This is a genomic window from Serratia sp. S4, from assembly GCF_000347995.1.
Lineage (GTDB): Bacteria > Pseudomonadota > Gammaproteobacteria > Enterobacterales > Enterobacteriaceae > Serratia > Serratia quinivorans.
Genome location: NZ_KB661120.1, coordinates 632336 through 689117, shown reverse-complemented (window position 1 = coordinate 689117; position 56782 = coordinate 632336). Strand labels below are relative to the sequence as shown.

Below are 56782 nucleotides of genomic sequence, written 5' to 3'. Positions count from 1 at the left end.
CAGACAGCCTAAAGCGATACCATGGCTGACAATCAGCGGTTTGCTGCCTTCAGGCAACATCAGGCAACTTTCCAATGCCTCGCGCATCCGGTCGCCCAACTCGCTCATTGACTCACCTTGAGGGATACGGCCATCGGCAGTACCATCGACCATCTGCTTGCGCCACTGTTCTTCCTGCGGCGTCAGACTGTCGATTAAGCGCTCTTCCAGCACCCCCATATGCAACTCACGCAAACGCGGGTCGTTTATCACCTCGCAACCGCAAGCCTCCGCGATGATTTGCGCAGTGCGACGGGTACGCCCCAGATCGCTGGTAATCACGTGTGTGATGCCTTGTTTGCTGACGCGCTGGGCAACCAGGCGAGCCTGATGTTCACCGTTGGCGGTTAACGGGCTGTCCGACTGACCCTGGATGCGGCGAGCCGCATTCCACTCCGTTTCGCCGTGGCGAACGAGGTATACCTGTAACATTTTGCTTTTCCGTTATACTGCGTGAAACCTGAGTTTATCGTCGTCAGATGCCGCTTGCGCAAACGCCTGACGTAGTGAATAGGCTCTTAGCTTAAGGATGCCAAACCCGTTATGTATCATGTTGTCGCTGCAACTACCAACCCGGCAAAGATCAAGGCTATTCAACTGGCCTTTGAGGACACTTTTGGCCAGGACCAATGCCGTATTGAATCGGTCGACGTCGCCAGTGGCGTTTCACTGCAACCCATAGGTAATCACGAAACCCGCACCGGTGCACGCCAGCGTGTTATGGAAGCGCGGCAGGTACGCCCTGAGGCCGACTTTTGGGTCGGCGTTGAGGCTGGAATCGAAGAGAATATGACTTTCGCCTGGATGACGGTGGAAAACCCACAGACCCGTGGCGAATCGCGCTCAGCCAGCCTGATGCTGCCGGAGACGATTTTACAGGGAATTCGCGCCGGCCGCGAATTGGGCAGTGAAATGGCAACCATCACCGGCAATGCCGAAGTGAAACGCCAGGGTGGCGCTATTGGCATCTTTACCGATGGGCGATTGAGCCGCACCAGCGTTTACCATCAGGCTCTGCTGCTAGCGCTGGTGCCTTTCCACAACCCGATCTACCAGAACCATAACAACGCGGCACAGAAATAACCTTCGGTGGGCGCGGCGCTACTGCGCATCGCCCAGCAACTGCTGTTCCAGCCACTGTTTCAGCGCAGGCGTCGCTGCCTTCAGGCTGTTCGAACCGCGAGTGATAGTGGCAATCCCCGCCCCCAGTTCATTCTTCAGCTCACGTTGGCTCATCTCACCGCGCATCAATTCCTGGATAATCCGTACCCTTGTGCCTAAAGCCGTACGTTCGTCCGGCGTCAACAACAGTTGCATCAACGGTTGATGCAGATCCTGGGCAAACGAATTCTGCAGCAGCGCAACAAAGCGCAGCCAATCCTCATTACCTTGTTCTGAAAGAGCCGGGTCGTTAAGCGATAATTGCGTCATGGCAAGCCACCATACTATTTAACTAGTACAGCAGCATACCATAGCGACGTCAAAATCAATAACGCCTCTGCCACTCGGCGTCGGTCAGCACTTTAGCCGGCCGATGCATGAGATAGCGATAAAATGCGTCGTATGCCAACACGTTCTTCACGTAAGAACGGGTTTCCGAGAACGGGATGCTTTCGACAAATGCCACGGCATCAACCCGCCCTTCACTGTTACCCAACCAGGTATTCACCCGAGACGGACCGGCATTGTAAGCCGCCGATGACAGGATCCGATTGCGGCCAAATTGCTGGTAAACGTACTCCAGATAGCTGGTGCCGATGGTAATATTGACGCGCGGATCAAGCAGTTGGCTGGGGCTTGAGTAACCGGGAATATTGTACATCTGCACGGTATGCTGCGCGGTACGTGGCATCACCTGCATCAGGCCGCTGGCCCCTACCGGTGACTGTGCTTTCGGATTCCAGGCGCTCTCCTGACGAGCAATCGCCATGGCATAACTCGGCGTTATCCCCTTGTCATCGGTCGCGGCGCGGAACTCTTGCGGCCAGGCTACCGGGAAACGTTCCTCAAGGTGGTCCCACATTTTGCCGACAATAGTTGCCTGCACGCTGAGATCGGCCCATTTCTGCTCGAAGGCATAACGCGCCAGCGCTTCCTGTTCCGGGCGGCTGCGACTGGCCACGAAGGAAGTCCACTCACTGCGCGCCAGGTTATCCATATTCCAGTACATCAACTCGCGCACCCGGGCAATTTCCGGGCCATCCACTAATGAAGCGCGGGGTTTTGCCGCTACCGCCACCATCACCGGGTAAGGCGTATTCAGTTTCTGTGCCGCCACCATCGGGTAGAAGCCACGTTCGGTCATCAGCCGACGCAGGATCTCTTCCCCTTCGCTGCGTTTGCCTTCGTCCAGTAACATGCTCGCACGCCAATAGCGCCATTCATCCTTATTACGCGACTCGGTCGGCAGACGCGCCAGCCAGGTCGCCACCCCCTGGCGATCGCCGGCCCCCAGCGCCATACGCACGCGGCGCTCCAGCAGTGCCGGTGACTGGCTACGCAGGATCACCTTGTCGCGCCACTGGGTCTGTTCAAAGGTCGCATCGCTGCCCATCAGGCGCCATGCCACCGCTTCCTCCAGCCCCAGCCGCTCGCTGTCGCTCATTTTCTGCAGCCGGACGAGGGTTGGGATCATCGCGCGGGCGTTTTCCGCATCCTGACGCGCCAGGCGTTCGAAGGCGATGCCGGTCGCTGCGCGGGTAAAGTCGGTCGGCCCCACGCTACGGGCAAAGGACTCAACCGTCGCAGGATCGTTTTGCAGGCGCACCAGGGCATCACCCATGGTCTGATAATCTGACGGCAATTGGCGATAGAGGCTGTTCACCAGGCCACTGTTGCCCTCTTTCAACGCCAGCTTCATACGTTCCAGAATAGCCGTTGGCGTTTGTTTACCGGCCCCCTGCCAGACGCTGAACAGCTTGTCACAGGCTCCCGGCAGCGATTTACCGCTCATCCAGATGTCGTCGACACCGCTCCAGGCCGCGGTCTGATCGCCAGTGGCCCATTTGGCATAGTAGTAATTGCAACGCGCAGCAATGGGTTTCGGTGCCTGCGGGCTGAAGGCCAGCAGGGTACGCCAGTCTTCACGCCGCGCCAGTTCATTAACAAAACGCGGGGCCAACGATTTGGCCGGTGGCAGCGTCGGATGCTGCTTGATAAAGTCATTCACCTCAGAGAATCCGACCTGGCTGAGATCTTGCGTCAGCTCACGGTATTCCAGATAAGGGTAAAGCGGGTAATCACGCAGCGTCGGCATCAGTTGCGCCACCACGTCCATCTGTTTGCTGTCCCACGCCTGCTTGATCTGCAGGTAGCGCTGACGCTGAGCGTCCAGGGAATCCGCCAATGCGGCGCTTGAAAATGCCGTCAGGCATAGGCCCACAGCCAAAAACCGCCACTTGTCTACCTTGACCATACTGACTCTTTCCTCGCTAATGCTGATGGTGTTGCCAGAGCCGCTTCAGCCCGTTGCCGCGCTACGTCAGCAGCCAACGGATCGGTGAACCCGGCTCTCCGAGTATTTCGCGCTCTGTCGTGGGATAACGCCTATCCGGCACGCCCGAGCAAAAGGGGGACGCTGAGCAACCCGCTCAGCCGTCTATCATAGACAGCAGGATCGCCTATCCATTCACTACTGTAGAAGAAGTTTATCGTCACGATGGGCTTCAGGTAAAAAAGGTTTACCCTCGCTGACAAATCAATTAAAGCCGGCGGCAATTTTTGCCGTTTTAATCATTTCATCCTGGACTAACGCTAAAAACCGGTCGGACCCGCGATTATTAATCCCCACCGCCAATATAAAACCAAGCCATTTGAAATTATTAGCCGTCGCAGGATTTCGCACTCAAAACGAGGGGCAGAAAAGTTGCGCAAACCGCCAGAACCCAGGCCTGGCGCGCCAACTTTGCAGAAAACGCCTGGCAAACCCCGGTGGTCGTTTTTATACTATTAAAAAAGGCTAAGATAATTCCGAGAAAATGGCACATAAAGCGCGCAACAGGGATATCTTATAATACAATCCGCGCCAATTATGGGTTAGATAGTGTTCATCAGGCAGTGCGATTGACAGTTTTCAGCAAGACAATTATCCCTTCGACCGGGTCAGGCTTCTCATCGTTATGTTGCCGCAACAGTACTGCGGACGTGGGCAGGAATAGCAGATGAAGATGGCAAAAAATGCCGCGTTGTTAGTGACCTGCGCAAAAAACTCATTCATGAGTTTCCTTTGCGCACGTCTGGACAACGGCCGTCTGTTATCGCTGTTTCTACTCGCTCTGTTGGCATTTCCCGGTTTGGCCCACCCCGAGACTGGCGATTCATATAAAAATCGTACCCATGCCGTCACCACTGTGGTGGTCGGCATCATCAGCTATGCCCGCTGGCCGAGTGGACCCAACCCTATCCGACTGTGCGTGACGGCGCCGACACAATATGCCGACGGACTGTTCGATCCCATCCTGCTTAGCGCGCCCAGGCCAATAAAAGCCGAGCGCATCGCTTTCGACAGCCCATTGCTGAGCACCGGCTGTGACGTGATTTATTTAGGCAATATCAATGCCGGGCAGAAACAGAATTTCATCCAGCGCATTAACGGTCATTCGATTCTCAGCATCAGCGAGAACGATGCGGAGTGTTCTGCCGGCAACGCATTTTGTCTGCAGTTCGAAGGGGACGAGGCCAGCTTTAAAGTGAACCTAGATGCACTGGCACGCAGCGGCGTACGCGTTCACCCCAACGTGCTGCAACTGGCACGCAAACCGGTGCCGCCGCTATGAAGTGGTTGCGCAAGAACCGATCGGGTCAGTCGCGCCCGACGCTGGGCCGGGTGCTGCAACGGGTGCATCTTGGGCTGGCGCTGATTGCCGTCGGCACCGCCGGGATTTTCCTGACGCTGGTCGCGCTGTTTGCGCTGCGCGCTTATGCCAACCATAACCTGCACCTGATTGCACGCTCCATCAGCTATACCGTCGAAGCTGCCGTGGTGTTTGAAGACCGCACCGCCGCAAGTGAGGCGCTGGTATTGATCGCCTCCAAAGAGGAGGTATCGGAAGCCAGAATTCTGAACAACAGCGGCAAAGTGCTCGCCACCTGGCGTCACCCCGAAGATGGCCCGCTGCACGGTATGGAACAAATCGTGGCCCGCTGGGCGCTGCCGGAACCGGTGATCCTGCCGATTACTCATGAAGGCAAAGAGGTCGGCAAAGTTTGGCTGCTGGGCCACGGCGGCAGCCTGCTGCGCTTTCTGTTGCGCGGCATGATCGGCATGATCGCCTGCCTGGTGCTCAGTACCCTGTGTGCGCTGGTGCTTTCCCGCCGCATGCTGGTGGGCATTGTCCGTTCTCTGGATGACATCGCCAATGTCGCGCATGCGGTACGTCGCGATCGCGCCTTTGGCCTGCGGGTGCCGTCGGCGCCGATTGCCGAACTGCATGAGCTGAGCAGCGACTTTAATGGCCTGCTTGACGAGCTGGAAGCCTGGCAGGCACACCTGAAACAGGAAAATGACTCACTGACTCACCGGGCCACCCACGACAGCCTGACCGGCTTGCCGAATCGCGCCTTCTTTGAGGGCCGTCTGAGCCGTGCGCTGGGGGACATTAAACCCAGCGAAAAACTGGCGGTGCTGTTTATCGACGGTGACCGTTTCAAGGAAGTTAACGACAGTTACGGCCATGCCGCAGGCGATGTGGTGTTGACTACCATTGCCGGGCGCATTCGCGCGCAGCTGCGTGAAAGCGATCTGGTGGCACGTTTGGGAGGTGATGAATTCGCCGTATTGTTGGCGCCGGTCCACACTACGGAAGATGTCCTGCAGATTGCCGATAACATTATCGACTGCATGACCCAACCGGTGATTTTACCGAACGATGAGGCGGTGATTTCCTCTCTGAGTATCGGTATTGCACTTTACCCCGAGCATGCGGTAACGCCTCAGGGGCTCTTGCACGAAGCTGACGATGCGATGTACCAGGCAAAGCATCGTTATAACGGAGGCTGGCGGCTGGCAATACAAAAATAAGGCCCCGGCTAAAAAATAAAACTAGGGATTTTGATTATGATACAGCAAACACTAAAAAACCGTTTTTCACTGCTGGCGATGATGTTTATCGCCCTGCTGGCCCTCGCCGGCTGCCAGAGCAAACCTCAGGGCCTGACGCCCGAGCAAATTGCCCTGTTGCAGTCGCAAGGATTCAAGCTGACCGATAACGGCTGGGAATTTGGCCTGTCCGACAAAGTGCTGTTTGGCAATAACATCGGCAAGTTGAACCCGGAAAGTACCGACACGGTACAGAAAATGGGCCGCGCATTGATGAGCGTCGGTATCACTCAGTTCCGTCTGGATGGTCATACGGATAATTACGGTGAAGACAGCTATAACGATCAGCTCTCTCTGCGTCGCGCCAATGCCGTGGCGGATCTGCTCGCCAGCGTAGGCATTCCACGTGCCAACATCGAAACCCGCGGCATGGGTAAACGCGATCCGGTGGCCGATAACCGCACCTCCAGCGGCCGGGCGGAAAACCGCCGCGTCGCGATAGTCGTCACCCCTTAAGCAACCAATATGCGCCTTCACCGGCGCATAAAAGGTTATACTTAGCGATCGCTGTGTGATGTCTGGGATCCGCTTTCGAAACGGGCTACACTCCGCAGCCAGACATCCTATAAAAACTGATATAGAGAGGCAGAGGCACCGTGGCTCAATACGTCTATACCATGCATCGCGTCGGCAAAGTGGTTCCGCCGAAGCGTCACATCCTGAAAAACATCTCGCTGAGCTTCTTCCCTGGCGCCAAAATTGGTGTGCTGGGTCTGAACGGCTCGGGTAAATCCACTCTGTTGCGCATCATGGCCGGCATCGATACCGATATCGAAGGTGAAGCTCGCCCACAACAAGGGATTAAGATCGGTTACCTGCCGCAGGAACCGCAGCTGAACCTCGAGCATACCGTCCGTGAGTCGGTCGAAGAGGCGCTGGCAGAAGTGGTCGGTGCGCTGAAACGCCTTGATGAAGTGTACGCACTGTACGCCGAAGAAGGTGCCGATTTCGACAAGCTGGCCGCTGAGCAGGGCCGCCTGGAAGAGATCATTCAGGCCCATGATGGCCACAACCTGAACACCCAGCTGGAGCGTGCCGCCGATGCGCTGCGCCTGCCGGAGTGGGACGCGAAAATCGCCAACCTTTCCGGTGGTGAACGTCGCCGTGTCGCTCTGTGCCGCCTGCTGCTGGAAAAACCGGACATGCTGCTGCTGGACGAACCGACCAACCACCTGGATGCCGAATCCGTGGCCTGGCTGGAACGCTTCCTGCATGACTTCGAAGGCACCGTAGTGGCCATTACCCACGACCGTTACTTCCTCGACAACGTGGCCGGCTGGATCCTCGAGCTGGACCGTGGCGAAGGTATCCCATGGGAAGGCAACTACTCTTCCTGGCTGGAGCAAAAAGACGCTCGTCTGGCGCAGGAAGCCTCTTCCGAAGCCGCACGTCGCAAATCCATCGAGAAAGAGCTGGAGTGGGTTCGTCAGGGCGCCAAAGGCCGTCAGTCCAAAGGCAAGGCCCGTTTGGCTCGCTTTGAAGAGCTCAACAGCACCGAATACCAAAAGCGTAACGAAACCAACGAACTGTTTATCCCACCTGGCGCACGCCTGGGCGATAAAGTGGTTGAAGTCAGTAACCTGCGTAAGTCTTACGGCGACCGCGTGCTGATTGATGACCTGACCTTTGCAGTACCGAAAGGCGCGATTGTTGGCATTATCGGCCCGAACGGCGCCGGTAAGTCTACGCTGTTCCGCATGATGTCCGGCCAGGAACAACCTGATTCCGGCAGCATCGTGTTGGGTGACACCGTCAAACTGGCCTCGGTCGATCAGTTCCGCGACAGCATGGATAATTCCAAAACCGTTTGGGAAGAAGTTTCCGGCGGCCAGGACATCATGCGTATCGGCAACACCGAAATGCCAAGCCGTGCCTATGTCGGCCGCTTCAACTTCAAGGGTGTCGATCAGGGCAAACGCGTCGGCGAATTGTCCGGTGGTGAGCGTGGTCGTCTGCATCTGGCCAAGCTGCTGCAGGTTGGCGGCAACGTATTGCTGCTCGATGAACCGACCAACGACCTGGATATCGAAACCCTGCGCGCGTTGGAAAACGCCCTGTTGGAATTCCCAGGCTGTGCGATGGTCATCTCGCACGACCGTTGGTTCCTTGACCGCATCGCCACCCACATTCTGGATTATCAGGATGAAGGCAATGTGGAATTCTTCGAAGGTAACTTTACCGAATACGAAGAGTACAAGAAACGGACGCTAGGTGCCGAAGCGCTTGAACCACACCGTATCAAGTACAAGCGAATCGCCAAGTAATCCCGGAAAGCGCCGCATGCGGCGCTTGAGTTTGATGACTGAGTTGTCTTTGAAACCGAGATACTCGGGCCTAGCGCACCGAGGGGCACTCCGGCGGGCAAGCCGCTACGACCCCTTCGGCACGCTCTCCCTAATAACGGGCTTTGTCAGTAGTCTGAAGCGCCGCCTGCGGCGCTTTTTTTATTCCCACGCCAGCTCGCGGGCATAATCGTCAAACACCGGGTGTTGCAATACCACGTCGATAAAACAGGCCAGCGCCGGTGAATTCAGCTTGCGGCTTGGATAAACCAGATACAGCTCATTGCCTTCCGCCTGCCATTCCGGCAATACCTCCACCAATTGCTTCTGCGCCACCACCTCACGGCTAAGAAATGCCGGCAAGAGGGTTATCCCTGCCCCAGCAATCGCACATTCCCGCGCGTACAGCAGATTATCGGTAACATGTCGCATCGGCAGCTGCCAACGGAAATACTCGTCGCCCCGACGCAGACTCCAGACCGGCCAGGAGCTGTGTGCAATACAGCGGTGCTGCTGCAACTGTTGCGGATCGACAATCTGCGGGGACTGCGCCAGATAGGCCGGTGACGCCAGCAAATAACGTGGCGCATGCCCCAAACGACGGCCAATCAGTGAAGAATCCTGAGGCTTACCGGTTCGCAGCGCGGCATCAAACCCCTCCTGCACCATATCTACCATGGCATCAGATACCGACACCTCCAGCGAGACATCCGGATATTGCCGCTGGAAATCCGCCGCCAGACGCGCCAGCAAGGTCGCCCCCAACCCTGCGGGGGTTGAGATGCGCAACCGCCCACTGGGGTTATCACGCAGCCGTTGCAGCGCCAGATCGGCCCGTTCGGCGGCGGACAGCATCTCCTGGCAGTGTTCCAGATAGCGTTCACCGGCAAAGGTCAGATTGAGCTGACGGGTGGTGCGGTTTAACAGCCGCAGGCCCAGCGTCTGTTCCAACTGACTAATGCGCTGGCTGACGCTGGACTTTGGCAAGGCAGCCCGTTTGGCGGCGGCGGTATAGCTGCCACATTCAGCCACCAGCGCAAACAACGCCATATCCTGAAGCTGTTTAAACCTCATTGTTCACCTCAAACGAACACTCAGTTAGTTATTGTCCATCTTATCATCAACTGCCAACAGGTCTACACTGAGGGTATTCATTCGAAAGGAGCACAGTCATGTCGATTAAAGCCATTGCCGTAGACCCGAAAAACCCCGCCAACTTCATTGCAATCAGCCCGGAAAAACCCACCCCAGGTCAGTACGATTTATTGGTTGAAGTCAAAGCGGTGTCGGTCAACCCGGTGGATACCAAGGTCCATGCCGGCCTGCAAAAAAGTGGCCTGCAACAGCCCCGTATTCTCGGTTGGGATGCCAGCGGTATCGTGGTCGAAGTGGGCAGCAGCGTCAGCGGTTTCAAACCCGGTGATGAAGTCTGGTACGCCGGTGATATCACCCGCCCAGGCAGCAACACTACCCATCAGTTGATTGACTCGCGTATTACCGCCCATAAGCCGCAAAGTCTGAACTGGGCTGAAGCCGCCGCCATGCCGCTGACCGCCCTGACCGCCTGGGAAGCGCTGTTCGAACACCTGAAGATTCAGGACGCCGCCCCCGGTAAAACCCTGTTGATTATCGGCGGTGCCGGCGGCGTAGGTTCGCTGGCGATCCCGTTTGCCGCGCAGCGCAGTCAGGTGAAGGTGATTGCGACTGCATCACGCCCCGAGTCGGCGACCTGGTGCCGGGAGCGCGGTGCCGATCTGGTGGTGGACTACCGCGATCTGAAAGCCAATCTGGCGCAGCAGGGCATTGAGAATGTGGATTATATTCTTTGCCTGAACGACACCGACGGGCACTGGAAAGCGATTTCCGATCTGATTGCGCCAATGGGCCATATCTGTACCATCGTCGAAAATGCACAGCCGTTGGACCAAAATGCGCTGAAGTTGAAAAGTGCCGCTTTGCATTGGGAGTTGATGTTTACTCGCAGCATGTTCACCACGCCGGACATCGCCCAACAGGGTGAGATCCTCAAGCAAGTGGCGCAAATGCTGGATGAAGGAAAATTGAGTACCACCCTGAGCGAAACCTTGCAGGGGTTGACGGTCGACACCCTGACCGCCGCGCATAAAAAACTGCTCGACGGGCATATGCAGGGCAAACTGGTGATTGTTTACTGATGACAGACGGGGCGCAGCACGCTGCGCCCCGATGGCTTATACCGCCGCAACACCGAGCAGCCGACTGGCATCGGCCGCCAGCAGTTGTTTTACCAGCTCAACGCAGCGCAGGAAGCGTTCGTCATAGTCGCTGGACTCCACGTGTACATACTCGATGTTATTGGCCCGCAGCATCTCTTCCAACAAATGCTGGAACACTTTGCGATCCTTGGGGTTACCCAGGCTGCGCAGGCCATCCGCCACCCAGGGGGTGTTGTTTTCCAGCAGGATCACCAGATCAAACCGGTACTCGTCGATCAGCGCCTGCACAAAGGGGTGCTCGCGCCCTTCGTACTTTTTACAAAAGGCCTGAGTGGTGACGAAGTCGGTGTCGATAAAGGCCACTTTATTGGCGTACTTCACCGCAAAGTCGACGTACTGCGCCTGCCCAAGAGCAATCTTGTCGTAGTCGGAATACTGCAACGCCATCTCATCCCCACCGAGGTGCGAGAACACATAGTCGCGGCCATATTCCCAGGCACTGGTGGTGTTAAAGATGTTTGCCAGCTTATTCACCAGCGTCGATTTGCCGCTCGACTCACCGCCGAGGATCGCCACGGTACGAACAAAGAACGGCTTCACTTCGGTTGGAATATAATCCCAATAAAGGAAGGGATCCTGACGGATCTGGCGGCCGCTGATATTCATAAATGAACGTTCGGGATCAATCAGAACGGTTTCAATCCCCAGATGCTCACGGTAGCGCGGGGCATCCTGCGCTTCGCTGGAATAGATAAAGCTCGGCACAATGGCTTTCTGTTCCAGAAAAGCCTTCACCCCATCGCTCCAGACGTTCCAGCCATGCGGATAGGGTTCAATACCCTGTTCGTCGAAGGAATGAATATGGATGTTTTTCTGGTACTTGAAGGTTTGCAGCAGCCAGCGCAGACGATCGCTGACCGTCGGCTGTTGCGACATTGAACTGTTTTCGAACAGCTCACGGTCGCGGGGTTCGTCGTGACACAGGATCACGTGCAGCTCATCTACCTGGCTGCAGGCGCGCTGGATCAGGTAAATGTGGCCGGTGTGCAGAGGGTAAAATTTACCAAACACCACGCCGACCTTTTTCTCACGCCGTGGAAATTCCAGGCCAAGGTAGCGGTGCAGCGCCTCCAGTTTCTGGGCGCTCGGACTTTTGATTTTGTCGTTCAGTAACTGGCTGAGATAGCCTTTGGTCATGCCACTGGCATCCGCCACCTGCTGCAGAGTGCAGCTCTTCTGCTTAATCGACGCCTTCAGGTAATCGAATTGCCGCATAGCCCCTCCGTTTAATATGCTAAACAAAATAGCATAATCTGCACACCGCGTGGCAATTAATAAAACTGTTCCAGCACGTCCAATGCGTCCGCCAGTTTCTTCACGCCGAACACCTGCATATTGGCCGGTGGTTTCTTGGGTACGTTGGCATGTGGCACGATGGCCCGCTTGAAACCGTGTTTCGCCGCTTCGGAAATACGTTCCTGGCCGCTCGGCACCGGACGGATCTCCCCCGCCAGCCCCACTTCGCCAAACACCACCAAATCGTTTGGCAGCGGGCGATCGCGCAGGCTGGACACCAGCGACATCAGCAACGCCAGATCGGCGCTGGTTTCACTGACTTTCACCCCGCCAACCACGTTGACGAACACGTCCTGATCCGACATCTGCAGCCCGCCGTGGCGATGCAGCACCGCCAGCAGGATCGCCAATCGGTTTTGTTCCAGACCCACGGCCACCCGGCGCGGATTGGACATCATCGAATGATCCACCAGCGCCTGAATTTCCACCAGCAACGGCCGCGTTCCTTCCCACACCACCATCACCGAACTGCCGGAAGTGACCTCATCGCCACGGCTGAGGAAAATGGCCGATGGGTTGCTGACTTCACGCAGGCCCTGCTCTGTCATGGCGAAAACGCCCAATTCATTCACCGCACCAAAGCGGTTTTTGTGGCTGCGCAGGGTACGAAAACGCGAATCGGCGTCGCCGTCCAGCAGCACCGAGCAGTCAATACAGTGTTCCAAAACTTTCGGCCCGGCCAGAGAGCCGTCTTTGGTGACGTGTCCCACCATCACAATCGCCACACCGCGCGTCTTGGCGAAGCGCGTCAGGTAGGCGGCGGTTTCACGCACCTGCGCTACGCTGCCCGGCGAAGACTGAATGTCCGCCATGTGCATCACCTGGATGGAGTCAATCACCATCAGTTTCGGCTGTTCCTGCTCGGCAATCAGGCAGATCTGCTCGATACTGGTTTCCGACAGCATATTCAGGCCGCCAGTCGGTAAGCCGAGACGGTGGGCGCGCATCGCGACCTGCTGCAATGATTCTTCACCGGTGACGTACAGGGTTTTCATCTGTTCGGACAGTTTGCACAGCACCTGCAACAGCAGCGTACTCTTGCCGGCGCCAGGGTTACCGCCGATCAGGATCGCACTGCCCGGCACCACCCCGCCCCCCAGCACCCGGTCAAACTCAAGGAAACCGGTGGAGAAACGCGGTAGCTCATCCAGGCTGATGTCCGACAGCTTTTGCACCTTGCTGATGCCGGCATCGCCGGCGTAGCCGCTCAGGCGCTCATTGCGAGAAGAGGAAGACACCGCAGCCAGACGCACTTCTGTAATGCTGTTCCAGGCGTGGCAAGCGCTGCACTGCCCCTGCCAGCGCGGATAATCGGCCCCGCACTCATTACATACAAACGCCCGTTTTGCTGCTTTTGCCACGTATTACCTCTGTTTTTACCACATTGCCGCTGTCTGGCATTATCGCCGGATCAGGGTCAACTTTAGCGAACTTCGTGTTTCAGGCTGCCGGTCAGTACACACAGCACGCCAATCAGGTCAGCATGGCGAATCGACACCTGCGCCTTCTCATAGACTTTCGGTTTGGCGTGATAGGCAATGCCCAACCCGGCAACCTGCATCATTTTTAAATCGTTGGCACCGTCGCCGATGGCCACGGTTTGCTGCGGCGGAATACCCAGTTTTTCTGCCAGTGCGACCAGCGTATCGGCTTTAAACTGCGCATCGACTATCGGTCCCAGCACTTCACCGGTCAGCTTGCCGTCGCGAATTTCCAGCTCATTAGCCGCCACCGCCACCAATTTTAGTTTATCGCGCAGGTACTCGGCATAATAGGTGAAACCGCCGGAAGCGATCGCCACATGCCAGTCCATCGCCTGCAGCTTGCGCACCAGGTTGACCAGCCCAGGCATCAGTGGCAGCTCATCGCGCACCTGCTTGAGGATATTGGCATCGGCGCCTTTCAGCGTGCCGACGCGTTGGCGCAGGCTGGCGGTAAAATCCAGTTCACCCCGCATCGCACGTTCGGTGACTTCAGACACTTGCTCACCGACGCCTGCCAGTTTGGCGATCTCGTCGATGCATTCAATTTCTATCGCCGTAGAGTCCATATCCATCACCAGCAGCCCAGGGGTGCGCAAATGAGGAATTTTGCCAAGCGGTGCCACATCCAGGCCGCTCTCCGCCGCCAACAGCTTGGCGCGTGCCGTCAGGGTGCCAGCCAGACGCACCACCTGATAGTCCTCGACGCACCAGGCGGTAACAATCACCATCGCCGCACCCAGCTTGCGCTGGAAATCGGTAATGCGCGTTTTGTTCAGTTCTCTGCCATATAATAGCCAACCGGTATGACCCGCCCGATAATCCAGCGGCATCACTTCGTCACCGCTCAGCGAAAGGGGAAGACCCGGCCATTGAGAGATCTCTGCCGGGAGATCGCAATAGGTCAGACTATTCGACATCCTTAACTCCTGAAAAAACACTGCATGATAAAACGACGCATCAAGCTATCCTATCGCCATTGCTTCTGGCAACATAAAGTGTCCAAGATGCCCAAGGAACCTGCATGGCTCGCGCTAAACTGAAATTTCGCCTGCACCGCACCGCTATTATCCTGATTTGCCTGGCTTTGCTGGTACTGTTGATGCAGGGCGCGTCCTATTTTAGCCTGAGTCACCAACTGGCGCGATCCGAACAGGTGGAAGAACTGGCGCAAACGCTGACCAAACAGGTGGCCTCCAGCCTGGCACCGCTGATGGACGACGACAGCGACGTCGATAACCAGCGCATCGACGCCATCCTCAAACAGCTCACCGGGGGCAGCCGCATTCTGGACGCCAGCGTCTATCAGCTCGACGGCACGTTGGTTTCCCACGCCGGTGAACAGATAAGTATACGCGATCGTTTGTCGCTCGACGGTAAACGCGCCGGCAGCTACTTCAATCATCAACTGGTCGAGTCCATTCAGGGCAAAGACGGCCCAATCGGCTTTATCCGCATCACGCTGGATACCCACGTACTGGCGACCGAATCCAAACAGGTGGATAACACCACCAACCTGCTGCGCCTGATGATCCTGCTGGCTCTGGCCATCGGCATTATTCTGGCGCGTACGCTACTGCAACACCGTCGCAGCCGCTGGCAGCAATCGCCGTACCTGCTGACCGCCAATACACCATTGGAAGAAGGTAACACGGTAGAAAATGACGATGACGACGCGCGGCCGGATGCGAATAAAGAAGAAGAGAAGAAGCCCGAGAGCGGTTCTTAAGCCATTCGCTGAATACGCTCGTTCAGCCCCTGAACCTGTGCCAGCATCTGGTCGGCGATAACGCGAAAATCTTCGCTGATAAGTGTATGCCGTGCCACACGTTGCCAAAACTCCAGCGCCATCAATTCCGCCTGCCGCCAAACGGCACCGCTGACTTCATGACCCAATCGGATTTCCAACGCTTGATGGCGCATATTACCGCTGCTGGTTGGCGCAAATGCCATCGGCAACATGTCATACAAAGGGGCTAAAACCACCGGCCGCTGTTCGGGGTGCAGAAACGACAAGTTCCCCTGATGCATATCGCTATTGGCAATCAACCTGCCGAATGCCCAATACAGAGCCATTCTCTGACAGGTGGGGTTGTCTATCACACCATGCTGCAATAACCCTTGCGCCGCCGTAACCCAATTGGCATTGCCGCTACCGCTAAACTCGGCATCTAATGCTTCGAGTGAAACCATCGCCACCCGGCCAAACGGGCCGATGCGATCGAACCGTTCAATTTCCAGAAAACACTGCTGATTTTCACCCAACAAGATTTCACTTCGTGCCGCAGGCAACCCCGCTTCCGCCACGACCTGTAACGCCAGTGACTCTGCGATCAGCAAATCACTCCAACGCTGCGCATTGGGGTTTTCCGGGGCCGTACTGAATTTAACCAATACATGACCTTGTCGCTCGTCCCTCAGTTCAGCATAAGCAATAAACTTGGGTTGCTCACCACCGGCAGAAGACCCGACCAGTTCCCCTGCAAGCGCCTTCTCAGCCAGCTCTGCGTAACGGGCTGTTTTTTCCGCCATCGGCACTGCCGGCTCCAGGTCATGTACCAGCCAGCGTTGATAGCTGCCGTTGCCAGGCAGCAGGTTACCGCTCATGTCGTCACCAAAGTGACAAAGCGCCCACAGTCGCTGCTCTTCGTTCCAAAGCAGAGTATCTTCCGGCAGGCGCAATACTTGAGAAACCGCCTTCCCCCATGCCCGGCCAAGAAAACCTATCGGCCGCAGATCGTTCAGATACCAAGGCAAACCATCATAAAGTTGCCATTCACCATTTTGCTCATTTTGTACCGCGCATCCTTCAGCCGGATAGACAGGATAAAGCGTGGCAAACTTATGTGCCTTACCCTGCTCATCCACCTGATACAGCGGAAACTGCCCTTCACCTGCCACGCTTCTGAGCAACGCATAGCGGGTGGCCCGGCCTTTGCCCATCACCAGTACGCTTCCTGCCAAATTGCGAATACGGCGCGATAATGTCGGTTGACTGATACCCAGCGCTTCAGTAAGTGCTGTAGATGTCGCTGGGCCATTACGTAGTAATTGCTCGATGCCCGTCATAGATGAATAGATTCGTGAATAGATTTATGAATAGAGTAATAGCGCTAATTAGCTGTCAGGTAAAGTATTTGCAGGAAATGATTTAGGAAAGGTGAATAGATTGCTACAGGGGCGCAGCAAGGTGCTGCGCCCGCTGGATATTACTCTTTGTCGCCCAGCAGTACAGATTCCAGCGCGATAACGATCATTTCGTTAAAGGTGGTCTGACGTTCTGCCGCGGTGGTCGCTTCGTGACGCAGGATGTGGTCAGAAACGGTACAAATGGTCAGTGCCTTACAGCCAAACTCTTCGTACAGCTCAGCCGCCACACCGTAGATACCGGCCGCTTCCATTTCCACACCCAGGATGCCGTATTTCTTCATAACCTGGAACATGTCCGGATCTGGCGTGTAGAACAGGTCAGCGGAGAAGATGTTGCCTACGCGCGCCGGAATACCCTGCGCTGCCGCTGCGTCTACTGCGTTACGCACCATGTCAAAGTCGGCGATTGCCGCGTAGTCATGATCCTTGAAACGCATGCGGTTCACTTTGGAATCGGTGCAAGCACCCATGCCGATCACCACGTCACGCAGTTTAACGTCGTCACGCACCGCACCGCAGGAACCCACACGGATGATTTTCTTCACGCCGAATTCGGCAATCAGTTCACGCGCATAAATGGAGCAGGACGGGATACCCATACCGTGACCCATTACGGAGATTTTGCGGCCTTTGTAGGTCCCGGTGAAGCCCAGCATGCCACGCACGTTGTTCACTTCCACCGCGCCTTCCAGGAAAGTTTCCGCGATGTATTTTGCACGCAGCGGATCGCCCGGCATCAGTACTACGTCAGCGAAATCACCCATTTCAGCATTAATATGCGGCGTAGCCATAATTGTCTTCCTTTAAATCGTCGTCATGAATAAAAAAATACGCCGGGCAACCGCCCGGCACTAACAAAGTCTTAGAACATCGATTTGCCGTAATCCATCGGCGACACGCCAAAGTAGCTGGCAACGGTCTGGCCGATGTCGGCGAAAGTTTCACGGTGGCCCAGCGAGCCAGGCTTCACTTTCGGGCCGTAAACCAGGACCGGGATGTGTTCACGGGTGTGGTCGGTGCCCGGCCAGGTCGGGTCACAGCCGTGGTCAGCGGTGAAGATAATGATGTCTTCATCTTTAACCAGTTTCAGCAGCTCCGGCAGGCGACGGTCGAACAACTCCAGCGCGGCGGCATAGCCGGCAACGTCACGGCGGTGGCCGTAAGAGGAGTCAAAATCAACGAAGTTGGTGAACACAATGGTGTTGTCGCCGGCTTTTTCCATTTCGATCAGGGTGGCGTCGAACAGCGCGTCGATACCGGTCGCCTTGACCTTTTTGGTGATACCCACGTTAGCGTAGATATCGGCGATTTTACCGATAGACACCACTTCGCCGCCCTTCTCGTCCACCAGCTTTTTCAGCACGGTTGGCGCCGGTGGCTCTACTGCCAGGTCATGACGGTTACCGGTACGCTGGAAGTTGCCCGGCTTGTCGCCCAGGAACGGACGCGCGATCACGCGGCCAATGTTATAACCGCCTTCGGTCAGTTCTTCACGGGCGATTTCACACAGCTCATACAGACGGTCCAGGCCGAAGGTCTCTTCGTGACAGGCGATCTGGAAGACCGAGTCGGCAGAGGTGTAGAAAATCGGTTTGCCGGTTTTCATGTGCTCTTCGCCCAACTGGTCGAGGATCACGGTGCCGGAAGAGTGGCAGTTGCCGAGGTAACCCGGCAGATTGGCGCGCTCAACCAGCTTGTCCAGCAGCTCCTGCGGGAAACTGTTGTGCTCATCGCTGAAATAGCCCCAGTCGAACAATACCGGCACGCCGGCAATTTCCCAGTGGCCTGAAGGCGTATCCTTACCGGAAGAGAGTTCGCTGGCGTGAGCATAGGCGCCAATGATATCCGCATTGCGGTCCAGCCCCTGCGGGAAGGTACCGGTGGATTCTTCCGCCGCTTTACCCAGGCCCAGACGGCTCAGGTTAGGCAGGGTCAACGGGCCCTGACGGCCCACGTTGGCTTCACCGCGAGCACAAACCTCGGCAATGTGGCCCAGAGTATCGGAACCCTGATCGCCAAATTTCGCCGCATCTTCACTTGCGCCAATACCGAATGAGTCTAATACCATAATAAATGTGCGTTTCATCATGCTCTCCTGCGTGTTCTCACGCTGTGGGCGACAGCGAAAACGCCGCTGCCACTCCTGATTCGTTAATTATTCAGTGATACGCTTATAAACGACTGGCGTCACTTCCGGCGCTTTGTCACTCAGCACCATCGCACTGCGCACCTCTTCGGCCGCCTGCTGCCAGCTTTCTTCGTCGTTAGCGTGGATCACCGCCAGCGGCTGCTGGGTATCGACTTTATCGCCCAGACGGGCCATGCCGGTCAGGCCGACGCTGTAGTCGATATTGTCGGTCGCGCGACGACGGCCGCCGCCCAGCGATACCACAGCCATGCCCAGCGCACGGGTATCCATCGCACTGATGATACCCTGTTTTTCGGCGTAAACCGGTTTACTCAGGGTGGCCGCCGGCAGGTAGCTGTCGTAGCGCTCGACGAAATCGGTCGGGCCCTGTTGCGCCGCCACCATGCGACCAAACACTTCCGCCGCTTTACCATTGTCCAGCACCGCCTGCAGTTTGGCACGCGCATCGGCGTCATCTTTCGCCAGGCCACCGGAAAGCAGCATTTCCACGCACAGTGCCATGGTCACTTCCAGCAGGCGTGGGTTACGGTATTCACCGGTCAGGAAGCGCACCGCTTCGCGAACTTCAACCGCATTACCGGCGCTGGAAGCCAGCACCTGGTTCATGTCAGTCAGCAACGCGGTGGTTTTGCAGCCTGCGCCGTTAGCCACGCCCACAATCGCCTGTGCCAGATCGGCCGACAATGCGTAGGTTGGCATAAAGGCACCGGAACCGACTTTAACGTCCATCACCAACGCATCCAGCCCTTCCGCCAGCTTCTTCGCCAGAATTGAGGCGGTGATCAGCGGGATAGAATCCACCGTGGCGGTAATATCACGGGTTGCGTAGAAGCGCTTGTCCGCCGGTGCCAGCGAGCTGGTCTGGCCGATAATCGCCACGCCCACGTCCTGAATAATCTTACGGAAGGCATTGTCGTCCGGGAAAATATTAAAACCCGGGATCGCTTCCAGCTTGTCCAGCGTACCGCCGGTATGCCCCAGGCCACGGCCGGAGATCATCGGCACGTAGCCGCCACAGGCCGCCACCATTGGGCCGAGCATCAGCGAAGTCACGTCGCCCACGCCACCGGTAGAATGCTTGTCGACCAGCGGGCCGTTCAGCGACAGGCTTTTCCAGTCCAGCACGGTGCCGGAATCACGCATCGCCATGGTGAGCGCCACGCGCTCCGGCATGGTCATATCGTGGAAGTAAATGGTCATCGCCAGCGCCGCGATCTGCCCTTCAGAAACCACATTGTCACGGATACCATTGATGAAAAAGCGGATTTCCGCTTCGCTCAACGGTTGACCGTCACGTTTTTTACGAATAATTTCTTGTGCCAGGAACAAGGCATCCCCCTGTTTTAGCTAATGTAGAGTGCAGGCAGACGCCATATCGCGCCTTGCCGACGGAATCGATCAGTAACCGCTGCCAGACGGCTCGGCACCGTGGCCCAGCGTCGCCAACAGGCTGGCTAACAGGCTGGAAGCCCCGAAGCGGAAATGGCGCGCATCGGCCCAGCCTTCACCCAGAATACGATCGGCAAGTTGCAGGTAATGCAGTGCATCTTCCGCCGTACGCACGCCGCCGGCCGGCTTGAAGCCCACAGTCTTGGCGACGCCCATATCGCGGATCACCGACATCATCAGCTCGGCGCTTTCCAGCGTCGCGTTGACAGGCACTTTACCGGTTGAGGTCTTGATAAAGTCCGCGCCGGCATTGATGGCAATTTCCGAAGCCTTGCGGATCAGATTGGCCTGCTTGAGCTCACCGGTTTCGATGATCACTTTCAGCAGCACGTTGGCGGCCAGACAGGCCTGTTTGCACTGTTTCACCAGCTCAAAACCGACCTGCTCATTACCGGCGATCAGTGCGCGGTATGGGAACACCACGTCCACTTCATCGGCACCGTAAGCGATAGCCGCACGGGTTTCCGCCAGCGCGATCTCGATATCATCGTTGCCATGCGGGAAGTTGGTGACGGTCGCAATGCGGATGTCTGGCGTCCCCTGCTCACGCAGGGCCTTGCGCGCCGCCGGAATAAAGCGCGGGTAAATGCAGATGGCCGCGGTATGCCCGGCCGGGCTGTTCGCCTGACGACACAGCGCGATCACTTTCTCATCGGTGTCATCATCGTTCAGCGTGGTCAAATCCATTAAGGTCAGCGCACGTTGCGCTGCTGCGGTTAATTCGGTCATAAAACTCTCCAACTGAGAACCTGGGTGTTGGCGAGCGGACTTGGTTCCTTGAAGATAGCGCTGGGGAACGGGTCCCTCATCGGCAACTGAGATCCTTCTCACCGCACATAACCCTTCGCATCGCGCAGGGTCAGTAATAGCTATTTGAACACGATCGCCAGGGGCAATTCGCGTTCACAGTCACACTATATGAAATAACACTGTAACAGACCGGAATTATATGTGAAGACCATCACAAAATAACGCGATATCGTTCACAAATTCGCTAAAGAAACGGGCAAAGACAGCGGACACAGCATTCTGTGCCCGTGTTAGAAGTATAGGCGCTGTCCTGCAATAGAGCCTGTTGCCCTATGCAGAACAGCCCGGGGATTACAGCGCCAGGAAGAACCCGGCGATGGTCGCGCTCATCAGGTTGGAGAGCGTCCCCGCCGCCACGGCTTTCAGACCGAAACGTGCGATGTCGTGACGACGATTCGGTGCCATGCTGCCCAGACCACCGAGCAGGATCGCCACCGATGACAGGTTGGCAAAGCCGCACAGGGCAAAGGAGATAATCGCCTTGGTATGCGTCGACAGCACCTGCAGCCCCTCTGCCGCCACCACGTCGTCCGGACGCAAATAAGCACCAAAGTTCATGTAGGCAACAAATTCATTCACGATGATCTTCTGGCCGATAAACGAACCGGCGGTCATCGCTTCATGCCATGGCACGCCGATCAGGAAGGCAATAGGTGAGAACACCCAACCGAGGATCAGCTCCAGCGACAGCTGCGGATAGTCGAACCAGCCGCCAATACCGCCGAGAATGCCGTTCAACAGGGCGATCAGCGCGATAAACGCCAGCAGCATTGCGCCCACGTTCAGCGCCAACTGCATGCCGGAAGCTGCACCGGAAGCCGCTGCGTCAATCACGTTGGCCGGGCGGTCCTCTTCCGCGATCAACTTCGTTGCATCGTCCCTGTCGTGGGTTTTTTCGGTTTCCGGCACCATCAGCTTGGCAAACAGCAGGCCACCCGGTGCGGCCATGAACGAAGCCGCAATCAGGTATTCCAGCGGTACGCCCATCTGGGCATAACCTGCCAGCACCGAACCGGCCACCGAGGCCAGGCCGCCACACATCACGGTGAACAACTCAGATTGGGTCATGGTGGCGATATACGGACGCACCACCAGCGGAGCTTCAGTTTGGCCAACAAAGATATTGGCGGTAGCCGACAGCGATTCTGTCCGCGAGGTACCCAACAATTTTTGCACGCCGCCGCCCAGCACGCGGATCACCAGTTGCATGACGCCGAGGTAGTAAAGCACCGCAATCAGCGAGGAGAAGAAGACGATCACCGGCAGGACGCGCAGCGCAAAAACAAAGCCGCCGCCGCCAAAGACTTCAAACATCTTGTCGGAAACCAGACCGCCGAAGATAAATGAAATCCCTTGATTACCGTAGGCAATCACGTTGGCCACGCCGGCCGACATGCCGCCGAGAATGCTGCGGCCAACCGGGACATACAGCACCAGTGCGCCGATGGCGACCTGAAGAAAGAATGCCCAGCCCACGGTGCGAAACTTAATCGCACGGCGGTTGCTGGAGAGCAGCACGGCGATGGCGATCAGCGCCGCCATGCCGACCAGGCTCATGATGAGTTGCATGCAAAGTATCCCTGTTGCGAAAGAAAGAAATGCATCCCTGTCCGGTTGTCCCGCGAGGGTTGCTTATGAGTGTTTTCGGGGAGCGATTATACGGAGCGGGACAACGCCCGCACCGATTTATGTCACAAATATATACAACCAGACGCAAGAGAAAACACAAGTACGTGACATGCATCACGGTTTAATCCCTCTGCATGACCTTGGCTCACCGACCTAATTGGCTACAGAGCCACGTCCTTAATCCGTTTTTGCTCGTTGGGAGAGATCTCCGGTTGGGACTTGATATAGTCCACCACCGCTTCTGCCGCACCGCTGCCGGCCACCGTCTTGATGTTACGCCCTTCGGTAAAGGCGCTGAACCCATCTCCGCCCGTCGCCAGGAATGAATTCACCACAATCGGGTACCAGGCGTCATCCTTGAGCGGCTGCCCCTGCACCGTTAACGAGACGATGCGCTGATTGAGCGGCTTGCGGCTATCGTATTTCATCTCGATGCCCTTCGAGACTTGCAGGATGCCATTGGTCAGATTTGCCGCATGATTCATTAACGAACGTAGCTGTTTGCCGTTGATTTCCATGTAGCTCAAGTCGTCCGGGAAAGGAAACAGGGTGATAATATCGCCCAGTTTAATTTCCCCCTGAGCCAGCTCACTTCTCAAACCGCCACTGTTGACGAAGGCGAATTGCGCCCGTGGATCCATGGCTAAAAAGGCATCACCGACCATATTGCCTACGGGAGAAGACTCACCATAAGAGCGCGTCAATTCTGCACTGGCCTTACCAATTTTCTGCTGAGTGATCTCTTTCAGCTTATCCGTCCATAGCGCGATCTTATCCGCCGTTGCCCGATCGGGTTCAACATCGCCAGCGTAAATATTGATTAGCCGTCCTTTATAGCCGGTGATCTTTTTACTTTTATCGTCAATATTCAGCACCAGTTTTCCCAGATCGATGCCATAGGCATCGGTGGAAACAATTAATGTATTGTTCACCTTGATGGGTTCCGGCGTACCCACATGAGCATGACCGGTAATAATGATATCCAGCCCCTGCACCTGCTTTGCCAACTCAATGTCTTTATTTAACCGCCGACTCACGTCCGTCGCACCAAAACTGGATTGCCGTGCCGGCACGCCTTCATGAATTAACAATACGGTAATGTCTACCTTGTCGCGGATCTGTCCAAGATATTTATTCAGGTATTCCACTTCGTCGCGCATCTCGACACCCTTGCGCATATTTTTATTTACCGTATCGTAGAAAGCGAATTTCCCATGCAAACCAATCACGCCAACCTTAACGCCGGCCTTCTCCAAAATAACCCAGGGTTTATCCCACACCGGTTTATCGCTATTTTCATAGAACAGGTTGCCTAATAACGCAGGAAAGGTGGCCTTATTCATCTGCTGAATCATATTAGGTACACCATGATCAAATTCATGATTACCGATAGAAACAGCATCAAACGACATTTGATTCATCACATCAATGATAGCCTCACCCTTCGTTAGCGTGCTGATATAAGGACCGGTAAAAAAATCCCCGGCATCGAAGAAGAAGAAGACGCCATCATCTTTGGCTTTGGCCTGTTTGACGATAGTGGCAATATTGGCGAATCCCCCCACTGGTTTTTCTTTGCTGACATAAGGGGCTTTAAAAGGGAGCACATTGGCATGCAAGTCGTTGGTATGATATATCGTAAGGTCAACAGCCTGAACAGAGGCGCTGGTAAAAAATGCCACTGTGACTAGTGGAAAGATAAACTTTGATATTTTCACGTAATATTCCCTCAATCCATGTGTAGGGCACAGCCTGATCCAATATGCGGTTTTTGAATCACCCTTTATTTAAACGCGTTAAGTGTATTGTAATACCTGATGATTGGAGATTAACTGCCCTGCCGTCTGAATATAACAGGGTAAATATGAATGAAAAACGACAGACGCGCTTAGTTAAACATAGCATCCACTTTTGTTTTGTGAATTATGTCATATTTGAAAAATAAGACTCAGTCCATTATCGAGTCATTTATTGATTGTCATTAACTTGTTATTCGAAAGGCAATTACAATACGTAAAAAACAAAATGAAAAAATGGCAAAGCATCCATAACGAAAATATAATTCCCGGAAAAAAACCCATCACACTGAAAATAACTCTCGTGTATTTCGCTGTAATTGGGCGCCGATCATCTCCTCCGACTCTGGGCGCAATTGGCACAGAGCAGCGAACACTTCAGCAGCGCGCTCGGGGCGGTTCGGTTGCCCCTGGTAACCGGCCAGCGGCATGTCGGGCGCATCGGTTTCCAACAGCAGCGACGTCAACGGCAGTTGGGCCATGACATTACGGGTTTTCTGCGCCCGCTCATAGCTGATGGTGCCACCGACGCCAATGTAATATCCCAGGCGGATAAACGCCTGCGCCTGCGACAGACTGCCGGCAAAGCCGTGCACCACGCCGCGACGAGGTACTTCGGTGCGGCGCAGCATCGCCGCCAACTGATCGTGGCTGCGGCGCGAATGCAGGATCACCGGCAAATCGTATTGCTTTGCCAGCTTCAATTGCGCGGTTAACACCTGCTGTTGGCGCTCGAACTGCGGGTTTTCCATATACAGATCGAGGCCAATCTCCCCCACCGCCACCAGCTTCGGCGGTCGGCTGGCCAGGAACCCCGCCAATTGTTCCAGCTCCGGCTCATGGTGCTCGGCAATATACAGCGGGTGTAGCCCCAGGGCGGCAAACAGCGGTGGATAATCGCGTGCCAACTTCAATACCCGCACAAAACGATCGGCGGTCACCGTAGGCACGATAATCCGTCGCACGCCCGCTTGCTCCGCCAACGCCAGGCTTTCGCGTTCTTGACCGCTGAACGGCGGGAAATCGAAGTGGCAGTGGGTGTCGGTGAAGTCGTGCATCACAGCAGGCCACCCTCGCCCGGTGGCACTTCACCCGGCAAAATAATGTCCATCGCCGCCAGCTTGGCTTCCGACGGGTTGGCAAGATCGCGCGGGTGACTGATGTCGGTAATAATCGGTGAAGGCATGATGACGTTCTCCGGTTGGATCAAACGACGTGACAGCGCCTTTTTCACCTTCATGCCGTCCAGTTTGTCCTGTTCTACCAGCCAGTGACCGACGGTTGCCAGGAAGTAGCGCCCGCACTTACGGCCCAGGTGATAGTCCTGATTGAGCGACGTGACGCGACTCCCCAGGGCATTACTGGCCAACGGCTTCGGCGGGAAAATCTCGAAGATGCGCAGCTCGCCGGGCGGCTTCTCAATAAACTGCTGGATGCGGTGGTAACTTTGCTCGTGGTGTTGCAGGATGCGCACCATCTGCTGCAGGCTGCTTTCGCTCAGCCAGTGCTCCATGCGTTTCATCCACTGCGGCGTGTAGTACATCTGCGACGGCACGGTGCGGATCACCACGATGGTATCCGCGCCACGGCGATAGGCTTCTTCAACCGGGATCGCATCGCTGATGCCACCATCCTGATAGCTGACGCCGTCCAACTCCACTCCCATGCGGTAAAAACCGGGGATGGCGCTGGATGCTTTAATGGCCGGTAGCCAGCTTTCGCGTTGCGCGGGCAGGTAGGTCGGTTCGAAGTCATCACTGCGGCAGGCGCACATCAGGAATTCACGGCCATCAACCAGGCTTTTTTCCGCAACGTCCATCGCCAGCGGCAGCTGTTGGGTCGTGGTATCGAGCAGCCAGTCGAGATCGATAAGATGCCCACCGCGCACAAAGCGCAATGGGTTAAAAAATTCAGCGGAAGTGGTGTAGCGGGTGATCACCCGCCGCGCGTAACCCATCTGGCCACAAATAAAAGCCGAGAGGTTTTGCGCGCCGGCAGAAGTGCCGATCATCAGATCAAAAGGATTAAAGCGGGCACGCTGGAACTCGTCCAGCACGCCGGCAGTAAAAATGCCGCGCTGCCCGCCCCCTTCACATACCAGCGCCATTTTACCGGGCCGGTAAGGTTTATACGCCAGCGGTTCGATATTGCCGAGCGTGATGGGTATTCTGTATCCCAACCCTGCATCCTCAGTGAGACGTTTTACCCGAGGATACCTTGTCTTGCTCTCTTCCGTAATCCTCTTGCAGTACACCAGAGAGGCAATCATTGCTGCCCATCAGCCAGATGCAGTCGCTGTCAGACCACTGCGCCAACCTCTGACACACCCGGCCCTTCAGCTGTTTCCAGCGTCCGAGGATGATGTCGCTGTTCATGACTGACCTCCCTACTGCGAGAAAACAGATTAAGCTTTGTTACACTTTGAGGATAAAGCTAAGGGCGTCGGCGACCGGTAAACAGGCTGACCAGGAACAGAATGATCCCTACGACGAAGACGATTTTTGCAGCCCAGGCGGCGGTACCCGCCAGTGAACCAAAACCTAATGCTGCAGCAATCAATGCGATGACTAAAAAGATAATGCCCCAACGAAACATAAGCTTCTCCTTACCATAGTGAAAAAACGCATCGCAATCCGTGCCCTTCTCGGGCGCCACCAGACTGCCGGTCAGTTTCTTTTTTTGATGGTGCATCCTGGGCTAGCCTCACGGCTAACCCAGAATTTGGTGCTTGTTGTTACGCTTGCTAAAAAATTTATGGCTTAACGACCAGGTCGTTTTTAACGCTTTTCACACCGTCGATAGCCTTGGCAATGCTTTCTGCACGCTCTGACTGCGCCTGAGTTTTCACTTCACCGGAAAGCTGCACCACACCGTCGGTGGTTTCTACTTTCACGTTGCGCGAAGGGACGATGTCATCGGCCAGCAGTTTGGCCTTCAGTTCGCTGGTGGTCGCGGTATCACCGGCATAAGCCTTCATCGACTGTTTGCCTTCGTCTTTCACGTGCAGCTTGTCGCTGACGGATTTGACGCCTTCCACTTTACCGGCCACTTCAACCGCGTGCTCGGCCTGCGCCTGGCTGCCGACAAAACCACTCAGGGTGACGGTGCCTTTTTCGGTTTTCACCGAGATATCAGAGCTGGCGATGGATTTGTCATCGACCAACGCACTTTTAACTTTAGCCGTTGTTGCGCTGTCATCCATGTAGCCGTCAACTTTTTTCATGGAGCTATCGATTTTGGCACCCGCGCTATCAGCGGCACTTGACGCTTTATTGAGCAGAGTATCTTCAGCCAGCGCGCTGCCACTAACCAGAACGGAACCCAAAACAACAGCCATCAGTGATTGTGCAAATTTAGTATTTTTCATCGATCTCTTCCTTTGGTTGCGGATCCAAAATGGTTAGGATCCTTCAGCCGCCATAACGCGGCCCACTCAGTAATACTTCACGATTTCTATACGTTCAAACATTCACGCTAAACGATTGTTGCCACATCAGGAGTATTGCAACGGTCGTGCCAATTTTAAAAAACCATTTAAAATCAATAACAAAATAAATAACGCTTACATTTTAGGCTAAAAACTGTCGCCTATTGACGACAACATCTATCAGTAAAATCAATGTTATTGCTATGTTATTGATTTCTAAAACATCACACTGTCTCTTATTGGCAACAGTGCAGAATAACTCGCTACCGTTAAGACAAAGCGCAGTGAATTACGCTTAACGGTTCGGTTATGCCCTGTTAAATATAGACCATATGACAGAAAAAGCAGGTATTGCCGGGCAAATCCTGGCGGCTGCGGGGGGACTGAAAAGATGAAGGAGACTTATTAATTAGCAGAATGGGGTGAAGCAATATAACACAGGGCGCCCTAAGACTGCTGACAAAGCACGTTATTAGGGAGAGCGTGCCGAAGGGGTCGTAGCGGCTTGCCCGCCGGAGCGCCCCTCGGTGCGCTAGGCCCGGGTATCTCGGCTTCAAAGACAACTTTGTCACCAGAAACTAAGGGCGCCCTAAGGCGCCCTGCTGTTCCGTTACCGTTAGTGCTCGCGTGTTTTGCGGAACACCACTTCAGGGTAGCGTTCCTGGGTGATATTCAAGTTAACCATGGTTGGCGCGATGTAAGACAGGTTGTCGCCGCCGTCCAATGCCAGGTTAAGCTCACACTTGCGCTTGAACTCTTCAAACTTCTTCACGTCGCTGCATTCCACCCAACGGGCGGTCGAAACGTTGACCGACTCGTACAAGGCTTCGACGTTGTATTCGCTTTTCAGGCGTGCAACCACCACTTCGAACTGCAGCACACCGACCGCGCCGACGATCAAATCGTTGCTGGCGATCGGACGGAATACCTGCACCGCCCCTTCTTCGGACAGTTGCACCAGGCCTTTCAGCAGCTGTTTTTGCTTCAACGGATCGCGCAGACGAATGCGACGGAACAGCTCCGGCGCGAAGTTCGGAATACCGGTGAACTTCATATCTTCACCCTGGGTGAAGGTATCGCCGATCTGAATGGTGCCGTGGTTATGCAGACCAATAATATCGCCCGGATAAGCCTCTTCAACATGCGAACGGTCACCCGCCATAAAGGTCAGGGCGTCGGAGATCACCACGTCTTTACCGGTGCGCACCTGGCGCAGCTTCATGCCTTTCTCGTAGCGTCCGGAGACCACACGCATAAAGGCTACTCGGTCACGGTGTTTAGGATCCATATTGGCCTGGATCTTGAACACGAAACCGCTGAATTTCTCTTCTGCGGCTACCACTTCACGGGTGCTGCTTTGACGCGGCATCGGCGCTGGAGCCCAGGCCACCAGGCCGTCAAGCATATGGTCCACACCGAAGTTACCCAAAGCGGTACCGAAGAATACCGGCGTCAAATCACCGCTCAGGAAAGCTTCATGATCGAACTCGTGGGATGCGCCCTGCACCAGCTCCAGCTCTTCACGCAGCTGCGCGGCCAGGTCTTCACCCACGGCGGCATCCAGCTCCGGGTTATCCAACCCTTTGACTATGCGCACTTCCTGAATGGTGTGGCCTTTACCGGTCTGGTAAAGATAGGTTTCATCCTTGTACAGATGATAAACCCCTTTAAACAGCTTGCCGCAGCCGATAGGCCAGGTGATAGGTGAGCAGGCGATTTTCAGCTCACGCTCCACTTCATCCATCACTTCCATCGGATCGCGGATATCGCGGTCCAATTTGTTCATAAAGGTCAGGATCGGCGTATCGCGCAGGCGGGTAACTTCCATCAGCTTGCGGGTACGATCCTCAACCCCTTTGGCGGCGTCGATCACCATCAGACAGCAGTCGACGGCGGTCAGGGTGCGATAGGTATCTTCGGAGAAGTCTTCGTGCCCCGGGGTGTCCAGCAGGTTAACCAGACATTCGCGGTACGGGAACTGCATCACCGAGGTGGTGATTGAGATCCCACGCTGCTTTTCCATTTCCATCCAGTCGGATTTGGCATGCTGATTTGAGCCGCGGCCCTTTACCGTACCGGCGGTCTGGATAGCCTGTCCGAATAACAACACCTTTTCGGTAATGGTGGTTTTACCGGCATCGGGGTGCGAGATGATGGCGAAAGTTCTTCTTTTCGAGACTTCGCGGGCAAATTCACTAGGAGACATGTTTTTCAGATTCTACAGTTAGTCCGCCCTGCGAAAGCATCAGAACGCGCCGCGCACGGCGCCAGGCAAAGCGGTAAATAAAAGATAATAGCCGGGCATTTTCGCTGATTTACCCACCGGTGACAATCAATGCTTTTCCCGGCGGGAAAGTTAGGATCGAGATATTCGCTATGCCAGCGGCAGTGCCATGACTATCGCGTCTTCACGTCCATGGGCTGCAGGGTAGTAGTTACGGCGGATGGTCACTTCATTAAAGCCGAGATCTTCGTACAGCGCGATGGCCGCACGGTTAGAGGCACGCACTTCCAGCCACAGCGTAAACACGCCGCGGGGCTCCAACTGTGCAATCAGCGCTTCCAGCAATTGACGGCCAAAGCCCCGGCGTTGCCAGTCCGGATGAATGGCGATATTGAACAGCGTGGCTTCATCCAGCACGATTTGGGTGATGGCAAAACCCGCCATCTGCCCGTCGGCTTCCAGTTTCAGGTTAAGGTAGCGATCGCCCTGATTAGTGGCAAAGGTAGCTTGTGTCCAGGGAAAGGCGTGGCTGGCCTGCTCAATCTTGAAGGCTGTGGCCAGGTCGGCCGCGGTCAGGGTAGAAATCTTGTTCATGATGACAAATCTGCTGCCAGAGTGCGCGTTTGGCACTCGCATCGAGAGAAAGCTCGGCCAGTGCCGGGCTGTATAGCTGCGCGCCGGCCACCGCAAGCGGCTCCGCAACGCCCAACCGCCAACTGTTGCATTCGGTATCCTCAGGCAACATAGCCACCTGATCCGGCGTCAGGCCATAGGTTTGAGCCGGGGTCAGGCCCAGGCTGCGCAGCACGTCGCAAAACAGCGGATCGTTATGCTCAGGCAAGGCCTGCGCCACGACCAGTAAACGCACCTCGGGTGGCAGGCTGACGGCTACTTCGCCCTGCAACACGCCCGGGCGGCGCAATGTCCACTGCGTAATACCCAGTTGTTGTAACAGCCAGTCGCGTTTTGATGCCATGCCGATTCCTGTCAGGATCTACCCGTTGTGGTGCGCCATGCCTGCCATGCGCCGCGCTATGCTAACAAACCCGCGCGGCCTGCGCCAACAAACCCGTCGAACATATCGCCACAAAGCTCTATAATCCCCGGTCTAATTTCTAGGAGCCAAAACCTGATGTCTGCATTAACCCCCGCCAGTGAAGTCATGCTGCGCCACAGTGATGAGTTTATCGAACGCCGCGTTCTGTTCGCCGGTGACCTGCAGGACGCCCTGCCGGCCCAATTTGAGGCCGCGGATGTGCGTGTCCATACCCAGCAATACCATCACTGGCAGTTACTGAACCGGGCGATGGGTGACAACGTGCAGTACGGCCTGACCGTAGACGCTGCGTTCGTCGCCGAGTGCGATACGCTGATCTACTACTGGCCGAAGAGCAAACAGGAAGCGCAATTCCAGCTGTGCAACATTCTGGCACTGCTGCCGGTAGGCACTGACGTGTTCGTGGTCGGTGAGAACCGCAGCGGTGTGCGCAGCGCCGATCAGATGGTGGAAGACTACGCCACGCTGGTGAAAATCGACAGCGCCCGCCGCTGTGGCCTGTATCACGGTCGCCTGGACACCCAGACCGAATTCAACCTGGAAGACTGGTGGGAAAGCTATCAGTTGCACGATCTGGAAGTGAAAACCCTGCCGGGCGTGTTCAGCCGCGACGGACTGGATGTCGGTAGCTCACTGCTGCTGTCGACGCTGGATAAACACATGAAAGGCAAAGTGCTGGACGTGGGTTGTGGTGCCGGTGTGATGGCCTCGGTGCTGTCCAAACTGTCGCCAAAAATGAAGCTGACCCTCAGCGATGTCAACGCCGCAGCCATTGAATCCAGCCGCGCAACGCTGGCCGCTAACGGGATTGAAGGTGAAGTGATCGTCAGTAACGTCTATTCCGACATTACCGGCCGTTTCGATCTGATCATCTCCAACCCACCGTTCCATGATGGGCTGCAAACCAGCCTGACGGCGGCGGAAACCCTGATCCGCGGAGCGTTGAAGCACTTAGGCGTCGGCGGTAAACTGCGCATCGTGGCCAACGCCTTCCTGCCTTACCCGGACATTCTGGACGCCACCTTCGGCAGCCATGAAGTGCTGGCGCAAAACGGCCGCTTCAAGGTGTACCAGGCAACCGTTGCCCGTGCACCACGCGATGCCAAGAAGAAGAAATAAGTAACGCCGCCCGCAAATAGCGGGGATCAGGGCGCAGCGTTCACACGCCGCGCCCTTTTTTTATCCGTTGATATAGGTCATCGACTCTGCGCCATAGCGTGCGCCTGCCGCCGCCTGCAACGGAAACACCGCCTCAATCGCCGCCAGTTCCGCCTGGCTCAGCGTCAGTTCGACCGCCGCAATGTTCTCTTCCAGATAACGACGGCGCTTGGTCCCCGGGATCGGCACAATATGTTCGCCCTGCGCCAATACCCACGCCAATGCCAGCTGTGAAGGCGCTACGCCTTTCTGTTTGGCCAATTCAGTCACTTTCGCCACCAGTTCCAGATTGCGGGCAAAGTTTTCCCCCTGGAAACGCGGGTTGCTGCGGCGGAAGTCGTCGGCATCCAGATCTTCCGGCCGTTGGATAGCTCCGGTCAGAAAACCTCTCCCTAACGGGCTGTAAGGAACAAAGCCGATGCCCAGACGCTCACAGGCTGCCAATACCCCTTGCTCGGCATCACGCGTCCACAGTGAATACTCGGTCTGCAACGCGGTTATCGGATGCACCTTGTGCGCACGCTCCAGCGTAGCGACCGAAGCCTCGCTCAACCCGATGTAGCGGATTTTACCTTCGCTAATCAGGTCCGCCATGGTGCCAACCACCTCTTCGATCGGCACTTCTGGATCCACGCGATGCTGGTAATAAAGATCTATCACCTCAACCCCAAGCCGTTGCAGGCTGCCTTCTACCGAACGACGGATATACTCCGGCCGACTACTGACGCCCCGGGCGTCGGGATCGGCCGGATCGCGCAGAATGCCAAATTTGGTGGCCAGGAAGACCTGCTGCCGTTTGCCCTTGATCGCTTTACCAATCAACCGTTCGTTGGTGTGCGGGCCGTACATGTCGGCGGTATCGAGCAGAGTCACCCCCAGTTCCAATGCCCGGTGCAGTGTGGCGATGGCCTCTTTTTCGTCCTGCGCCGTCGAATAGAAATCACTCATCCCCATGCAGCCCAGCCCCAGGGCAGAAACGGTCGGGCCATTGGGACCTAATTGACGTTGTTGCATTGTGTTGCCCTCATGCGGTTTTCATCAGCGGAGTGCTGGTACAACAGAGTCTGGTTGTTTACCCTGAAAAGATAAATAATGCGGATTACACATCACTGTTCAAAAATCGCTAACAATACGGAGCGGCAAAATGGATCAGATCCAGGCCATGCGCATTTTCACCCGCATCGTCGAACTGGGCAGTTTCAGCCGGGCAGCCGAGCGTTTACAATTACCTCGTGCCACGGTCAGCAATGCCCTCAAACGGCTTGAACAGCGCCTCGGCGTCCGCTTACTGATCCGCACCACCCGTCAGGTGCAGGTGACCAGCGAAGGCACGCTGTATTATCAGCGCTGCGTGCAGTTGCTGGGTGCGCTGGAAGAAGCAGACACGCTGTTCAGTCACCATAAGCTGCAGCCCTCCGGCAAGGTACGCATTGATATGCCCCATTCGCTGGCGCGCGAAATCGTGATCCCCGCTCTGGATGACTTTTACCAACGTTATCCGGATCTGACTCTGGCGTTGGGCGCCAACGATACTCATGTTGATCTGCTGCGCGAGGGGGTGGATTGCGTGCTGCGCGCCTGGGAAACCGAAGATGACAGCCTGGTGGCACGACGCATCGCCATGCTGCCACAGTTGACCTGTGCTTCTCCCGGCTATCTGGCCGCGTTCGGTGTCCCCCAGTCGATTGACCAGTTGCAGCAGCATCAGGCGGTGGGCTACTTTTCCCTCGCCAGTAACCGTAATTACCCGCTGGAGTTTTGCCGCAACGGTAAAGTGGAGTTGCGCGAATTGCCCGCCAGGCTGAGCGTCAGCGGTGCCGATGCTTACACCAGCGGCTGTCGCGCCGGCATGGGGCTGATACAGGCGGCGCATTACTCGCTGGCGCCCTGGCTGCAGAAAGGGGAATTAGTCGAAGTATTGGCGGAAACCCCGCCGCCGCCGATGCCCATTTACATCATGTATCCCCCCGGCCGTTTCCTTGCGCCGCGGGTCAGGGTATTGATTGACTGGCTGATTTGGCTGTTTGAACAGTATCAACAGCCCAAAACGGACGTTTTTCCAGCAAACACCCGCAAACAGGGGAAATAACTATTGACGTCCCCGCCAAAATCTCTAGAATTCGCCTCCGTGGTACGTTACTCCGGTAATGTTTCTTGGAATGCGAAGGTGGCGGAATTGGTAGACGCGCTAGCTTCAGGTGTTAGTGTCCTTACGGACGTGAGGGTTCAAGTCCCTCTCTTCGCACCAAATAACCACATGATTTATATTGCACAGCATCAATGCGAAGGTGGCGGAATTGGTAGACGCGCTAGCTTCAGGTGTTAGTGTTCTTACGGACGTGAGGGTTCAAGTCCCTCTCTTCGCACCAAGCTGGTGATATAAATCGAAAGCAAAATAAAGATATCGGCTGTGCGAAGGTGGCGGAATTGGTAGACGCGCTAGCTTCAGGTGTTAGTGTTCTTACGGACGTGAGGGTTCAAGTCCCTCTCTTCGCACCAATCGATAACTCTCTCCGGTAATATCCCCAAAGTAATCCCCAATCGAAACAATGAAGAACACGCGAAAGCGTGGTTTTTGCGTTTTCAGCCCAGATTGAAGTTCAGACCGATCGCCGCCAGTCCACCGGCCAGCGCCATGCAGGAAGGCAGCAGCAGGTAGTGTCGCCAACGGCTATTGAACAGCATCACCAGGGTGGCCAGCATGGCAATCACAATCAGCGTGCGCAATTGCATCATATCCAGGTTGATCAATGCCAGTAACGGCAACAAGGCGCAGGGCAGCAAAACGCCCCAGGCGCTGGCCAGACGGCTACCCAGGCACCAACTGACGCCCCACAGCCCACACGCGGTAATCATGGCGGCAATCATGATAACCCTACCCTTCAAGTGATAATGAGAACCAATATCATATACCACTTTTTTTCACTGCGCATCATTTTCGCCGCGACGGTCAAACGCGGATGACATAACGGTTGAAAAATGATAATTTGCCATAAGAAAATTCCTAGTCTAATTCGCATGTTAATAATCACAATCTACAACCATACAATGCGAGTGTTTAATTCCCACCGACAGAATTTTTCGCAACCTTACCTTTTCGACAGATCGATATTGTAAAGAGTGAATTCCGCATGAACGCGCGTTCTTATCAGGAACTGCTGAACAGCAAACACCGCTTATCATTATTTTTATTTTTATTGATGAACGCGGCCTCTTCCGTATTTACATTATTAGTCCCGTTTCAAAATAAACCCGCTTTTACCCTGCCTTTATTAGGTATACCGCTATTTTGTCTGGCGGCATTTTTATTTACCTTGCAGTCTCCGCGGTTATACGTCAAAAAACTGAATCTATTTTCCTGCGTCTTGGGTCTGCTGTGGGCGGCACATATTTACCTTAAAAGTCAGCACTGTGCGCCGAACAACCAAAGTTTTCTATTAATTAGCCTGTTCAGTATGTTTTTTATCAGCGCCATTGCCTTAACTGATAATTTTATCGCCTTCTGCCTGCACGCCGTTCCATCCGCATTAGTCATTCTATTACTGGACGGCATGCACAATACCATGCGGATAGTATTCACCACGGTATTGCCGATTATCGCGTTCTCTATCCATCACCTGATGCTTAAACGCAGCGAACACTTTACCCAAACCCTGGTGGCTAATCTGTATAACGAACGGGACAGGTTCAGCAATTTAAGCATGATCGATCCCTTAACCGGGCTCTATAACCGTCGTGGCCTGGAGAATAAAATCAATATGTTGCCGGCGGCCGCGTCAGACTGCCATTTCGTGCTGCTGCTCGATATCGATCACTTCAAGGCTTATAACGATAATTATGGCCATACCATGGGTGACCAGGCGCTGGTGCAGGTCGCCATCGCCATCCGCGATTCGGTACGTTCACGCGATATCGTGGTGCGTTACGGTGGAGAGGAGTTTTTGGTGCTGTTGACCAACGTGAATGAGGATTACGCCACCCAAGTGGCTGAACGGGTGCGCCAGCGGGTGCAGGAACTCAAAATCCCCCATCGCTTTAACCAGTTTGAAACCACCACGGTCACGCTCAGTGCCGGGATCTCCGCGTTGGACAAGCTGGATGTGGCCTCGGCGATCCGGGCGGCCGACGCCGCGTTATATCAGGCGAAAAACAACGGCCGCAATAATATTCAGCTGGCGCAAAACGTTCAACCCGCCGCCGTGTGAGCCGGCGGGCTGTGAGCTTAGCGGCGTCGCTGCTGCAGGCCGTAAGCAAACACCACGGCAAAACACAGCAGCGGCAGGCAATACGACAACGCCGTGCTATACCTGTCCGCCAGCGCCCCCATAAAGTAAGGCATGATGGCACCGCCAACGATCGCCATGATCATAAAGGAGCTGGCGCGCTTGGTGTGTTTGCCCATGTTTTTCACCCCGAGGGCGAAAATGGTCGGGAACATAATAGACATAAAGAAGAATACGGCGATCAGCGCCACCACCGAGATGCCATCCATACTGAGCATGACGACACCGCACAGCACAATGTTGACCAACGAGTAAACCATCAACAGCGTGGCCGGTTTGACCCTGCCCATCAGCCAGGTGCTGAAGAAGCGTCCGACCATAAAGCAAATCATGGCGATAGAAAGCAAATAGGACGCGCTTTGGTTGGAAACGTCACTCCAGTGTTCGGTGGCATAGTTAATAAAGAACGCACCAACACCGACCTGTGCCGCCACGTAGAAGAACTGGGTGATCACCCCGCCAACAAAGTGCTTGTGCTGCCACAACCCCTGAGCAATTTCACCGTGCTCCGGCTGCTCTTCCTCGCGGATGTCCGGCAACCGGGTGCGGCTGAACAAAAAGGCAATCAGCAGTACCAACACGGCGATCGCCACATAGGTCATCTTCACCGCACTCTGGTCACCGCTGCTCGCCCCCTGGGTGGCGGAGAAAAACAGCGTGCCGCCGATCATCGGGCCGATAAACTGCCCTAACCCATTAAACGACTGGGACAGGTTCAGCCGCCGTTCGGCCCCCTTTGCGTCCCCCAATACCGTGGCGTAAGGGTTGGCGGCGGTTTCCAGGCAACCCAGCCCGCAGGCAATCACAAACAGCGCAAACAGGAACATGCCAAAACTGTTGGCGGAGGCCGCCGGTACAAACAGCAATGCCCCGAGCGCATACAGACACAGTCCGATCAGAATGCCGGCTTTGTAGCCTTTTTTATCCATAAAATAGCCGGCGGGCAGCGCCACCAGGAAGTAGGCGCCAAAATATGCCGCCTGTAATAATCCCGACTGCGCCTTGGTCACGTGCAGCGTTTCCTGAAAGTGCTTATTTAATACGTCCAGCAGGCCATATGACAGCCCCCACATAAAGAACAGGCTGGTCACCAAGATAAAAGCCCAGCGCAGATTGGCCGTCGCCTTGGCGCCCACCTGAGGTGGGGCAGCAGTTTTTTCAGCAAGCATTGATATATCCTCGGTAGGGTAAGTTATTGTTGTTTCAAAGAGAATATCCGCTCCATCACCACCCATTTTTCGCCTTGCGGCGTCCAGGGGGTGGCCACCTGGTAGTGCCACATCAGGGCTTCCCAGCGCTGCACGTGGGGATTGCTCAAACCGGCGGCGTCAAACCGCTCGGCATCGAATCCGCTACTGACTTCAACAATCATGAACAGCCGGGTACCCAGCCGGTAAATCTCCATATCCAGGATGCCGTGCTCACGCAGATGAGTGGCAATTTCTGGCCAGATGCGTTGGTGATAGGCCAGGTATTCCTCGATCAACGCCGGTGAGTCGACCAGATCGAGCGCCTGGCAGAAGCGCTGCCCCGTCCCCGTCACGCCACTCATGTGATAGCCCGGTCAAGATGCAGATACCCGCCGTCCACCGACAGCCATTGCCCGGTGGTGTGCGACGAACGCGATGAAATCAAAAATACCACGGTGTTGGCGATCTCCTGCGGTGTGGTCATCCGCTGTTCGAAAGGAATACGCGCGGTAATTTTCTCGAGCTGCTGCTCCGGCTGCTCGAAGGTATTGATCCAGCGCTGATACTGCGGCGTGATCACCTCCGCCGGTACCACCGCATTCACCCGCACGCCTTCATGGCGCAGCGACACCGCCCACTCGCGTGTCAACGCCAGCACCGCGCCCTTGGCGGCGGTATAGCCACTGGTGCCGCCCTGCCCGCTGAGTGCGGTCTTGGAGGCGATATTGACGATCGCCCCCTTGCTGCTTTGCAACGCCGACTGGCACAGGTGCGCCATCAGGTAGTAATGAATCAGGTTTTTCTCCAGCGATCCGACAAAGGCTTCACGCCCGGCCTCCAGCCCTACCCCATCGTTAACGCCAGCGTTATTCACCAATGCATCGATACGGCCGAAGGTTTCCTGCGTTTGCGCCACCGCCCGCCGACACTGCTGTTCTTCACACAAATCGGTGATGATCACCGTGCTCCGTGGCTGCAAGCGACGCAGCTGCGCCAGATACTCGGCCTCAGGCATGGCGTTAGTGACAATCACCGGGATTGCCCCTTCTTCAGCCAGCAGTTGGGAAACCGCCGCACCGATGCCGGAGCCGCCACCGGTAACCATCACCACCTTATCTTTCAGATACAGATCCATAACCAGACTCCGTTAACCCATAAATTCGGCATGCCGTGCCACCCCAAATCTCCGCCTGCTGCGAAGGACTCAGCGTGGCGATCGCCTGCTCATTCAGTTGATAAACCTGGCCGTAATCACCCGCCAGCAGGCACACCGGCCAGTCGGACCCGAACATCAGCCGTTGCGGGCCGAACGCCTCCAGCGCCGCCTCAAAAAACGGCAGTAGCTGTGAGGCCTGCCAATGCCCACCGGGGGCTTCGGTGATTAACCCGGAAAGCTTGCAGACCACGTGCGGCAACGCCGCCAGCGGTTTGATTTGCTGTGCCCAATGTTCTGCACCCTGAGCGATATCCGGTTTACCAAGATGGTCCAGCACCAGCCAGTAATCGTCATGTTCGGCGGCAAACTGCGCCGCCGCCGACAAATGCCGGTGAGTAACCAGAATGTCGTAGACGTAACCATGCCTCTGTAACGCCTGCATACCGCGCCGCACTTCCGGCAGCGCCAACCAGGCATCCGGCTGCGGCTCGTCTTGCACCAAATGACGCCACCCGCGCAGCAGCGGCTGCTGCCGCCATGCCTCCAGCCGCTGCGGCAGCTGCGGCGCGGTGATGTCCAGCCAGCCCACCACCCCGCATACGCCGCGGCTCTGCTGCACCTGCGCCAGCAGCGTTTGGGTTTCCTGCTCGCACTGCCGTGCCTGCACCACCAGCGCGCCGTCAAAACCGTGGTGTTGCAGCAGGGGTTCGAGCTGCTTTGGGCCAAAATCCTGTCGCAACACCGCCATCTGCTCGCTGATCCACGGATAGCGTTGCGGCTGGTAATGCCAGTAATGTTGGTGAGCATCGATGCGCAGCATGGTTTGTTTCCCGTTCAACCGCGGAACCGGTACTGTTCGAGCGACGCCGCATGCATCTCGATCGAATATCCGGGATTGAGCGGTGGCATATAGGCCGCCCCCTTAACCTCACAGGGATGGACAAAATGTTCATGCAGATGATCGACGTATTCGATCACCCGGCCGTCGTGGGTGCCGGCAATGCACAGGTAGTCGATCATCGACAGATGTTGAACGTATTCGCACAGTCCCACGCCACCGGCATGCGGACACACCGGCAGGTTGTATTTGGCCGCCATTAGCATCACCGCCAGCACTTCATTAACGCCCCCCAGGCGACAGGCGTCGATCTGCACCACGTCAATCGCTTCGCGCATAATGAACTGCTTGAACAGGATGCGGTTTTGGCACATCTCGCCGGTGGCCACCTTGACCGGATGCACCCCTTCGCGGATACGACGGTGCCCTTCCACGTCGTCCGGACTGGTCGGTTCTTCGATAAACCAGGGTTTGGCGAACGCCAGATGCTTCACCCAGGGAATGGCGTCGTTGACTTCCCAAACCTGGTTGGCGTCGATCATCAGTTGACGATCGGGGCCGATCACCTCGCGGGCAATGCGCACCCGGCGAATATCATCTTCCAGATCGCGCCCGACCTTCAGCTTCAGGTAGGAGAAACCGGCATCGACCGCTTCCTGGCACAACCGGCGCAGCTTATCGTCCGGGTAACCCAGCCAACCGGCGGAAGTGGTGTAGCAGGGATACCCGTCCTGCAGCAGCCGCTCCAGGCGCTGCTCCTTGCCGTGCGCCCGCTGCCTGAGCAAGGTAAGCGCTTCCTGCGGCGTAATGCAGTCAGTGATGTAGCGAAAATCGATGCAGCGTACCAGCTCCTCTGGAGTCATCTCTGCCACCAGTCGCCACACCGGTTTACCCTCGGCCTTGGCCCACAGATCCCAAACCGCGTTGATCACCGCCCCGGTCGCCAGGTGGATCGCGCCCTTGTCCGGGCCGATCCAGCGTAACTGGCTGTCACCGGTAAAACGTCGCCAGAAGGCGCCCATATCGGCGGCGATCTCTTCCAACGAAACCCCGACGATCTGATGCTCCAGCGCGCGGATCGCCGCACAGCAGATCTCATTGCCGCGGCCGATGGTAAAGGTCAGCCCGTGGCCGGTCAGATCGTCACGATCGGTCTCCAGGATCACGTAGGCGGCGGAATAGTCCGGATCCGGATTCATCGCGTCAGATCCGTCCAGCGCCAGCGAGGTGGGGAAGCGAATATCTTCAACCCGCAGTGCGGTAATTGTGGTCATGGCATGCTCCCCATCAGGCTTGTACGGTTGTTTGACACTGTTCACCCAATCCCTCAATGCCCAGGCGCATCGTCTGCCCGGCCTTCAGGTAGACCGGCGTTGGCTTTTGCCCCATGCCGACGCCCGGCGGCGTACCGGTGGAGATCACATCGCCCGGTTGCAGACTCATAAAGCGGCTCAAATAACTGATAATTTGTGGAATGCGGAAGATCATGGTGCTGGTATTGCCGTCCTGATAGCGTTTGCCGTCCACTTCCAGCCACAGATTCAGGCTATGGGGATCGGCAATTTCATCGGCAGTCACCAGCCAGGGGCCGGTAGGGCCAAAGGTGTCGCACCCCTTGCCCTTGTCCCAGGTGCCGCCGCGTTCGATTTGGAACTCACGCTCCGAGACGTCGTTGATCACGCAGTAGCCGGCGACGTGCTGCATCGCGTCCTGCTCGCTGATATAGCGCCCACCCTGACCAATGATCACCCCCAGCTCCACCTCCCAGTCGGTCTTAAGCGAGTCACGCGGGATCTGCACCTCGTCGTTAGGCCCGACCACCGCGCTGGTCCACTTGTTGAACACCACTGGTTCAGAGGGGATCGCCGCGCCGGTTTCCGCCGCATGGTCGGCGTAATTGAGACCAATACAGATAAACTTGCCGATGTGGCCCACGCACGGCCCCAAACGCGGCTGTCCAGCCACCTTCGGCAGTTGGTTGATGTCCAGCGCGCGCAGTTGGTCCAACGCGGCGGGCAGCAGTGCTTCACCACTCAGATCGGCGATGTGCTGCGAGAGGTCACGGATCTGACCCTGATTGTCCAATATCCCCGGACGTTCCTGCCCCGGTGCGCCATAACGTAAAAGTTTCATGCAATCCTCACTAAGAAAGTAGATGGCCAGGGCCTCAGTTACTCCAACCGCCGTCGATAATCTGCACCGTACCTGTGGTATAGGAACTGGCGTCGGACGCCAGATACAGCGCCAACTGGGCAATCTCGCCGGTGGTGCCAATGCGGCCAATCGGCTGGCGGGCAACAAACGCCTGATACACCTCTTCTTCGCTGCGTCCCTGCTCACGGGCCTGCTCGGCGATGCGCTGGCGCAGCGACGGCGATTCCACCGTGCCGGGGCAAATGGCGTTGCAACGAATGCCCTGGGTGACGTAATCCGCCGCTACCGACCGCGTCAGGCCGATCACCGCCGCCTTGGTGGCGCTGTAAGCGAAGCGGTTCGGCACCCCTTTCACGCTGGAGGCGACCGACGACATATTGATAATCGAACCGTTTTTGCGCGCCAGCATGCCGGGCAAGAAGGCGCGGATCATGCGGAACATCGCCGTCACGTTAAGATCGAGGGCGAATGCCCACTGCTCCTCGCTGCACTCGAGGATCGAACCGCTGTGCACCACACCGGCACAGTTGAACAGCACGTCGATCGGCCCGAGGGTTTCCGCCGCCGCCGCGATCGCCGCAGGATCGGTGACGTTTAGCGTCATCGGTTGAATTCCGGCCAGCCCCTGCAGCTGTTCGGTGTTGATATCGGTGGCGATCACCTCGGCACCCGCATCGGCAAACAATCTGGCAGTACTGAAACCGATACCCTGTCCAGCGGCGGTGATCAGCACGCGTTTTCCACTTAAATTCATTTTCGCTCCCTTGGCCTAAAGGCCTAATGGTCAGGCCATTAAAGGCGGTTAAAGGTCAGGCCTTTAACATGACAAAAGACGCTTTACGCGTTATGGTTTGGTGAGAATGTTATGAGACACAGGCAAAACAGCTTTCCGTTTAACCAATTTTTTACACTTGATTAACCATTACTCAAGCGGCTTGAGCCATATTTGTGCGCAATATCACTTAAAATCGAACAGCCTAAGGTCAAAAATGCCGATCACCCGACTGGAAAACCCACGTATTTACAGACAGATAGCCGACCAATTGAAGCGGCTTATCGACAATAATGAATTTCCTCCGGGCAGCCGCCTGCCGTCCGAGCGGGATCTGGCCCAGCAGTTACAGGTCAGCCGCGCCTCTGTGCGTGAGGCGCTGATCGCGCTCGAAGTGATTGGTCTGGTGGATGTTAAAGTCGGCAATGGGGTGATTGTCCGGGCACAGACGCCGACCATGGTTTCGCAGGAGCCGGTGATGGCGCAGGCCGGGCGCGGTCAGTGGGCAGAAATCGACGATGAGCTGAATATCGAGCTGGATTTTAACGCCGAGCTGCCGCCGTTCTCACTGCTGCAAACCCGCCTGTTGATCGAACCGGAAACCGCCGCGCTGGCCGCGCGCCACGCTACCGATCAGGAGCTGGCAGGCATCCGCGATGCCTACGAGCAAAACTGTCGCGATAACCGCGCGGGTTCGGCTACCCATCCCGGCGATCGGCTATTCCATATCCGCATCGCTCAGGCCAGCGGCAACCCGGCCTACGCGTTTGTCATCGGTCACCTGCTCGGCCATCGTTACGGCAGCATGTTCCGCGTATTGCAACGCAACTATACGCCGGACGATATGCCGCACCGTTCCGAACAGGAACACCGGGCTATTCTGGCGGCGATTGAAGCCCGTGACGTGCGCGGCGCACGCAAGGCGATGAAAGCCCATCTGGACCAAGTGATCGCCATTTTCACTCGCGCACAGTAGGCCGAATGGGCAGCATCGGAGCGGCGGAAATTTTTTTTTCAAACCGCTCTTTTTTCCACATGCAGCCAGGGCCGAGGCACATTACACTGACAGCCTATTACGCCGTGTCATGCCACGGCCCAGGCCTTTTCCCTGCTGCCTTTTAAAATGGATAACGACCGTTGAAGAACTCTTTCTCCGCTTCATTGCTGGCGCTGAGCCTGTGTGCCGCCCCGCTGGCCGTGCAGGCCGCCGCCCCGCAGCTGGCCTCGCAAATTGTCGACCAGTATGCCGAACATATTTTCTACAACAGCGGTGCCACCGGTATGGCGCTGGTGGTGATCGACGGTAACCAGGTGGTTAACCGCAGTTTTGGTGATACCAAACCCGGCAATAACCTGCGCCCGCGCCCGGACTCGCTGATCCGCATTGCCTCAATCACCAAGCTGATGACCAGTGAAGTGATGGTCAAGATGGCGGCGGAAGGCCGGGTCAAGCTTAACGATCCGCTGCGCAAATATGCCCCGCAGGGTGCTTACGTCCCGGCCTATAACACACGCCAGCCGATCACTTTGCTGAACCTGGCAACCCACACCAGCGCCCTGCCGCGTGAACAGCCGGGCAAGAAGCCGCCTAAAACGCCGGTCTTTACCTGGCCGACCAAGGCACAGCGCTGGCAATGGCTGGAGCACGCTAACGTCACGGTGCCACCGGGCGTGCGCGCCTCTTATTCCAACCTGGCGTACGACCTGCTGGCAGATGCGCTGTCGCGGGCGGCGGGTAAACCTTACACCGCGCTGCTGAAGGAAAAAATCACCGCACCGCTCGGCATGGTCGACACCACTCTCACCCCAAGTGCCGAACAGTGCTCACGCCTGATGGTGGCTTCCGCCGGCCCGAGTGCCTGCCGTGACACCACAGCGGCGGCCGGTAGCGGCGGCGTTTACTCCACCCCGCGCGACATGCAGCGCTGGATGCAGCAATTCCTTACCTCCAACGTCTCTGGCTCACGTAAATCGACCGCCGCCAGCGAACAGACCATGTACTTCCAACGCAACGATCTGGTCTCGCTAAAAGGCATGGACGTGCCGGGTGAAGCCAGCGCATTAGGATTGGGCTGGGTGTATATGGCACCGAACGGCGAACTGCCGGGAATTATTCAGAAAACCGGCGGTGGCGGCGGCTTTATTACCTATATGGCGATGATCCCGCAGAAAAACGTCGGGGTATTTGTGGTGGTGACCCGCTCGGAGTTGAGCAAGTTCACCAACATGAGCGATCCGGTGAACCGACTGGTGAGTGATTTGGCGGCGAATAAAAGTTGATGTTAAAAATCAAACTATTGCACTGAACTTCATACCAGAAGCATGCACGACACGGGTGATCGTCTTTAAGGTAGGGTTCCCTTTAGGCGATAGGGTGCGATACAGCGTTTCTCTGGATATACCTGCCTTATCGGCAATAAACGCCATTCCACCATTGGCTTCAACAATGTGGCGTAATGCGATGAGGAACGCTGTTTCCCCACCCTCTTCATCAAGCTCTTCTAATGCTGTTTTTAAATACGCGGCTGCAAAGGCCCGATCATTACGAATCATTTCAATAACAGACGCATCGTGATCACGGGATTTCATATATTACCTCGACTGATAATCTCTCAAATAAACTATGGCTTTCTCAATATCTGCCTGTTGTTTGCGTTTGTCACCCCCAGACAAAAGCAACAACGTGATATTTTCTATCTGAGCATAATAGACCCGATATCCTGGCCCTTGATCTATTCGAAGCTCCCAAACACTTTCTCGTAGAGGTTTACAATCGCCGAAGCTACCGGCAGATAATCGGTTAATTCGAGTAGTGATTTTTGCTTTTGCGATAGGATCTTTCAGCGAGTTAAGCCACTCCTGATAAGGGTCTTTACAATCGGCAGTAAGGTAATGAACTATTGTTTTCACTGACACAGTGTAGCTTTAAAGCTACAAAAAGCAAGCGTTAGGGTTGGTATCTATTCCAGATTAATGCTTCAAGCCCCGGTTAATTCCTTCAGTTAAAATCGTCGGGCGCAGCGGTGAGCTGCGCCCATTAGGGTCAGGCCAGAGCCAGCCTTTCGTGCATCACCGGATGGAAGTTGCGCTTGAAGTAGATCAGGCCGTTACCGGCCGCACTGACCACGATCTGGCGGATCTGCACCAGATACACCTGATGGGTGCCGATGCTTTGGATCTGCTCGATCTCCCCTTCCAGGCTGGCCAGCGTGTTACGCAACACCGGTTGCCCCAGCGCGCCACTCTGCCAGTCATCCAGACGGAAACGCTCTTCCATACTGACCTCGGTCATTCCGGCAAAGTGGCGCGCCATCAGCTCCTGCTCATGATTCAACACGTTGACGCACAGCCGTTGATTGGCCTGGAAAACCGGGTTCATCGCGCTGTTGCGGTTAATGCACACCAGCAGCGTCGGCGGCGTATCGGTCACCGAGCACACCGCGGTGGCGGTAATACCGCAACGTCCTGCCGGGCCATCGGTGGTGACGATATTCACCGCGGCAGACAGGCTGGCCATGGCGTCGCGAAACAGCAGACGGTGTTCATTTTCCTGAGACATACAAACCTCCTCGCGGCTCACTTAAGCAGTTTATCCAACTGATTAATATCGTCATTATTATGCAGATGCGGCACTTTCCAACCGTGCTGGTCATAGTCGGACAGGCATTTGTCGACCATTTCCATCATCTTGCCCATGGTGCCGGATCCCTGCGCCTGACGCAGGCATTGCAGGCGGATCTCGTCCTGACTGCCGGCATAGTTGATCTCGTACAGTTCGTGACGGCCACCGAACTCACTGCCGATCGCATCCCACATCAGTTTGAGGATCTTGATGCGCTCGACGTGATCCATCCCATTGGATCCGCGCACATAGCGGGACAGATATTTATCGATTTCCGGGTTATTCATGTCGCGCACGCTGGACGGCAGGTAAATCAGGCCGCTGGTGACGTTCTTTTCGATGATGTTCTTCACCTTGGCGTAGGCCATCGGCGCCATCACGCGATAAGTCTGCAGCGCGGCGGAATCCGGTAAATAGGCGCCGTTTTCCCACTTGGTGGCCTCGGCGCACATCGCGTCGGTCAGCGACCAGAACAGATTGCGCCAGGCCACCACTTCGCCGAGATCGGCCTGAACGCCACGGAACTCCAGCACGCCGGTACAGGCCAGGCTCTTTTGCAGCAGCGCGGTAATAAAGTCCATCTTCACCGCCAGACGAACGCAGGCCTGCAGCGGGAACAACCGGGCGAAACCACCCTCGGTGCTCCAGCGGCGGCAGCGATCGAAATCGCGGTAGATCAGCACGTTTTCCCATGGGATCAACACATGATCCATAATCAGGATCGCATCGTTCTCATCAAAACGGCTCGAAAGCGGATAATCGAATGGCGATCCGGTGGCACCGGCGACCAGTTCATAAGAGGCGCGAGAGATCAACTTCACCCCTTCGGCGTCCATCGGTGCAACAAACATCAGCGCAAAGTCCGGGTTGTCGCCCATCACCTGGGCCGAACCGAAGCCGATAAAGTTGTAGTGGGTCAGCGCCGAGTTGGTCGCCACCACCTTGGCACCGCTGACGATAATGCCGGCATCGGTTTCCTTTTCCACCTGAATAAATACGTCTTTCACTTCGTTGACCGGCTTGTGGCGGTCGATCGGCGGGTTGACGATGGCGTGGTTAAAGTACAGACCGGTTTCCTGAATGCGTTTGTACCAGTGGCGCGCGTTGTCGGCGAACTGGCCGTAAAACTCCGGGTTAGCGCCCAACGCAGATCCGAAGGCCGCCTTGTAGTCCGGGGTGCGTCCCATCCAGCCGTAGCTCTGACGCGACCAGTCGGCGATGGCGTCACGCTGCTGGCGCAACTCATCCGGGCTGCGGGCGTAACGGAAGAATTTGTGGGTATAGCCGCCGCTGCCGGTATCGGTGCCCCAGCACAGACGGTCCTGGCTAACCGGATCGTGCAACGCGTCGTACAACTGGCCGACCGAGGCCGCTGCGTTGCGGAATGCCGGATGAGTGGTAACGTCCTTCACCCGCTCGCCATAGATATAAATTTCGCGGCCGTCCTGCAAGCTCTTCAGGTATTCGTCACCGGTGAACGGGCGTTTGTTGTCAGCACGAAAGTCTTCAGGTTTCATTTAAGTCTTCCTCGTAATCGGCATTTTATGGGCCGTGGATCCGGCCACTTGTTAAAATAATGTTTTCTTTTGGTTGCTTAATTGAAGCCCCCAACGCCGATTTCGAGAAGAGACTTTTGCGGCAATCGCCGGTACTTTTCAGGCAGCTTTGCCACTATCGCTGCAAACTGTGATCCAGCTTACGAAAGGGAGTGTTGTGCGGCGCGGTAGCTCGAAGGGGAACAGCCTTCCAGCCGATTGAAAAAACGGGCGAAATAAGCCGGATCCTTAAAACCGAGGCTATAAGCGGTTTCATGCACCGTGCAGGCACTGAACAGCAGCATACGTTTGGCTTCACGCAGCAGGCGATCGAATATCAGTCGTTTGGGGGGCTGATTGGCGAAACGCCGACACAGGTCATTGAGCCGTGACTCGGTGACCCCCAGCGCCTGGGCATAGTCCGGCACCGGCAGGTGATCGCGGAAGCGTTCGTCCACCATCTTGTTGAAACGTTGGAATAATTTCAGCTCGCCGCGCACCCCACTGGCGGCAGAGTCCTCCAGCGACGCATTGCGTAACAGCAGGGTGAACACCGCCTGCGCCAGCAGCGCCAGCGTCTGTTCGCGACCGGCCAGGCGCTGGCTGAATTCGCGGCGGATCAGTGCCCAGTAATGGCTGAGCGCCGTCAGCTCTTGCGGCACATCTGCCATCGACAGGCAAATACCCGGCATGTCCAGCGCCAGGTTGCTGCCGGGGTACAGCCGTTCCAGCAGCGGCCAGATCAGCTCCTGACGTACCGTCAGCACGTGGCCGTCGCTGTCCGGCTCGGTGAAGAACGCATGCGGCACCGAGGGTGGCGTGAGGATAAACAGCGGCGCCTGCACCGAATAGTGCTGTGAGTCCAACTGCAGCTCAATCTTGCCGGTCTCCAGAAAGTGCACCTGGAAGTAACGGTCGTGCCAGTGCACCTGCATATCGCGACCAAAAAAGGCCGCCAGCCCGGCAAAGGTTTCGTAATGCACTTCATCGGTGGCATAACGTGCATCGTACTCTTTGCAGATATCGATATTGGCGATAAAACCGGTACTTTTCTGCATCTATTGACCTCATTCCTCCGGTAAGGGGCGCCACATGCCGCGCCCGTAACCTATCCCCATTATGGCGTGGCCCGCGGCCGCGAACCCTGCATCGGAATACGCCAGACGATCAGCGCACCCAGGATCAACAGCCCCGCAACGAAATACAGCCCGGAGTTAAAACTACCGGTCAGATCCTTAAACCAGCCGATCAATAGCGGGCTGACCGCCGAACCTATATTGCCGGTGGCGTTGATCACCGCGATCCCGATCGCCCGCGCCTCCAGGCTGATCGACTGATCCGGCGTGGTCCAGAAGATCGCCATAGCGGTGAACGAGCCTACCGACGCCATAACTATCCCCAGCAGCTGGATCATGCTGTGATCGGTAGCCGAGGCCAGCAGCCAACCGGCGGCGGCAAACAGGTACGGCAGTGCGGTGTGATGTTTTCGCTCCTGTAACCTATCCGAGCGTTTGCTCCACCAGATCATCCCGGCGATGGTGCAGATCTGCGGGATCGCCGCCAGAATGCCGATCACAATGTTGCTGCTGCCCTGGTTGAAGCTCTGCAGGATCTGCGGCGTCCAGATGTTAATGGCGCTCAGGGTATTGGTCAGGCAGAAATAGGCCAGCGTGTACATCAGCACAATCGGCGTGAAGATTTCCCGCCACAGGTTACGCTGCTGCATCGCCCGGTGGCTGCCTGGCCCATTGGGCTGCACCAGCTGCAGTTTGTCGGCGTCCATCATCGCTTTCAGACTGGTTTTTTCTTCGTCGGTCAGCCATTTGGCCTTGGCTGGGGTATCGTCCAGATAGAACCACACCACCACGCCCAACAGCACCGAAGGAATGCCCTCTATCAGGAACAGCCATTGCCAGCCCTTGAGGTTCATCAACCCGTCCAGCGCCAGAATATAGCCGGACACCAGCGAGCCAATCGCCATGGTCACCGGCATGGCGATCATAAACAGCGCGTTGGCCCTGGCGCGGTAAAACGCCGGGAACCAGTAGGTGAGATACACCAGAATACCCGGCAGGAAGCCGGCCTCGGTGATACCGACTATCATCCGCAGCACATACAGACTGGTTGGCCCGGTGGCGAACAGGGTGCAGGTTGAGGCGATGCCCCACAGCACCATGATGGTGGCGATCCAGCGCCGCGCCCCGACAATCCCCAGCATGATATTGCTCGGGATACCGAAAATCACGTAGGTGACGTAGAACAGGGTCGCTGCCAGACCGAACATGGTCGAACTGAGACCGAGATCCTTGCCCATCGTTAGCCCGGCGAAACCGATATTGATGCGGTCGAGGAAAGAGAAAACAAACAGTACAAACAGGAAAATAATCAGTCGCCGAAATAACTTTTTAATCACCGATTGTTCGGTGGCGGTTAACGCTTTATGTTGCTGCGCCGGGTTGACCGGCGGCAGCGAATCGACGTTGCTCATGGTGTCTCCAGTAAGATTGCGTCCTGCAACCTAATAAACGCCCGGGGATTGCTCGGGAGGCTGTTGCTGCTTAAAGCGACCGGCCAGGGACTCCGCCGCCCGCGCCAACAGGGTGGTATCCACCCCTACCGCGACAAACAGCGCGCCGGACGCCAGGTAATGCTGCGCCAGCTCAGGATTGGCGGTCAGAATGCCCGGCGCCTTGCCGGCAGCGCTGATGCGCGCAATGGCATCGTCGATGGTGCGTTGCACCTCCGGTTGTTGCGGATTACCGGCATAACCCATGTCGGCACTGAGATCCGCCGGGCCGATAAACACCCCGTCGACGCCTTCCACCTGCAGGATCTCATCCAGGTTTTTCACCGCCTCGCGGGTTTCGATCTGCACCAATACGCACATCTGCGCATCGGCCTGTTGCAGATAATCCGGTACCCTATTCCAGCGCGACGCACGCGCCAATGCACTGCCGACTCCGCGTATCCCATGCGGCGGATAACGGGTGGCACGCACCGCTTCACGCGCCTGTTCGGCGTTTTGAATCATTGGGATCAGCAGCGTCTGGGCACCGACGTCCAACAGTTGCTTAATCATCACCGCGTCGTTCCACGCCGGGCGTACCACCGGTTGGCTCGGATAAGGCGCAATCGCCTGCAACTGGCCCAGCACCGTTTGGACATTGTTGGGCGCATGCTCGCCGTCGATCAGCAGCCAATCAAAGCCGGAGCCGGCCAACAGTTCTGCACTGTAGCTACTGCATAGCCCCAGCCACAGGCCGATCTGCGGGCGTTTTTCCTGCAGCGCCTGCTTGAAAGCGTTGGTTAACATGATGTTCTCCTTGGTGTTTTCCCCTCACCCCGGCCCTCTCCCAAAGGAGAGGGCGTAAACCGGCTCGATCGATCCCCTCTCCCAATGGAAAGGGAGTAAACCGCCTCGATCCCACTCGATCTATCCCCTCGCCCTCTGGGAGAGGGTTAGGGTGAGGGGGGAAATCAAACAAAACGGCAGCTAATGCAGCCCACCGGGCCGTAATCGGCATGGAAGGTATCGCCACGTCGTGCGGCTACCGGTCGGGTAAAGGAGCCGCCGAGGATCACCTGTCCGGCTTCCAGCTCCACGTCGTACGGGAACAGCTTATTGGCCAACCAGGCCACACCGTTGGCCGGATGGTTCAACACCGCCGCCGCCACACCGGATTCTTCGATTACGCCGTTGCGGTACAGCAGCGCACTGATCCAGCGCAGATCCAGCGCATCCGGTTTGATCGGCCGGCCGCCCATCACCACGCCGGCATTGGCGGCGTTATCGGAAATGGTATCGAACACCTTGCGCGGGCGCTGAGTTTCCGGATCGACGTTATGGCTGCGCGCATCGATGATTTCCAGAGCCGGGATGATGTAATCGGTAGCGTTGTAAACGTCGAACAGCGTGCAGTTTGGTCCGCGCAGCGGTTTGGCCAGCACAAATGCCAGTTCAACCTCGACGCGCGGCACGATAAAGCGATCGATCGGAATATCACCACCGTCGTTGAAAAACATGTCGTCCAGCAGCGCGCCAAAATCCGGCTCCGTGATTTGCGAACTGACCTGCATAGCGCGTGACGTCAGGCCGATTTTATGGCCCTTCAGCGTGCGGCCCTCGGCGATTTTCAGCGCTACCCACTGCCGCTGAATGGCGTAAGCGTCTTCAATAGTGATCTCGGGATGATCCAGCGACAGCGCGCGGATCTGCTCGCGGTTCTGCTCCGCCTGATGCAAACGCTGCACGGCACGGCTCACCAGCTCTTTATTCAACATGGACGGCCCCTTACTCTTTACGAAATAGCGCGTGGACATTGTTTTGCTTGTAGTTCAGCACCGGATCCAACTCTTCCATGGTGAACGACAGCGCCAGATAGCGGCTGGCCATCAGTTCGGCGAAGTGTTCGGTGATCAGGCTGAACAGCATCGCCCCCACCTGTTCACGACTTTCCAGACTGCGGCCGTGGCCGATCTTCAATGTCATATGCACGAAAGCGTAATCCCGCTGGCCATCGGCCATCTGCCAGGTATCGAGCCAGATGGCACGGCTGCGCACCCCGGCCAGGGGGAAAATACCGGTGTCCGCCAGTGCCTGATTGACCCTGGCGAACAGCGCGGGCAAATCCGCCTCATGGCGGATGTTGTCGGTACATTCAGCGTAAAAATGGGGCATGGGGACTCCTCAGGCTTCGGCCGACAGTGGGAAGATGGCGTTGACTTGCCCAGTGCCTGAACTGGCAAACAGTGGGGTAACAAACTCCACCTTGCCGTCATATTTGTCCCAGCCCAGCAGGCCGAGCAGCATCACGGTGTCATGCATGTTGCCCTCGCCGTAGCAGTAGTCGGCGTACTCCGGCAGCATTTCGCAAAACTCACGAAAGCGCCCTTCTTCCCACAGCTTGACCACCCGTTCATCCATCTGCTGGTCAAACTGACGGGTGTAGCTGTTCATACCTTCTTCGGCACGCTGGTCGTCGATGAAACGGTGTGAAAGCGAACCGCTGGCCAATACCGCCACCGTCCCGTCGTATTCCTCAATCGCGGTTTTGATCGCCTCACCCAGAAGGCGACTGTCGGCAAAGTCATGCACGGTGCAAAACGCCGAAATCGAGATCACTTTGAAATGTTTGTCGCTGTTCATGTAGCGCATCGGCACCAGCGTGCCGTACTCCAGCTTCAGGCTTGGGATCTCATGCGCTTTGGCGCGTACCCCGAGTTTGCAGGCTTCAACGGCAATCAACTGACCCAGGGCCGGATTGCCTTCGTATTCGTAGGTCATGTCGCGGATGAAGTGCGGCAGTTCGTTGCTGGTATACAACCCTTCGAAATGCGGGCTGCAGTTGATGTGATAGGCGCTGTTCACCAGCCAGTGGGTGTCGAACACAATAATGGTGTCGACGCCCATTTCACGGCAGCGCGCGCTGATCTCTTTATGGCCGTCGATCGCCGCCTGGCGGCAACCATGGTTTTTTCCAGGCATTTCCGACAGATACATTGACGGCACATGAGTGATCTTTGCTGCTAAAGCCAATTTGCCCATATAACCCTCCTAGACGCCCCAGCGTGGGATCGGGTGATCCCCCATGGAAATACACACGTTCTTCATCTCGGCGAACACTTCGAAACTGTATTCCCCGCCTTCACGGCCGGTGCCGGACGATTTCACGCCGCCAAACGGCTGACGCAGATCGCGTACGTTTTGGGTGTTGACGAAAACCATGCCCGCTTCAATATTGCGAGCCAGACGCAGTACCTTGCTCACATCCTGCGTCCAGATATACGACGCCAGGCCGTACTCCACGTCGTTGGCCATACGCAGGCCGTCTTCTTCTGATTTGAACGGCAGCAGGCAGGCCACCGGCCCAAAAATCTCCTCCTGCGCAATGCGCATCCGGTTGTCGACATCCGCCAGCACCGTCGGGCGCAGGAAGTTACCATGGCTAAGACCGGCCGGTTTATCCGGACCACCCGCCAATAGCGTCGCCCCTTCTTCCAGCCCGAGACGGATATAGCCGGAGACTTTTTCCCAGTGCTGCGGGCTGATCAACGCCCCGACCTGGGTGTTGGGGTCTTGTGGATCCCCCACCCGCAGGCGGTTGGCGCGCTCGGCGAAGCGTTTGACGAATTCCGGGTAGATGCTCTCCTGAATAAAGATGCGCGACCCGGCGGTGCAGCGTTCACCGTTGATCGAGAAAATGGTGAACAGTGCGGCGTCCAGCGCGCGTTCGATGTCGGCATCCTCAAAAATCAGCACCGGCGATTTGCCGCCCAGCTCCATGGAAAACTTCTTCAGCCCGGCACTTTCAATAATCCGGCGACCGGTAGCGGTGCCGCCAGTAAAGGACACGGCACGCACGTCTTTATGGCGTACCAGAGCATCCCCGGCGGTAGCGCCGTAACCTTGCACCACGTTGAGCACCCCGGCCGGAATGCCGGCTTCCAGCGCCAGTTCACCCAGACGATCGGCCGTCAGCGGCGACAGCTCGGACATTTTCAGCACCGCGGTGTTGCCCAGCGCCAGGCAGGGCGCGGTTTTCCAGGTGGCGGTCATGAAAGGCACGTTCCACGGCGACACCAGTGCACACACCCCGACCGGCTGGATCAGCGTGTAGTTGAGCATCTTGTCGTCCACCGGGTAGGTGCGACCATTCATCTGCTGACAGATCTCGGCGAAGAACTCAAAGTTGTGCGAGGCACGCGGGATCAGCACGTTTTTGGTTTGGTGGATTGGCAGGCCGGTATCGGCGGTTTCCATCTCGGCGATCTGCGGCACGTTCTCGTCGATCAGTTCGCCCAGGCGGCGCATCAGGCGCGCACGCTCTTTCATTGGCGTATTGGCCCATTTCGGGAAGGCGGCTTTGGCGGCGGCCACTGCCTGTTCGATCTCCAGCTGACCGCCGGACGCTACTTCCGCCAACACCTCACCGTTGGCCGGGTTGGTGGTGGTGAAGTACTCTTTGCTGGCTACGTTTTTACCGTTAATCCAATGGTTGATGGTTTTCATCGCAGGCTTTCCTCGTAATCTTTTTCACTGATGATGTGGTTAACCAAACGGCCAATGCCTTCGATCTCCACCACCACTTCGTCCCCCGGCTGCACGTCGGCCAACCCTTTCGGCGTGCCGGTGGCGATCATGTCGCCCGGCTGCAGCGTCATAAATTCGCTCAGGTAACTGATCAAATAGGGGATATCAAAAATCATGTCGCCGGTGCTGCCGCGCTGGCGCAGCTCACCGTTGACGTAAGTGCTGAGCGCCAGACGGTGCGGATCGGCGATATCATCGCGATCGACGATGTACGGCCCAATCGGCGTCAGGGTGTCGCGGCTTTTCACCCGCAGGTTCGGGCGGTAATAATTTTCCAGATAGTCGCGGATGGCGTAGTCGTTACACAGGGTGTAACCCGCTACATAGTCCATGGCGTTCTCGCGGCTGACGTTGCGTGCCGTTTTGCCGATCACCGCCACCAGCTCGGCTTCGTAGTGCATATACTCGACGTCAGCCGGGCGCACCGACACCTGACGATGCCCGGTCAGGGTGTTGGGGGCTTTCAGGAACACCAGCGGTTCTTCCGGCGCCTTGAATTCCAGTTCGCTGGCATGGTCGGCATAGTTCAGGCCCAGGGCAAATACCGTGCCCTGCGCCGGTGGCAACCATTCGACGTCCAGTTCATTGAGCACGCTGCCGTCCGGCAGGGTGACACGCAGTTGCTGGTCAACGCTGACGTTAAAGATTTGGCCGTGATGGCGAATACGGGCGTGTTTCATGATGCTCCTCCTGCCTGCGTCACGCGGTTGGTCAGGGTCGGCAGACCGGCGGCGCGTACCGTCACTTCATCCCCCGGTTTGATCTCCACCCGCTGGTGCGGCGTTCCGATCAGCACCGCGTCGCCCGGCTGCAGGGTAATAAAATCGCTGATGGCGGCGATCAGTTCCGGCACCGAACGCACCAGATCGGCCGTCGACCAGCGGTCCTGCTCCACGCCGTTGATTTCGGTGATAATTTCCAGCCTGTCGCTGGTTGCCAGTTGACCGATATCCCCCAAGGGACAGAAGCCATCGCGGCATTTCGCTTTGATCGCCGGGCGGTAAAAACTGCTTTCCGGCAGGCTGACATCATTGGCCAGCGCATAGCCGGCCAGATAATCGGCTACCCGCTCGACCGGCACTTTACGGGCGGTGTTGCCAATCACCACCGCCAGCGTGGCGCCGCTTTGTACTTGCTCGCCGGCAGGAAACGGGATCGCCCCGCCGTTGGCGAGGTGGGTATTGCGGGGTTTGATAAACCACACCGGGGTCTTCGGCGGGGTTTTATAAGGTGGCTGATGAAACGCCTGATCCCAGGCGTCCATCTGGCTGCGGTGGTTCAACGCGACGGAAAAAACGGTGCCTTTCATGCAAACTCCTTTCAATGACAGAACATGACAACCGGCATTCATTAATATGTTAATGATTACTTTTATACGCTGTTCAGCTTTTACGCAACGCGGGAGGATTGATTTGTGATCGTGATAACAAAATATTCACAAGCCGTGAACATTAGCGTGATTATTCAACGCATTAATCATTTTCAGGCGATTTTTCCACCCGCAGGTGCATTTTCGCTTTATCCGGCAAGGTAAACCTGGCTACTATTAAGTTATTAATAAATCCAGACTGCACCGGGCATTACCTGTGTGCGGTACCGGAATAACGAACACCTTGATAGCTAAGGCCAAATCTATGCATGAATCCTTGACCATTGCCCTGCTGCAGGCGCGTGAAACCGCCATGGGGTTTTTCCGCCCGATCCTGAAAAGCCATAATCTGACCGAGCAGCAGTGGCGCATCATTCGCGTGTTGGCCAACAGCCGTTCAATTGAGTTCCACGAATTGGCGGCAGAAACCTGCATTCTGCGCCCCAGCCTGACCGGCATTTTGTCGCGCATGGA

57 protein-coding genes and 3 tRNA genes (2 of these 60 cut by a window edge) are annotated in these 56782 nt (G+C 56.4%); 16 read left to right on the top strand and 44 right to left on the bottom strand.

What is annotated here, in order from left to right; genetic code table 11:
* Positions 1 to 471, bottom strand: partial view of a 2,3-diphosphoglycerate-dependent phosphoglycerate mutase GpmB gene (gene gpmB / locus SERS4_RS0103865; protein WP_012005131.1) — the 5' portion only. Its footprint begins 177 nt before the window's first position; 471 of the gene's 648 nt are visible here — the first part of the coding sequence; its start codon is at positions 469 to 471; the stop codon falls past the left edge of the window.
* Positions 472 to 582: 111 nt separating this feature from the next.
* Here gpmB and yjjX point away from each other — a divergent pair, with 111 nt between their 5' ends.
* Positions 583 to 1122 carry an inosine/xanthosine triphosphatase gene (gene yjjX, locus SERS4_RS0103860; protein WP_012005130.1) on the top strand — a complete coding sequence of 180 codons (540 nt, stop codon included), beginning with the start codon at positions 583 to 585 and terminating at the stop codon, positions 1120 to 1122.
* Between the two features lie 18 nt (positions 1123 to 1140).
* Here the strand turns inward: yjjX and trpR are convergent, their stop codons facing one another.
* Together trpR and sltY are read right to left on the bottom strand one after the other, a co-directional pair.
* A complete protein-coding gene (gene trpR / locus SERS4_RS0103855; RefSeq protein WP_012005129.1) occupies positions 1141 to 1470 on the bottom strand; it encodes a trp operon repressor in 330 nt (109 codons plus the stop codon).
* 55 nt (positions 1471 to 1525) lie between these two features.
* The gene (gene sltY / locus SERS4_RS0103850; protein WP_012005128.1) at positions 1526 to 3454 is read right to left on the bottom strand and encodes a murein transglycosylase; all 1929 of its coding nucleotides are present in this window, start codon (positions 3452 to 3454) and stop codon (positions 1526 to 1528) included.
* Positions 3455 to 4199: 745 nt separating this feature from the next.
* Between sltY and SERS4_RS0103845 the strand changes: the two genes are divergently transcribed.
* From SERS4_RS0103845 to ettA, 4 genes are all read left to right on the top strand, one after another.
* Positions 4200 to 4814, top strand: a complete 615-nt coding sequence (locus SERS4_RS0103845) for a YfiR family protein (RefSeq protein WP_017891552.1) — start codon at positions 4200 to 4202, stop codon at positions 4812 to 4814.
* Positions 4811 to 6058 carry a diguanylate cyclase domain-containing protein gene (locus tag SERS4_RS0103840; protein ID WP_012005126.1) on the top strand — a complete coding sequence of 416 codons (1248 nt, stop codon included), beginning with the start codon at positions 4811 to 4813 and terminating at the stop codon, positions 6056 to 6058. The genes SERS4_RS0103845 and SERS4_RS0103840 overlap by 4 nt, the downstream gene beginning before the upstream one ends.
* A 36-nt stretch (positions 6059 to 6094) precedes the next feature.
* Complete coding sequence (locus SERS4_RS0103835) at positions 6095 to 6592, top strand: OmpA family protein (protein WP_017891551.1); 498 nt, start codon at positions 6095 to 6097, stop codon at positions 6590 to 6592.
* A gap of 140 nt (positions 6593 to 6732) precedes the next feature.
* Entirely contained in the window at positions 6733 to 8400 is a 1668-nt protein-coding gene (ettA, locus tag SERS4_RS0103830; RefSeq protein WP_012005124.1) for an energy-dependent translational throttle protein EttA, read from the top strand.
* 180 nt (positions 8401 to 8580) lie between these two features.
* Here the strand turns inward: ettA and SERS4_RS0103825 are convergent, their stop codons facing one another.
* Positions 8581 to 9492 carry a LysR family transcriptional regulator gene (locus SERS4_RS0103825; protein WP_026142188.1) on the bottom strand — a complete coding sequence of 304 codons (912 nt, stop codon included), beginning with the start codon at positions 9490 to 9492 and terminating at the stop codon, positions 8581 to 8583.
* A gap of 98 nt (positions 9493 to 9590) precedes the next feature.
* Here SERS4_RS0103825 and SERS4_RS0103820 point away from each other — a divergent pair, with 98 nt between their 5' ends.
* A complete protein-coding gene (locus SERS4_RS0103820; RefSeq protein ID WP_017891548.1) occupies positions 9591 to 10592 on the top strand; it encodes a zinc-binding alcohol dehydrogenase family protein in 1002 nt (333 codons plus the stop codon).
* Positions 10593 to 10628: 36 nt separating this feature from the next.
* Here the strand turns inward: SERS4_RS0103820 and nadR are convergent, their stop codons facing one another.
* The 3 genes from nadR to serB form a co-directional block, all read right to left on the bottom strand.
* Positions 10629 to 11888, bottom strand: a complete 1260-nt coding sequence (nadR, locus tag SERS4_RS0103815; RefSeq protein ID WP_012005121.1) for a multifunctional transcriptional regulator/nicotinamide-nucleotide adenylyltransferase/ribosylnicotinamide kinase NadR — start codon at positions 11886 to 11888, stop codon at positions 10629 to 10631.
* A gap of 56 nt (positions 11889 to 11944) precedes the next feature.
* Positions 11945 to 13330: a DNA repair protein RadA gene (radA, locus tag SERS4_RS0103810; protein ID WP_012005120.1), complete on the bottom strand. Its 1386-nt coding sequence runs from the start codon at positions 13328 to 13330 to the stop codon at positions 11945 to 11947.
* A 62-nt stretch (positions 13331 to 13392) separates the two neighbouring features.
* Positions 13393 to 14370, bottom strand: a complete 978-nt coding sequence (gene serB, locus SERS4_RS0103805; protein ID WP_012005119.1) for a phosphoserine phosphatase — start codon at positions 14368 to 14370, stop codon at positions 13393 to 13395.
* Positions 14371 to 14474: 104 nt separating this feature from the next.
* Between serB and SERS4_RS0103800 the strand changes: the two genes are divergently transcribed.
* On the top strand, positions 14475 to 15179 hold the full coding sequence (locus SERS4_RS0103800; protein ID WP_012005118.1) for a YtjB family periplasmic protein: 705 nt from the start codon (positions 14475 to 14477) through the stop codon (positions 15177 to 15179).
* Here SERS4_RS0103800 and yjjJ read toward each other — a convergent pair.
* The 15 genes from yjjJ to SERS4_RS0103725 all read right to left on the bottom strand — a co-directional run bounded on the left by yjjJ (position 15176) and on the right by SERS4_RS0103725 (position 31060).
* The gene (yjjJ, locus tag SERS4_RS0103795) at positions 15176 to 16519 is read right to left on the bottom strand and encodes a type II toxin-antitoxin system HipA family toxin YjjJ (RefSeq protein WP_026142187.1); all 1344 of its coding nucleotides are present in this window, start codon (positions 16517 to 16519) and stop codon (positions 15176 to 15178) included. The genes SERS4_RS0103800 and yjjJ overlap by 4 nt on opposite strands.
* 140 nt (positions 16520 to 16659) lie before the next feature.
* Positions 16660 to 17391 (bottom strand): purine-nucleoside phosphorylase, encoded by a 732-nt coding sequence (deoD, locus tag SERS4_RS0103790; protein ID WP_012005116.1) that lies wholly within the window; start codon positions 17389 to 17391, stop codon positions 16660 to 16662.
* A gap of 71 nt (positions 17392 to 17462) precedes the next feature.
* Positions 17463 to 18686, bottom strand: coding sequence for a phosphopentomutase (deoB, locus tag SERS4_RS0103785; protein ID WP_012005115.1), 1224 nt, complete (start codon positions 18684 to 18686; stop codon positions 17463 to 17465).
* Between the two features lie 69 nt (positions 18687 to 18755).
* Complete coding sequence (gene deoA / locus SERS4_RS0103780; RefSeq protein WP_012005114.1) at positions 18756 to 20078, bottom strand: thymidine phosphorylase; 1323 nt, start codon at positions 20076 to 20078, stop codon at positions 18756 to 18758.
* A 69-nt stretch (positions 20079 to 20147) separates the two neighbouring features.
* The gene (gene deoC / locus SERS4_RS0103775) at positions 20148 to 20927 is read right to left on the bottom strand and encodes a deoxyribose-phosphate aldolase (RefSeq protein WP_012005113.1); all 780 of its coding nucleotides are present in this window, start codon (positions 20925 to 20927) and stop codon (positions 20148 to 20150) included.
* Positions 20928 to 21299: 372 nt separating this feature from the next.
* Positions 21300 to 22577 carry a NupC/NupG family nucleoside CNT transporter gene (locus tag SERS4_RS0103770; protein ID WP_017891546.1) on the bottom strand — a complete coding sequence of 426 codons (1278 nt, stop codon included), beginning with the start codon at positions 22575 to 22577 and terminating at the stop codon, positions 21300 to 21302.
* Positions 22578 to 22798: 221 nt separating this feature from the next.
* A complete protein-coding gene (locus tag SERS4_RS0103765) occupies positions 22799 to 24349 on the bottom strand; it encodes a bifunctional UDP-sugar hydrolase/5'-nucleotidase (RefSeq protein WP_026142185.1) in 1551 nt (516 codons plus the stop codon).
* A 368-nt stretch (positions 24350 to 24717) separates the two neighbouring features.
* Entirely contained in the window at positions 24718 to 25491 is a 774-nt protein-coding gene (locus SERS4_RS0103760; protein ID WP_017891544.1) for a metal-dependent hydrolase, read from the bottom strand.
* A complete protein-coding gene (locus tag SERS4_RS0103755; protein ID WP_012005109.1) occupies positions 25491 to 26612 on the bottom strand; it encodes a patatin family protein in 1122 nt (373 codons plus the stop codon). The genes SERS4_RS0103760 and SERS4_RS0103755 overlap by 1 nt, the downstream gene beginning before the upstream one ends.
* 10 nt (positions 26613 to 26622) lie before the next feature.
* Complete coding sequence (locus SERS4_RS0103750) at positions 26623 to 26808, bottom strand: hypothetical protein (protein WP_012005108.1); 186 nt, start codon at positions 26806 to 26808, stop codon at positions 26623 to 26625.
* A 58-nt stretch (positions 26809 to 26866) separates the two neighbouring features.
* Positions 26867 to 27028 (bottom strand): DUF1328 domain-containing protein, encoded by a 162-nt coding sequence (locus tag SERS4_RS26105; protein WP_004857650.1) that lies wholly within the window; start codon positions 27026 to 27028, stop codon positions 26867 to 26869.
* Between the two features lie 157 nt (positions 27029 to 27185).
* The gene (osmY, locus tag SERS4_RS0103740) at positions 27186 to 27800 is read right to left on the bottom strand and encodes a molecular chaperone OsmY (protein WP_012005106.1); all 615 of its coding nucleotides are present in this window, start codon (positions 27798 to 27800) and stop codon (positions 27186 to 27188) included.
* Between the two features lie 676 nt (positions 27801 to 28476).
* Positions 28477 to 30066 carry a peptide chain release factor 3 gene (prfC, locus tag SERS4_RS0103735; RefSeq protein ID WP_012005105.1) on the bottom strand — a complete coding sequence of 530 codons (1590 nt, stop codon included), beginning with the start codon at positions 30064 to 30066 and terminating at the stop codon, positions 28477 to 28479.
* Between the two features lie 168 nt (positions 30067 to 30234).
* Positions 30235 to 30678, bottom strand: coding sequence for a ribosomal protein S18-alanine N-acetyltransferase (gene rimI / locus SERS4_RS0103730; RefSeq protein ID WP_017891543.1), 444 nt, complete (start codon positions 30676 to 30678; stop codon positions 30235 to 30237).
* Entirely contained in the window at positions 30623 to 31060 is a 438-nt protein-coding gene (locus tag SERS4_RS0103725; RefSeq protein ID WP_017891542.1) for a DNA polymerase III subunit psi, read from the bottom strand. The genes rimI and SERS4_RS0103725 overlap by 56 nt, the downstream gene beginning before the upstream one ends.
* 156 nt (positions 31061 to 31216) lie before the next feature.
* Between SERS4_RS0103725 and rsmC the strand changes: the two genes are divergently transcribed.
* A complete protein-coding gene (rsmC, locus tag SERS4_RS0103720) occupies positions 31217 to 32260 on the top strand; it encodes a 16S rRNA (guanine(1207)-N(2))-methyltransferase RsmC (protein ID WP_012005102.1) in 1044 nt (347 codons plus the stop codon).
* 60 nt (positions 32261 to 32320) lie between these two features.
* On the opposite strand, the gene SERS4_RS0103715 is transcribed toward rsmC, so the two are convergent.
* Entirely contained in the window at positions 32321 to 33313 is a 993-nt protein-coding gene (locus tag SERS4_RS0103715; RefSeq protein ID WP_017891541.1) for an aldo/keto reductase, read from the bottom strand.
* Between the two features lie 130 nt (positions 33314 to 33443).
* Here SERS4_RS0103715 and SERS4_RS0103710 point away from each other — a divergent pair, with 130 nt between their 5' ends.
* The 4 genes from SERS4_RS0103710 to SERS4_RS0103695 all read left to right on the top strand — a co-directional run bounded on the left by SERS4_RS0103710 (position 33444) and on the right by SERS4_RS0103695 (position 34798).
* Positions 33444 to 34388 carry a LysR family transcriptional regulator gene (locus SERS4_RS0103710; RefSeq protein WP_012005100.1) on the top strand — a complete coding sequence of 315 codons (945 nt, stop codon included), beginning with the start codon at positions 33444 to 33446 and terminating at the stop codon, positions 34386 to 34388.
* 72 nt (positions 34389 to 34460) lie between these two features.
* Positions 34461 to 34547: transfer RNA gene (locus SERS4_RS0103705), tRNA-Leu, on the top strand.
* Between the two features lie 34 nt (positions 34548 to 34581).
* A tRNA-Leu gene (locus SERS4_RS0103700) sits at positions 34582 to 34668 on the top strand.
* Positions 34669 to 34711: 43 nt separating this feature from the next.
* A tRNA-Leu gene (locus SERS4_RS0103695) sits at positions 34712 to 34798 on the top strand.
* A gap of 84 nt (positions 34799 to 34882) precedes the next feature.
* On the opposite strand, the gene SERS4_RS0103690 is transcribed toward SERS4_RS0103695, so the two are convergent.
* Positions 34883 to 35167: a DUF1435 family protein gene (locus tag SERS4_RS0103690; RefSeq protein WP_012005099.1), complete on the bottom strand. Its 285-nt coding sequence runs from the start codon at positions 35165 to 35167 to the stop codon at positions 34883 to 34885.
* Between the two features lie 263 nt (positions 35168 to 35430).
* Between SERS4_RS0103690 and SERS4_RS0103685 the strand changes: the two genes are divergently transcribed.
* Positions 35431 to 36504, top strand: a complete 1074-nt coding sequence (locus SERS4_RS0103685) for a diguanylate cyclase (RefSeq protein WP_012005098.1) — start codon at positions 35431 to 35433, stop codon at positions 36502 to 36504.
* Between the two features lie 17 nt (positions 36505 to 36521).
* Here the strand turns inward: SERS4_RS0103685 and fucP are convergent, their stop codons facing one another.
* Genes fucP through SERS4_RS0103650 form a run of 7 tightly spaced genes read right to left on the bottom strand, consistent with a single transcriptional unit; the run spans position 36522 to position 42674 of the window.
* On the bottom strand, positions 36522 to 37751 hold the full coding sequence (gene fucP, locus SERS4_RS0103680; RefSeq protein WP_017891540.1) for an L-fucose:H+ symporter permease: 1230 nt from the start codon (positions 37749 to 37751) through the stop codon (positions 36522 to 36524).
* Between the two features lie 23 nt (positions 37752 to 37774).
* Positions 37775 to 38134, bottom strand: a complete 360-nt coding sequence (locus tag SERS4_RS0103675; RefSeq protein ID WP_017891539.1) for an L-rhamnose mutarotase — start codon at positions 38132 to 38134, stop codon at positions 37775 to 37777.
* Positions 38131 to 38907: an SDR family oxidoreductase gene (locus tag SERS4_RS0103670; protein WP_017891538.1), complete on the bottom strand. Its 777-nt coding sequence runs from the start codon at positions 38905 to 38907 to the stop codon at positions 38131 to 38133. Before SERS4_RS0103670 ends, SERS4_RS0103675 begins: the two co-directional genes overlap by 4 nt.
* On the bottom strand, positions 38885 to 39748 hold the full coding sequence (locus SERS4_RS0103665; RefSeq protein WP_017891537.1) for an amidohydrolase: 864 nt from the start codon (positions 39746 to 39748) through the stop codon (positions 38885 to 38887). The genes SERS4_RS0103670 and SERS4_RS0103665 overlap by 23 nt, the downstream gene beginning before the upstream one ends.
* Before the next feature lie 14 nt (positions 39749 to 39762).
* Entirely contained in the window at positions 39763 to 41040 is a 1278-nt protein-coding gene (locus SERS4_RS0103660; protein ID WP_012005093.1) for an L-fuconate dehydratase, read from the bottom strand.
* Positions 41041 to 41053: 13 nt separating this feature from the next.
* Positions 41054 to 41899, bottom strand: coding sequence for a fumarylacetoacetate hydrolase family protein (locus SERS4_RS0103655; protein ID WP_017891536.1), 846 nt, complete (start codon positions 41897 to 41899; stop codon positions 41054 to 41056).
* A 34-nt stretch (positions 41900 to 41933) separates the two neighbouring features.
* A complete protein-coding gene (locus SERS4_RS0103650) occupies positions 41934 to 42674 on the bottom strand; it encodes an SDR family oxidoreductase (RefSeq protein ID WP_017891535.1) in 741 nt (246 codons plus the stop codon).
* A gap of 235 nt (positions 42675 to 42909) precedes the next feature.
* On the opposite strand from SERS4_RS0103650, the gene SERS4_RS0103645 reads away from it, so the two are divergent.
* Both SERS4_RS0103645 and ampH read left to right on the top strand, forming a co-directional pair.
* Positions 42910 to 43668, top strand: coding sequence for a FadR/GntR family transcriptional regulator (locus SERS4_RS0103645; protein WP_012005090.1), 759 nt, complete (start codon positions 42910 to 42912; stop codon positions 43666 to 43668).
* A 161-nt stretch (positions 43669 to 43829) separates the two neighbouring features.
* Positions 43830 to 44972, top strand: coding sequence for a D-alanyl-D-alanine-carboxypeptidase/endopeptidase AmpH (ampH, locus tag SERS4_RS0103640; protein WP_017891534.1), 1143 nt, complete (start codon positions 43830 to 43832; stop codon positions 44970 to 44972).
* A gap of 9 nt (positions 44973 to 44981) precedes the next feature.
* Here the strand turns inward: ampH and SERS4_RS0103635 are convergent, their stop codons facing one another.
* The 13 genes from SERS4_RS0103635 to SERS4_RS0103575 all read right to left on the bottom strand — a co-directional run bounded on the left by SERS4_RS0103635 (position 44982) and on the right by SERS4_RS0103575 (position 56248).
* Entirely contained in the window at positions 44982 to 45281 is a 300-nt protein-coding gene (locus tag SERS4_RS0103635; RefSeq protein ID WP_017891533.1) for an addiction module antidote protein, read from the bottom strand.
* A gap of 3 nt (positions 45282 to 45284) precedes the next feature.
* Positions 45285 to 45602 (bottom strand): type II toxin-antitoxin system RelE/ParE family toxin, encoded by a 318-nt coding sequence (locus SERS4_RS26095; protein WP_026142183.1) that lies wholly within the window; start codon positions 45600 to 45602, stop codon positions 45285 to 45287.
* A 133-nt stretch (positions 45603 to 45735) separates the two neighbouring features.
* On the bottom strand, positions 45736 to 46251 hold the full coding sequence (gene hpaC / locus SERS4_RS0103625; protein ID WP_017891532.1) for a 4-hydroxyphenylacetate 3-monooxygenase, reductase component: 516 nt from the start codon (positions 46249 to 46251) through the stop codon (positions 45736 to 45738).
* 17 nt (positions 46252 to 46268) lie between these two features.
* Positions 46269 to 47831, bottom strand: a complete 1563-nt coding sequence (gene hpaB, locus SERS4_RS0103620; protein WP_012005087.1) for a 4-hydroxyphenylacetate 3-monooxygenase, oxygenase component — start codon at positions 47829 to 47831, stop codon at positions 46269 to 46271.
* Positions 47832 to 48010: 179 nt separating this feature from the next.
* Positions 48011 to 48907: a 4-hydroxyphenylacetate catabolism regulatory protein HpaA gene (gene hpaA, locus SERS4_RS0103615; protein WP_017891531.1), complete on the bottom strand. Its 897-nt coding sequence runs from the start codon at positions 48905 to 48907 to the stop codon at positions 48011 to 48013.
* A gap of 59 nt (positions 48908 to 48966) precedes the next feature.
* Positions 48967 to 50337, bottom strand: a complete 1371-nt coding sequence (gene hpaX / locus SERS4_RS0103610; RefSeq protein WP_017891530.1) for a 4-hydroxyphenylacetate permease — start codon at positions 50335 to 50337, stop codon at positions 48967 to 48969.
* Positions 50338 to 50367: 30 nt separating this feature from the next.
* Positions 50368 to 51162, bottom strand: coding sequence for a 4-hydroxy-2-oxoheptanedioate aldolase (gene hpaI, locus SERS4_RS0103605; protein ID WP_012005084.1), 795 nt, complete (start codon positions 51160 to 51162; stop codon positions 50368 to 50370).
* Positions 51163 to 51326: 164 nt separating this feature from the next.
* Positions 51327 to 52130 (bottom strand): 2-oxo-hept-4-ene-1,7-dioate hydratase, encoded by an 804-nt coding sequence (gene hpaH, locus SERS4_RS0103600; protein WP_017891529.1) that lies wholly within the window; start codon positions 52128 to 52130, stop codon positions 51327 to 51329.
* A 10-nt stretch (positions 52131 to 52140) separates the two neighbouring features.
* Positions 52141 to 52527 (bottom strand): 5-carboxymethyl-2-hydroxymuconate Delta-isomerase, encoded by a 387-nt coding sequence (locus tag SERS4_RS0103595; RefSeq protein ID WP_017891528.1) that lies wholly within the window; start codon positions 52525 to 52527, stop codon positions 52141 to 52143.
* A 9-nt stretch (positions 52528 to 52536) separates the two neighbouring features.
* Positions 52537 to 53394: a 3,4-dihydroxyphenylacetate 2,3-dioxygenase gene (gene hpaD / locus SERS4_RS0103590; protein WP_017891527.1), complete on the bottom strand. Its 858-nt coding sequence runs from the start codon at positions 53392 to 53394 to the stop codon at positions 52537 to 52539.
* Positions 53395 to 53403: 9 nt separating this feature from the next.
* Positions 53404 to 54858: a 5-carboxymethyl-2-hydroxymuconate semialdehyde dehydrogenase gene (hpaE, locus tag SERS4_RS0103585; protein WP_017891526.1), complete on the bottom strand. Its 1455-nt coding sequence runs from the start codon at positions 54856 to 54858 to the stop codon at positions 53404 to 53406.
* Positions 54855 to 55619 (bottom strand): fumarylacetoacetate hydrolase family protein, encoded by a 765-nt coding sequence (locus SERS4_RS0103580; protein WP_012005079.1) that lies wholly within the window; start codon positions 55617 to 55619, stop codon positions 54855 to 54857. Before SERS4_RS0103580 ends, hpaE begins: the two co-directional genes overlap by 4 nt.
* Positions 55616 to 56248 (bottom strand): fumarylacetoacetate hydrolase family protein, encoded by a 633-nt coding sequence (locus SERS4_RS0103575; protein ID WP_017891525.1) that lies wholly within the window; start codon positions 56246 to 56248, stop codon positions 55616 to 55618. Before SERS4_RS0103575 ends, SERS4_RS0103580 begins: the two co-directional genes overlap by 4 nt.
* Positions 56249 to 56573: 325 nt before the next feature.
* Between SERS4_RS0103575 and hpaR the strand changes: the two genes are divergently transcribed.
* Positions 56574 to 56782, top strand: the 5' portion of a protein-coding gene (gene hpaR / locus SERS4_RS0103570; protein WP_012005077.1) for a homoprotocatechuate degradation operon regulator HpaR. Its footprint extends 247 nt past the window's final position; the window shows 209 of its 456 coding nt (coding positions 1–209); it begins with the start codon at positions 56574 to 56576; its stop codon lies beyond the right edge, outside the window.

Bases quoted from the DNA above. Each gene is read 5' to 3' on its own strand.
- yjjX (WP_012005130.1), top strand. From the start codon at position 583: ATGTATCATGTTGTCGCTGCAACTACCAACCCGGCAAAGATCAAGGCT.
- trpR (WP_012005129.1), bottom strand. From the start codon at position 1,470: ATGACGCAATTATCGCTTAACGACCCGGCTCTTTCAGAACAAGGTAAT.
- sltY (WP_012005128.1), bottom strand. From the start codon at position 3,454: ATGGTCAAGGTAGACAAGTGGCGGTTTTTGGCTGTGGGCCTATGCCTG.
- SERS4_RS0103845 (WP_017891552.1), top strand. From the start codon at position 4,200: ATGAAGATGGCAAAAAATGCCGCGTTGTTAGTGACCTGCGCAAAAAAC.
- SERS4_RS0103840 (WP_012005126.1), top strand. From the start codon at position 4,811: ATGAAGTGGTTGCGCAAGAACCGATCGGGTCAGTCGCGCCCGACGCTG.
- SERS4_RS0103835 (WP_017891551.1), top strand. From the start codon at position 6,095: ATGATACAGCAAACACTAAAAAACCGTTTTTCACTGCTGGCGATGATG.
- SERS4_RS0103825 (WP_026142188.1), bottom strand. From the start codon at position 9,492: ATGAGGTTTAAACAGCTTCAGGATATGGCGTTGTTTGCGCTGGTGGCT.
- SERS4_RS0103820 (WP_017891548.1), top strand. From the start codon at position 9,591: ATGTCGATTAAAGCCATTGCCGTAGACCCGAAAAACCCCGCCAACTTC.
- nadR (WP_012005121.1), bottom strand. From the start codon at position 11,888: ATGCGGCAATTCGATTACCTGAAGGCGTCGATTAAGCAGAAGAGCTGC.
- serB (WP_012005119.1), bottom strand. From the start codon at position 14,370: ATGTCGAATAGTCTGACCTATTGCGATCTCCCGGCAGAGATCTCTCAA.
- SERS4_RS0103800 (WP_012005118.1), top strand. From the start codon at position 14,475: ATGGCTCGCGCTAAACTGAAATTTCGCCTGCACCGCACCGCTATTATC.
- yjjJ (WP_026142187.1), bottom strand. From the start codon at position 16,519: ATGACGGGCATCGAGCAATTACTACGTAATGGCCCAGCGACATCTACA.
- deoD (WP_012005116.1), bottom strand. From the start codon at position 17,391: ATGGCTACGCCGCATATTAATGCTGAAATGGGTGATTTCGCTGACGTA.
- deoB (WP_012005115.1), bottom strand. From the start codon at position 18,686: ATGAAACGCACATTTATTATGGTATTAGACTCATTCGGTATTGGCGCA.
- deoC (WP_012005113.1), bottom strand. From the start codon at position 20,927: ATGACCGAATTAACCGCAGCAGCGCAACGTGCGCTGACCTTAATGGAT.
- SERS4_RS0103770 (WP_017891546.1), bottom strand. From the start codon at position 22,577: ATGCAACTCATCATGAGCCTGGTCGGCATGGCGGCGCTGATCGCCATC.
- SERS4_RS0103760 (WP_017891544.1), bottom strand. From the start codon at position 25,491: ATGCACGACTTCACCGACACCCACTGCCACTTCGATTTCCCGCCGTTC.
- SERS4_RS0103750 (WP_012005108.1), bottom strand. From the start codon at position 26,808: ATGAACAGCGACATCATCCTCGGACGCTGGAAACAGCTGAAGGGCCGG.
- SERS4_RS26105 (WP_004857650.1), bottom strand. From the start codon at position 27,028: ATGTTTCGTTGGGGCATTATCTTTTTAGTCATCGCATTGATTGCTGCA.
- osmY (WP_012005106.1), bottom strand. From the start codon at position 27,800: ATGAAAAATACTAAATTTGCACAATCACTGATGGCTGTTGTTTTGGGT.
- prfC (WP_012005105.1), bottom strand. From the start codon at position 30,066: ATGTCTCCTAGTGAATTTGCCCGCGAAGTCTCGAAAAGAAGAACTTTC.
- rimI (WP_017891543.1), bottom strand. From the start codon at position 30,678: ATGAACAAGATTTCTACCCTGACCGCGGCCGACCTGGCCACAGCCTTC.
- SERS4_RS0103725 (WP_017891542.1), bottom strand. From the start codon at position 31,060: ATGGCATCAAAACGCGACTGGCTGTTACAACAACTGGGTATTACGCAG.
- rsmC (WP_012005102.1), top strand. From the start codon at position 31,217: ATGTCTGCATTAACCCCCGCCAGTGAAGTCATGCTGCGCCACAGTGAT.
- SERS4_RS0103715 (WP_017891541.1), bottom strand. From the start codon at position 33,313: ATGCAACAACGTCAATTAGGTCCCAATGGCCCGACCGTTTCTGCCCTG.
- SERS4_RS0103710 (WP_012005100.1), top strand. From the start codon at position 33,444: ATGGATCAGATCCAGGCCATGCGCATTTTCACCCGCATCGTCGAACTG.
- SERS4_RS0103690 (WP_012005099.1), bottom strand. From the start codon at position 35,167: ATGATTGCCGCCATGATTACCGCGTGTGGGCTGTGGGGCGTCAGTTGG.
- SERS4_RS0103685 (WP_012005098.1), top strand. From the start codon at position 35,431: ATGAACGCGCGTTCTTATCAGGAACTGCTGAACAGCAAACACCGCTTA.
- fucP (WP_017891540.1), bottom strand. From the start codon at position 37,751: ATGCTTGCTGAAAAAACTGCTGCCCCACCTCAGGTGGGCGCCAAGGCG.
- SERS4_RS0103675 (WP_017891539.1), bottom strand. From the start codon at position 38,134: ATGAGTGGCGTGACGGGGACGGGGCAGCGCTTCTGCCAGGCGCTCGAT.
- SERS4_RS0103670 (WP_017891538.1), bottom strand. From the start codon at position 38,907: ATGGATCTGTATCTGAAAGATAAGGTGGTGATGGTTACCGGTGGCGGC.
- SERS4_RS0103665 (WP_017891537.1), bottom strand. From the start codon at position 39,748: ATGCTGCGCATCGATGCTCACCAACATTACTGGCATTACCAGCCGCAA.
- SERS4_RS0103660 (WP_012005093.1), bottom strand. From the start codon at position 41,040: ATGACCACAATTACCGCACTGCGGGTTGAAGATATTCGCTTCCCCACC.
- SERS4_RS0103655 (WP_017891536.1), bottom strand. From the start codon at position 41,899: ATGAAACTTTTACGTTATGGCGCACCGGGGCAGGAACGTCCGGGGATA.
- SERS4_RS0103650 (WP_017891535.1), bottom strand. From the start codon at position 42,674: ATGAATTTAAGTGGAAAACGCGTGCTGATCACCGCCGCTGGACAGGGT.
- SERS4_RS0103645 (WP_012005090.1), top strand. From the start codon at position 42,910: ATGCCGATCACCCGACTGGAAAACCCACGTATTTACAGACAGATAGCC.
- SERS4_RS0103635 (WP_017891533.1), bottom strand. From the start codon at position 45,281: ATGAAATCCCGTGATCACGATGCGTCTGTTATTGAAATGATTCGTAAT.
- hpaC (WP_017891532.1), bottom strand. From the start codon at position 46,251: ATGTCTCAGGAAAATGAACACCGTCTGCTGTTTCGCGACGCCATGGCC.
- hpaB (WP_012005087.1), bottom strand. From the start codon at position 47,831: ATGAAACCTGAAGACTTTCGTGCTGACAACAAACGCCCGTTCACCGGT.
- hpaA (WP_017891531.1), bottom strand. From the start codon at position 48,907: ATGCAGAAAAGTACCGGTTTTATCGCCAATATCGATATCTGCAAAGAG.
- hpaX (WP_017891530.1), bottom strand. From the start codon at position 50,337: ATGAGCAACGTCGATTCGCTGCCGCCGGTCAACCCGGCGCAGCAACAT.
- hpaI (WP_012005084.1), bottom strand. From the start codon at position 51,162: ATGTTAACCAACGCTTTCAAGCAGGCGCTGCAGGAAAAACGCCCGCAG.
- hpaH (WP_017891529.1), bottom strand. From the start codon at position 52,130: ATGTTGAATAAAGAGCTGGTGAGCCGTGCCGTGCAGCGTTTGCATCAG.
- SERS4_RS0103595 (WP_017891528.1), bottom strand. From the start codon at position 52,527: ATGCCCCATTTTTACGCTGAATGTACCGACAACATCCGCCATGAGGCG.
- hpaD (WP_017891527.1), bottom strand. From the start codon at position 53,394: ATGGGCAAATTGGCTTTAGCAGCAAAGATCACTCATGTGCCGTCAATG.
- hpaE (WP_017891526.1), bottom strand. From the start codon at position 54,858: ATGAAAACCATCAACCATTGGATTAACGGTAAAAACGTAGCCAGCAAA.
- SERS4_RS0103580 (WP_012005079.1), bottom strand. From the start codon at position 55,619: ATGAAACACGCCCGTATTCGCCATCACGGCCAAATCTTTAACGTCAGC.
- SERS4_RS0103575 (WP_017891525.1), bottom strand. From the start codon at position 56,248: ATGAAAGGCACCGTTTTTTCCGTCGCGTTGAACCACCGCAGCCAGATG.